Source organism: Nostoc sp. ChiQUE01b, from assembly GCF_034531255.1.
In the GTDB taxonomy this organism is placed as follows: domain Bacteria; phylum Cyanobacteriota; class Cyanobacteriia; order Cyanobacteriales; family Nostocaceae; genus Nostoc.
In genome coordinates this window covers 1-57,671 of sequence record NZ_JAVRBM010000006.1, presented here as the reverse complement: position 1 = coordinate 57,671, position 57,671 = coordinate 1, and the positions used below count along the sequence as shown (strand labels likewise).

The 57,671-nt window shown below is 40.7% G+C and carries 41 protein-coding genes, 3 pseudogenes and 1 CRISPR repeat array (1 of these 45 running past the window's edge); of the genes and pseudogenes, 11 read left to right on the top strand and 33 right to left on the bottom strand.

Features of this window, described 5'->3' with window-relative positions; all coding sequences use genetic code 11:
• Together RMY63_RS06095 and RMY63_RS06090 are read right to left on the bottom strand one after the other, a co-directional pair.
• Positions 1-1,643 carry the 5' portion of a non-ribosomal peptide synthase/polyketide synthase gene (locus tag RMY63_RS06095; protein ID WP_322727845.1) on the bottom strand. The gene continues 12,535 nt to the left of window position 1, outside the view, so only the first 1,643 of its 14,178 coding nucleotides appear in the window; the start codon lies at positions 1,641-1,643; the stop codon falls past the left edge of the window.
• The gene (locus RMY63_RS06090) at positions 1,640-12,955 is read right to left on the bottom strand and encodes a non-ribosomal peptide synthetase (RefSeq protein WP_322727844.1); all 11,316 of its coding nucleotides are present in this window, start codon (positions 12,953-12,955) and stop codon (positions 1,640-1,642) included. The genes RMY63_RS06095 and RMY63_RS06090 overlap by 4 nt, the downstream gene beginning before the upstream one ends.
• Positions 12,956-14,084: 1,129 nt before the next feature.
• On the opposite strand from RMY63_RS06090, the gene RMY63_RS06085 reads away from it, so the two are divergent.
• A complete protein-coding gene (locus RMY63_RS06085) occupies positions 14,085-14,252 on the top strand; it encodes a hypothetical protein (RefSeq protein ID WP_322727843.1) in 168 nt (55 codons plus the stop codon).
• 77 nt (positions 14,253-14,329) lie between these two features.
• Here the strand turns inward: RMY63_RS06085 and RMY63_RS06080 are convergent, their stop codons facing one another.
• Together RMY63_RS06080 and RMY63_RS06075 are read right to left on the bottom strand one after the other, a co-directional pair.
• Entirely contained in the window at positions 14,330-16,267 is a 1,938-nt protein-coding gene (locus tag RMY63_RS06080) for a TnsD family transposase (RefSeq protein ID WP_322727842.1), read from the bottom strand.
• 533 nt (positions 16,268-16,800) lie between these two features.
• On the bottom strand, positions 16,801-17,385 hold the full coding sequence (locus RMY63_RS06075) for a hypothetical protein (RefSeq protein WP_322727841.1): 585 nt from the start codon (positions 17,383-17,385) through the stop codon (positions 16,801-16,803).
• Between the two features lie 479 nt (positions 17,386-17,864).
• Here RMY63_RS06075 and RMY63_RS06070 point away from each other — a divergent pair, with 479 nt between their 5' ends.
• Together RMY63_RS06070 and RMY63_RS06065 are read left to right on the top strand one after the other, a co-directional pair.
• On the top strand, positions 17,865-18,095 hold the full coding sequence (locus RMY63_RS06070; protein WP_322727840.1) for a hypothetical protein: 231 nt from the start codon (positions 17,865-17,867) through the stop codon (positions 18,093-18,095).
• Between the two features lie 5 nt (positions 18,096-18,100).
• Positions 18,101-18,250 (top strand): hypothetical protein, encoded by a 150-nt coding sequence (locus RMY63_RS06065; protein WP_322727839.1) that lies wholly within the window; start codon positions 18,101-18,103, stop codon positions 18,248-18,250.
• A gap of 104 nt (positions 18,251-18,354) precedes the next feature.
• Positions 18,355-18,820: direct repeats of the CRISPR family, unit length 36 nt; unit sequence CTGCTCAACGTCTTACGACATCTAATGTTAAAGAAC.
• A gap of 272 nt (positions 18,821-19,092) precedes the next feature.
• Here RMY63_RS06065 and cas5 read toward each other — a convergent pair.
• The 9 genes from cas5 to psaC all read right to left on the bottom strand — a co-directional run bounded on the left by cas5 (position 19,093) and on the right by psaC (position 30,421).
• On the bottom strand, positions 19,093-19,719 hold the full coding sequence (cas5, locus tag RMY63_RS06060; protein WP_322727838.1) for a type I-MYXAN CRISPR-associated protein Cas5/Cmx5/DevS: 627 nt from the start codon (positions 19,717-19,719) through the stop codon (positions 19,093-19,095).
• Positions 19,720-20,694 (bottom strand): DevR family CRISPR-associated autoregulator, encoded by a 975-nt coding sequence (locus tag RMY63_RS06055; RefSeq protein WP_322727837.1) that lies wholly within the window; start codon positions 20,692-20,694, stop codon positions 19,720-19,722.
• Positions 20,695-20,782: 88 nt separating this feature from the next.
• Positions 20,783-22,285 (bottom strand): type I-MYXAN CRISPR-associated Cas8a1/Cmx1, encoded by a 1,503-nt coding sequence (gene cas8a1 / locus RMY63_RS06050; protein WP_322727836.1) that lies wholly within the window; start codon positions 22,283-22,285, stop codon positions 20,783-20,785.
• A gap of 58 nt (positions 22,286-22,343) precedes the next feature.
• Entirely contained in the window at positions 22,344-23,045 is a 702-nt protein-coding gene (gene cas6 / locus RMY63_RS06045; RefSeq protein WP_322727835.1) for a type I-MYXAN CRISPR-associated protein Cas6/Cmx6, read from the bottom strand.
• Between the two features lie 84 nt (positions 23,046-23,129).
• Entirely contained in the window at positions 23,130-24,698 is a 1,569-nt protein-coding gene (locus tag RMY63_RS06040; RefSeq protein WP_322727834.1) for an ATP-binding protein, read from the bottom strand.
• A complete protein-coding gene (locus tag RMY63_RS06035) occupies positions 24,685-26,922 on the bottom strand; it encodes a Mu transposase C-terminal domain-containing protein (RefSeq protein ID WP_322727833.1) in 2,238 nt (745 codons plus the stop codon). The genes RMY63_RS06040 and RMY63_RS06035 overlap by 14 nt, the downstream gene beginning before the upstream one ends.
• A gap of 20 nt (positions 26,923-26,942) precedes the next feature.
• Entirely contained in the window at positions 26,943-27,758 is an 816-nt protein-coding gene (locus tag RMY63_RS06030; RefSeq protein WP_322727832.1) for a TnsA endonuclease C-terminal domain-containing protein, read from the bottom strand.
• Between the two features lie 133 nt (positions 27,759-27,891).
• On the bottom strand, positions 27,892-29,763 hold the full coding sequence (gene glmS / locus RMY63_RS06025) for a glutamine--fructose-6-phosphate transaminase (isomerizing) (RefSeq protein ID WP_322727831.1): 1,872 nt from the start codon (positions 29,761-29,763) through the stop codon (positions 27,892-27,894).
• A gap of 412 nt (positions 29,764-30,175) precedes the next feature.
• Entirely contained in the window at positions 30,176-30,421 is a 246-nt protein-coding gene (gene psaC / locus RMY63_RS06020; RefSeq protein ID WP_012411495.1) for a photosystem I iron-sulfur center protein PsaC, read from the bottom strand.
• Positions 30,422-31,234: 813 nt separating this feature from the next.
• Here psaC and RMY63_RS06015 point away from each other — a divergent pair.
• A complete protein-coding gene (locus RMY63_RS06015; RefSeq protein WP_322727830.1) occupies positions 31,235-32,242 on the top strand; it encodes a methyltransferase domain-containing protein in 1,008 nt (335 codons plus the stop codon).
• A gap of 169 nt (positions 32,243-32,411) precedes the next feature.
• On the opposite strand, the gene RMY63_RS06010 is transcribed toward RMY63_RS06015, so the two are convergent.
• Positions 32,412-32,648, bottom strand: a complete 237-nt coding sequence (locus RMY63_RS06010) for a hypothetical protein (RefSeq protein WP_322727829.1) — start codon at positions 32,646-32,648, stop codon at positions 32,412-32,414.
• Positions 32,649-32,977: 329 nt separating this feature from the next.
• On the opposite strand from RMY63_RS06010, the gene RMY63_RS06005 reads away from it, so the two are divergent.
• A complete protein-coding gene (locus tag RMY63_RS06005) occupies positions 32,978-33,346 on the top strand; it encodes a Dethiobiotin synthetase (RefSeq protein WP_322727828.1) in 369 nt (122 codons plus the stop codon).
• 107 nt (positions 33,347-33,453) lie between these two features.
• On the opposite strand, the gene RMY63_RS06000 is transcribed toward RMY63_RS06005, so the two are convergent.
• A complete protein-coding gene (locus RMY63_RS06000; RefSeq protein ID WP_322727827.1) occupies positions 33,454-34,065 on the bottom strand; it encodes a hypothetical protein in 612 nt (203 codons plus the stop codon).
• A gap of 135 nt (positions 34,066-34,200) precedes the next feature.
• Here RMY63_RS06000 and RMY63_RS05995 point away from each other — a divergent pair.
• The 3 genes and pseudogenes from RMY63_RS05995 to RMY63_RS05985 form a co-directional block, all read left to right on the top strand.
• Positions 34,201-34,326: pseudogene (locus RMY63_RS05995) on the top strand (GNAT family N-acetyltransferase); the annotation flags it as partial.
• Positions 34,327-34,334: 8 nt separating this feature from the next.
• Positions 34,335-34,514, top strand: coding sequence for a molybdopterin-dependent oxidoreductase (locus tag RMY63_RS05990; protein ID WP_322727826.1), 180 nt, complete (start codon positions 34,335-34,337; stop codon positions 34,512-34,514).
• Positions 34,515-34,519: 5 nt separating this feature from the next.
• A complete protein-coding gene (locus RMY63_RS05985; protein WP_322727825.1) occupies positions 34,520-37,174 on the top strand; it encodes a calcium-binding protein in 2,655 nt (884 codons plus the stop codon).
• A gap of 25 nt (positions 37,175-37,199) precedes the next feature.
• On the opposite strand, the gene RMY63_RS05980 is transcribed toward RMY63_RS05985, so the two are convergent.
• The 7 genes from RMY63_RS05980 to RMY63_RS05950 all read right to left on the bottom strand — a co-directional run bounded on the left by RMY63_RS05980 (position 37,200) and on the right by RMY63_RS05950 (position 44,750).
• Positions 37,200-38,417 (bottom strand): ABC transporter permease, encoded by a 1,218-nt coding sequence (locus tag RMY63_RS05980; protein WP_322727824.1) that lies wholly within the window; start codon positions 38,415-38,417, stop codon positions 37,200-37,202.
• 158 nt (positions 38,418-38,575) lie between these two features.
• Complete coding sequence (locus tag RMY63_RS05975; protein WP_322727823.1) at positions 38,576-40,045, bottom strand: efflux RND transporter periplasmic adaptor subunit; 1,470 nt, start codon at positions 40,043-40,045, stop codon at positions 38,576-38,578.
• A 507-nt stretch (positions 40,046-40,552) separates the two neighbouring features.
• Entirely contained in the window at positions 40,553-41,194 is a 642-nt protein-coding gene (locus RMY63_RS05970) for a Uma2 family endonuclease (protein ID WP_322727822.1), read from the bottom strand.
• A gap of 456 nt (positions 41,195-41,650) precedes the next feature.
• Positions 41,651-42,253 carry a hypothetical protein gene (locus tag RMY63_RS05965; protein ID WP_322727821.1) on the bottom strand — a complete coding sequence of 201 codons (603 nt, stop codon included), beginning with the start codon at positions 42,251-42,253 and terminating at the stop codon, positions 41,651-41,653.
• A gap of 45 nt (positions 42,254-42,298) precedes the next feature.
• Complete coding sequence (locus tag RMY63_RS05960) at positions 42,299-43,324, bottom strand: glucokinase (RefSeq protein WP_322727820.1); 1,026 nt, start codon at positions 43,322-43,324, stop codon at positions 42,299-42,301.
• 85 nt (positions 43,325-43,409) lie between these two features.
• On the bottom strand, positions 43,410-44,057 hold the full coding sequence (locus RMY63_RS05955) for a histidine phosphatase family protein (RefSeq protein WP_322727819.1): 648 nt from the start codon (positions 44,055-44,057) through the stop codon (positions 43,410-43,412).
• A gap of 156 nt (positions 44,058-44,213) precedes the next feature.
• A complete protein-coding gene (locus RMY63_RS05950; protein ID WP_322727818.1) occupies positions 44,214-44,750 on the bottom strand; it encodes a hypothetical protein in 537 nt (178 codons plus the stop codon).
• A 37-nt stretch (positions 44,751-44,787) separates the two neighbouring features.
• On the opposite strand from RMY63_RS05950, the pseudogene RMY63_RS05945 reads away from it, so the two are divergent.
• Positions 44,788-45,024 (top strand): annotated as a pseudogene (locus tag RMY63_RS05945) (IS701 family transposase); the annotation flags it as partial.
• A gap of 142 nt (positions 45,025-45,166) precedes the next feature.
• On the opposite strand, the gene RMY63_RS05940 reads toward RMY63_RS05945, so the two are convergent.
• A complete protein-coding gene (locus RMY63_RS05940; RefSeq protein WP_322727817.1) occupies positions 45,167-45,406 on the bottom strand; it encodes a type II toxin-antitoxin system Phd/YefM family antitoxin in 240 nt (79 codons plus the stop codon).
• Positions 45,407-45,441: 35 nt separating this feature from the next.
• Entirely contained in the window at positions 45,442-46,173 is a 732-nt protein-coding gene (locus RMY63_RS05935) for an ABC transporter ATP-binding protein (protein ID WP_322727816.1), read from the bottom strand.
• Positions 46,174-46,334: 161 nt separating this feature from the next.
• Between RMY63_RS05935 and RMY63_RS05930 the strand changes: the two genes are divergently transcribed.
• Both RMY63_RS05930 and RMY63_RS05925 read left to right on the top strand, forming a co-directional pair.
• Positions 46,335-47,174: an Rpn family recombination-promoting nuclease/putative transposase gene (locus tag RMY63_RS05930; RefSeq protein ID WP_322727815.1), complete on the top strand. Its 840-nt coding sequence runs from the start codon at positions 46,335-46,337 to the stop codon at positions 47,172-47,174.
• Positions 47,175-47,222: 48 nt separating this feature from the next.
• On the top strand, positions 47,223-47,450 hold the full coding sequence (locus tag RMY63_RS05925) for a DUF4351 domain-containing protein (protein WP_322727814.1): 228 nt from the start codon (positions 47,223-47,225) through the stop codon (positions 47,448-47,450).
• A 133-nt stretch (positions 47,451-47,583) separates the two neighbouring features.
• Here RMY63_RS05925 and RMY63_RS05920 read toward each other — a convergent pair.
• The 9 genes and pseudogenes from RMY63_RS05920 to RMY63_RS05880 form a co-directional block, all read right to left on the bottom strand.
• Positions 47,584-47,838: pseudogene (locus RMY63_RS05920) on the bottom strand (TonB-dependent receptor domain-containing protein); the annotation flags it as partial.
• The gene (locus tag RMY63_RS05915; RefSeq protein ID WP_322727812.1) at positions 47,839-47,985 is read right to left on the bottom strand and encodes a hypothetical protein; all 147 of its coding nucleotides are present in this window, start codon (positions 47,983-47,985) and stop codon (positions 47,839-47,841) included. It lies immediately after the preceding pseudogene.
• Positions 47,986-47,995: 10 nt separating this feature from the next.
• Positions 47,996-50,605 (bottom strand): TonB-dependent siderophore receptor, encoded by a 2,610-nt coding sequence (locus RMY63_RS05910; protein WP_322727959.1) that lies wholly within the window; start codon positions 50,603-50,605, stop codon positions 47,996-47,998.
• 160 nt (positions 50,606-50,765) lie between these two features.
• Entirely contained in the window at positions 50,766-51,758 is a 993-nt protein-coding gene (locus RMY63_RS05905; RefSeq protein ID WP_322727811.1) for an AraC family transcriptional regulator, read from the bottom strand.
• 448 nt (positions 51,759-52,206) lie between these two features.
• On the bottom strand, positions 52,207-52,998 hold the full coding sequence (locus RMY63_RS05900) for an ABC transporter ATP-binding protein (RefSeq protein WP_322727810.1): 792 nt from the start codon (positions 52,996-52,998) through the stop codon (positions 52,207-52,209).
• Positions 52,999-53,050: 52 nt separating this feature from the next.
• On the bottom strand, positions 53,051-53,998 hold the full coding sequence (locus tag RMY63_RS05895) for a branched-chain amino acid ABC transporter permease (protein ID WP_322727809.1): 948 nt from the start codon (positions 53,996-53,998) through the stop codon (positions 53,051-53,053).
• 49 nt (positions 53,999-54,047) lie between these two features.
• Positions 54,048-54,650 (bottom strand): Uma2 family endonuclease, encoded by a 603-nt coding sequence (locus tag RMY63_RS05890; protein ID WP_322727808.1) that lies wholly within the window; start codon positions 54,648-54,650, stop codon positions 54,048-54,050.
• A 14-nt stretch (positions 54,651-54,664) separates the two neighbouring features.
• Positions 54,665-55,615, bottom strand: a complete 951-nt coding sequence (locus RMY63_RS05885) for a branched-chain amino acid ABC transporter permease (RefSeq protein WP_322727807.1) — start codon at positions 55,613-55,615, stop codon at positions 54,665-54,667.
• Positions 55,616-55,622: 7 nt separating this feature from the next.
• On the bottom strand, positions 55,623-56,864 hold the full coding sequence (locus RMY63_RS05880) for an ABC transporter substrate-binding protein (RefSeq protein WP_322727806.1): 1,242 nt from the start codon (positions 56,862-56,864) through the stop codon (positions 55,623-55,625).
• Positions 56,865-57,671: the final 807 nt, after the last annotated feature.

Here is a 57,671-nt window from a genome sequence, read left to right as displayed (position 1 = left end):
GCGCCACCTGCTTTGAGAATTCCTAGTATTCCTATTAACATTTCTAGGGAGCGTTCTATACATATCCCCACTAGCACATCTGGTTTTACACCCAAGGACTGCAAATAATGCGCCAATTGATTAGCACGACAATTTAACTCATGATATGTCAGTTGTTGATTCTCAAAGACCACCGCCACAGCATTGGGTGTAAGTTCTACCTGCACCTCAAATAACTTATGGATACATTTATCTTGGGGGTAATCTATCTGGGTATCATTCCAGTCAACTAATAGCTGTTGCTGCTCAGATTTTGTTAGTATTGGCAACTGGGAAATTTGTTGCTGAGGATTAGTAGCGATCGCCTCAAGCATTGTTCTAAAATGGCCAAGCATCCGGCTAATCGTTCCATCTTCAAATCGACTAGCATCATACATCACCCTCAGCGACAGTTGCTCACCAGGGGAAACTAAAACCGTCAGTGGATAATTTGTTTGTTCAATCCACCTAAAATTTGAGAGGGAAAAATCTTTATTGCCTTGTAGAACATCAGCATCAACAGGATAATTCTCAAAAACAACAATACTCTCAAACAAAGATGTACCCCTGGGAACATCACTCAACCCCTGAATCTCTACCAATGAGCTATAGGAAAATTGCTCAGACTCAATCTGTTGTGCCTGTAAATCCTTTAACAAACCCAGCAATTCAGTCTGCTCGGAGATTTGTACCCGCACTGGCAGAGTATTGATAAATAACCCCACTATCGACTCTACACCAACAAGTTCAGGCGGACGACCAGACACAGTTGCACCAAAAACCACATCTGTTTCTTGGCTGTAGCGAGACAGTAACAATCCCCAAGTCGCCTGCACCAAATTACTCATCGTCAATTGATGCTGTCTCACAAAAGACACCACTGCTGCTGTCGCTGGCACAGTTAATTCAATTTGTTGTTCGCCGTAGCCAGAATGCTGCTCTCGCATCGACAATGGTTTATCCACAGTCAAAGGAGTTGGTGTATTAAAACCTCGGAGTTTTTGTCGCCAAAAATCTGCTGCTAAATCTCGATTTTGTTGCTGTAACCAAGAAATATAGTTGCGGTAGCTGACAGTTCCGATGTTGGATAAACTTTCACCCTGAGAAATTGCTTGATAAAAATCTAACAGGTCTTTGAAAACCAAAGGTGACGACCAGCCATCAAGTAATAAATGATGATGACACCAAACAAACTGATAAGTATTCCCATCCAACTGGATTAGATGTAGGCGCATTAATGGCGCTTGCGATACTTGGAACCCCTGTTGTCGCTCAGAATCTAGAAAAGTCTCTAATTGCTGTTGCTGCTCTTGCGTAGATAAATCTCGCCAGTTGTATGTTTCGACCGTCACATTCACCTGTCGATACACCACTTGAACTGGCTGGCTCAAAGACTCCCAAAGGAACGCTGTGCGGAAGACGGGATGCCGAACTACCACTTGCTGCCAAGCTTGCTCAAAGATTTTTACATTTAGGTTTCCCGTCAAAATGCAAGTTATCTGCTCAAAATATACACCTGAGTCTGGAGCATACAAGCTTTCAAACAGCATCCCTTCTTGCATGGGAGATAAGGGATAAATATCTTCAATATTTTGCCGATTAGTTTTGCTAAGTTCTAGTTTCATAAATTTTGTAATATTTGATCAAGTTCTAGTTGATTAAGGTTGATTAATGGAAAATCTGTTGGTGTATAACCTGCATTTTCTAGTGATAAACAATGAGCAATTAGCTCTTGCAAAGTTTCGACAAATTCTTGGGCAATATTCTCAATCGTTTCGTGCTGATGGATATTGCTGCTATATGTCCAATCTATTTGCAGTTGTTCGTTGGTAATGATGGCATTAATGTCTAGCAAATAATGGCGCTGACCTTGTAAACTCTGGCTGTTTCCGCTAGGCTCATTAGCTATTTGCATCAGAGAGGATGTATTAACAACTTGAGCAAATTGCCCCAAATAATTGAAGCTAATTTCTGCTTGGGGAATTTTCTTTAGTTCGGCGCTAATTTCTGCATCAAGATTCAAATAACGCAATAAGCCATAGCCAATGCCTTTATTAGGAATTTCACGTAATTGTTCCTTGACAGATTTTAAAGCAGTACCAAGATCATCTATGATTCCCAGTTCCACAACCACTGGGAAAATCGTTGTAAACCAACCAACGGTGCGTGATAAGTCTAGACCATCAACGATTTCTTGCCGTCCATGACCTTCTAAGTTGAATAATACTGACTCAGAGTTAGTCCATCTGCTCAATACCAGCGCGAGGGCAGTTAACAAGACATCGTTAATTTGTGTTTTATAAGCTTTCGGTACATCTTGCAGGAGTGCTTGGGTTTCTGCTTCGTTTAATGACACTGATATTGTCTTAGCCGATGCAGTAGTATTTATTCCTTGTGAATAGTCTACTGGGAGGGAATCAACTGCATCGTAAGATGCACTCAACCAATAATCTAGTTCTGTTTTCAAAACTTCTGATTGAGCATACTCTGTCAGCTGTTGCGCCCAATCTTTGAAGGATGTGGTTTTAGCAGGTAGTTGAATGGTCTTGCCTTGACTGAGTTGCTGATAAGCTGTCTGCAAATCTTCTAACAATATCCGCCAGGAAACACCGTCTACTACTAAGTGGTGAATTATTATTAATAATCGCGCTTTTTTGTCAATACCTAGCCAGAAAAATGCTACTTGTACGAGATTTTCTGACAGATTTAAACTCGCTTGTAATTCGTTGGCTATGGTTTCAATGGTAGTTTCTATCTCAGTTTCTGGAACTGTCGACAGGTCAAAATGAGGGATAGTAATGCTATCTGTTGAGTCGGCATGAATTTGCTGCCATGTTGTATCTGTTTGGGTGAATCTTAGTCTTAGAGCATCGTGATGTTTTAGTAGTTGCTGCCATACTTGCTCTAATATTTCTAGGTTGAGATTGGATGGTACTGTGAGGAGAAATGATTGGTTGAAGTGGTGTTTCTCTGGTAATTTCTGCTCAAAAAACCAATTTTGAATTGGTGTTAGGGGTAATTTCCCTGTGACTAATCCTTGTTCAATTGAGAGTGCTTTTGTTGTGCCTGCGACTGTCGCTAATTGAGCGATCGTTTGATTGGCAAATAGTTGTTTGACTGTTAGTTCTATTCCAGCTAGTTTTGCTCTGGTGATGATTTGAATGCTGAGGATCGAATCTCCACCTAGTTCAAAAAAGTTATCGTGTATGCCTATTTGCTCTATTCTTAATACTTGCGCCCAAATTTGCGCTAATTTTTCTTCAATGGGGGTGCGCGGTTGCACTATATCGATTTCTATTCCTGTGCGTGCTTCTGGTTCTGGTAGGGCGCGACGGTCTATTTTGCCGTTGGGGGTTAGGGGTAGGGATTCTAGGGTGAAGAAGGCACTTGGTACCATGTATTCTGGCAGTTTTCCTTTGAGAAAGCTACGCAGTTCGCTAACTGTGGGTGTTATCTGTGGCTGGGGTACTATGTAGGTGACTAGGCGTTTATTTCCGGGAATATCTTCGCGAACGATGACACAACATACTTGCACATCTTCATATTTGCTCAGTGCTGCTTCTATTTCTCCTAACTCAATGCGGAATCCCCGGATTTTCACCTGATTGTCGATGCGTCCCAAGTATTCGATATTGCCATCTGGTAGATAACGTCCTAAATCCCCAGTTTTATATAATTTACTCCCTCCTGCCTTCTCAAAAGGGTTGGAGATAAATTTCTCTTGTGTTAACTCTGAGCGGTTGAGGTATCCTATTGCTAATCCTGCACCACCAATGTGCAGTTCTCCTGGTACACCCACAGGTACTGGTTGTAGGTTTTGGTCGAGTATGTAGATTTGCGTGTTGGAAATTGGACGACCAATGGGGACAAGTTGTGGATAAATTTCACGCTGGCAATTCCAGAAAGTTGCATCAATACAAGCTTCTGTTGGTCCGTAGAGATTGTGCAAATTTACATCTAGCTTACTTAATAAGCTTTCTTGCAGAGTAACAGGTAAGGCTTCACCGCCACAGAATACGTGTTTGAGGGAGTGACAAGTTTCGATTCCTCCTTGTTCTAAAAGCATTTGCAGCAAAGATGGAACAAGTTGAATAGTAGTTACTTGCTGCTGGACAATTAACTTTATGAGATAAGCACTGTCAGTATGACCTCCCGGTTCAGCTATTAACAACTGTCCACCTGCTAACAATGGAGCGTAGAATTCCCAAACTGAGGCATCAAAGCCAAAGGGAGTTTTTTGCAGTACTTTGTCTTTTTTAGTCAGGGGAAATGTTGCTTGCATCCAGAACATGTGGTTGCAAAGGTTACTGTGAGATAGTATTACCCCCTTGGGTTGACCAGTAGAGCCAGAAGTATAAATAACATAAGCTATGTTACTAGCTTGCACCTCAGCAATTAGATTCTCTTGGCTAAACTTAGCGATCGCAATCCAGTCTTTATCTAAGTGAACTACACGCGCCTGATGTTGAGGAAGAGACTCAACTAGATGCTGTTGGGTAAGTAGCACGGAAACTTGAGCGTCTGCGAGCATGAACGAGAGACGGTCTTGGGGATACTCAGGGTCAAGTGGCACGTAAGCGCCACCCGCCTTGAGAATACCAAGTAATCCCACCACCATTTCTAAGGAGCGTTCCACACATATCCCCACCAGCACATCCGCTCCTACACCCAAAGACTGCAAGTAATGGGCTAATTGGTTAGCACGACAATTCAACTCGTGGTACGTCAATTGTTGATTCTCAAACACCACTGCGACTGCATCAGGTGTACGCTCAACCTGCTCCTCAAACAACTGATGTACACATTTATCTTGGGGATAGTCTACTTGAGTATCATTCCACTCAACTAATAACTGCTGTTGCTCAAATACTGTGAGTATTGGTAATTGAGAAATGCGATCGCTGGGATTCGCCACAATTGCTTCAACTAAAGTCACAAAATGACCAGTCATCCGCTCAATGGTGCTGCTATCAAACAAGTCAGTATTGTATTCCCACACTCCCACTAGTCCAGTGGTAGTGTTTTCCATTAATAAAGTTAAATCAAACTTTGCTGTGGAACTTTCTATTGGCAATTCACTGACAGTTAACCCAGTCAACTCTATTTCAGATATGGAAGCATTCTGGAGAACAAACATCACCTGGAACAGTGGTGTATGACTCATGTCTCGTTCTGGCTGCAATGCCTCCACCAACATTTCAAAGGGCAAATCTTGATGAGCATAGGCAGACAGTGCCATTTCCCGAACATGAGTGAGTAGTTCGTTAAAGGTGCGATCGCCCAAAACTTCAGTCCGCATCACCAAAGTATTGACAAAAAAGCCAATTAACCCTTCTGTTTCGGTGCGATCGCGGTTAGCAATTGGTGTCCCCACCAAAATATCTGTTTGTCCCGTGTAGCGGTAAAGCAGGGTATTGTATGCCGCCAACAACGTCATAAACAAAGTTACCCCTTGCTGTTGACTCAGTTGTTCCAACTTTTGGGTCAACTCAATAGAGAGTGTAAACTCCAGATGTGCGCCATTGAAAGTCTGCACAGCAGGCCTGGATCTGTCTGTGGGTAATGGCAAGAATGTGGGTGCATTTGCCAACTGTTTTTCCCAGTAACTCAATTGCTTGTTCAGTACTTCCTCTTGCAACCATTGTCTTTGCCATAAGGCGAAATCTGCGTACTGAATTGGTAGTGATAACAGGGGCGTTCGCGTAGCGTCTCGTAGAGATGATTCACCCTGAGAATAGGCATTGTACAGTGCTTGTAACTCCTGGACAAACACACCTATTGACCAGCCATCAGAGACAACGTGGTGCATACACACTAATAACCACTGTTCTGTAGGAGACAGCATTACTAATGTTGCTCTGATTAATGCATCATGAGCTAAGTCAAAAGGTTGAATTGCTTGTTGTTGCACTAATTTCTGTGCAGCAATTTCTTGTTCTCTCCAGGGTAAATGCTGCAAGTCAACAACTGTAACCGTCCAATTTGTTGCTGTTTGAATTATTTGTGAAGGCTTTCCATCAACAGTAACAAAGTTGGTACGTAAGGCTTCATGGCGATCAATAATTTCTTGTAAGCTTTGTTCTAAGGCTACAACATTCACACTTCCGACTAGACGCAACCCGAAGGGAATGTTGTATGAAGCACTGTTCGGCTCAAACTGGTCTAAAAACCATAAACGCTGTTGAGCGAACGATAGTGGTAATTCGGTATTCCCTATCCTGGGTAATATGGGCGGTGCAACAAGTTCTAAATCTTGTTTCTGTAACTGCTGAATCAATGGTGCTAACTCGGCAATTGTGGGTGCAGCAAATAACGAACGTAATGGTAGTTCTACTTTCAAGCTGGTACGCACACGGGAGATGAGTTGCGTTGCCAGTAGTGAGTGTCCTCCTAGCTCAAAGAAGTTATCATGTCTACCTACAAGCTCTACTTTTAGGACTTGTTGCCAAATCAGTGCCAGTACTTCTTCAATCGGGGTGCGAGGCGCGACATATTTCTCTAATAATTCGCTACTCGGCTCTGGTGCTGGTAGCGCGCGACGGTCTATTTTGCCGTTGGGGGTAAGCGGTAGGGACTCCAAGATGACTATTGCGCTTGGTACCATGTAGTCTGGTAACTTTTTCTTGAGGTCGCTACGTAGTTCGCTAATTGTGAGTGTTACTTGTGGCTGGGCTACGATGTAGGCAACTAGGCGCTTGTCACTCCTGATATTTTCACGGGCTACGACACATGATGCTTGCACATTGGGATGTTGGCTTAGTACTGCTTCAATTTCTCCCAATTCGATGCGGAATCCCCGGATTTTCACCTGATTATCGATACGCCCCAGGTATTCTATTTTGCCATCTGGTAAATAACGCGCTAAATCCCCTGTTTTATATAAAAGTGCTGAGTGCTGAATTGTCCCCCTGCTCCCCTGCTCCCCTGCTCCCCTGCTCCCTGCCCCCTGCCCCCTGCCTCCACTGAAGGGGTTAGGAATGAATTTTTCTTGTGTTAACTCTGGTCGGTTCAAGTAGCCTTTTGCTAATCCTGCACCACCTATGTGCAGTTCTCCTAACACACCTACAGGTACTGGTTGTAAGTTTTGGTCTAGTATGTATATCTGAGTATTAGAAATTGGACGGCCAATAGAAATCAAGCTTTCATTGGATTCGAGTTGACATACTGATGACCAAATAGTTGCCTCTGTTGGGCCATAAAGATTCCACACAGAAGTATTCTTGGCAAGCAATTGATTAACTAGATCCCAAGGTAAAGCTTCACCACCGCAAAGTATTTTTAAATCGCTAAATTGGTAGTTGGAGTCTAAAAGCAATCTCCAAGTAGCTGGAGTTGCTTGCATAATTGTTGCTTTAGACTTAACTAGCAAGTCAAATAACTCTCTTCCATCAAGGGTCACTTCACGACTGGCTATTACTAGACATGCACCTACAGTTATGGGCAGAAAAATTTCTAAAGCAGCAATATCAAAGGAAATAGTAGTGATTGCAAGCAGTGTATCTTGTTTTGTTATTCCTGGGCGCTGCTGCATAGCAGATAGAAAATTGCTCACAGATTTATGTGAGATTTGCACACCTTTGGGTTGACCTGTAGAACCGGAAGTATAAATCACATAAGCTAAGTTACTAGCTTGGACATCAGTGATGGGATTTTCTTGAGTCAACTGAGAAATCAACTGCCAATTAGTATCCAAGCTTACAAGCTGCGCCTGACACTCAGGTAATTTTTCAACTAAATGGTGTTGACTCAGCAGGACTGAGACTTGAGCATCTTCCAAGATAAAGCGCAAACGCTCTTGGGGATATTCTGGGTCAAGTGGTACGTAAGTCCCACCTGCCTTGAGAATGCCCAATAGTCCGACGACCATCTCTAAAGAGCGCTCCACACAAATCCCAACCAGCGCATCTGCTCCCACACCCAAGGACTGTAAATAATGCGCCAATTGGTTAGCACGAGTGTTCAACTCTTGGTATGTCAGTTGTTGATTTTCAAACACCACTGCTATTGCATCAGGTGTTCGTTCTACCAGTTCTTCAAATAACTGATGAATACATTTATCTTGGGGATAATCTACTTGAGTATCATTCCACTCCACTAATAACTGTTGCTGCTCAGATGCTTTGAGCATTGGCAATTGGGAAATCCGCTCGCTGGGATTTGCCACAATTGCCTCAAGCAGTGTCAAAAAATGACCAGTCATCCGCTCAATGGTGCTGCTATCAAACAAGTCAGTGTTGTACTCCCACCACCCAAAGAGTCCATTGGGAGTGTTTTCCATTGTTAAAGTTAAATCAAACTTTGCCGTAGTAATTCCTATTGGCAATCCACTGACACTTAACCCAGTCAACTCTATTTCAGACATGGGAGCGTTCAGGAGAACGAACATCACTTGGAACAATGGTGTATGGCTGAGATCCCGTTCTGGCTGCAATGCTTCCACCAGCATTTCAAAGGGCAAATCTTGATGAGCATAAGCTGACAGTGCCATTTCTCTCAGGCGCGGGAGTAATTCGTTAAAACTGGGGTTTCCTGCTAAATCAGTCCGCATCACCAAAGTATTGACAAAAAAGCCAATTAGACCTTCTAGCTCGGTGCGATCGCGGTTGGCAATTGGTGTCCCTACCAAAATATCTTCTTGTCCTGTGTAGCGGTAAAGCAGGGTATTATAAGCCGCTAACAAAGTCATAAACAAAGTTACCCCTTGCTGTTGACTGAGCTGCAACAACTTTTGAGTTAACTCAACAGACAGAGTAAACACATGATATGAGCCATTGAAAGTCTGCACAGCAGGTCTGGGTCTATCTGTGGGTAGTGGCAAGAATGTGGGTGCATTTGCCAATTGTTGTTGCCAGTAACTCAAGTGGTTTTGTAGTACTTCCCCTTGCAACCATTGTCTTTGCCAAATAGAGAAATCTGCATACTGAATCGGCAGTGGCAACAGGGGTGACGGTTGACCCTGAGAATAAGCATTGTACAGCGCTTGTAACTCCTGGACAAACACACCGATTGACCAGCCATCACTGACAACATGGTGCATACACACTAATAACCACTGTTCTGTAGGAGACAGCATCACTAATGTCGCTGTGATTAATGAATTATTAGCTAAGTCAAAAGGCTCAATTGCTTTTTGTTCCAGTAATTTCTGTGCAACCGTTTTTTGTTCTGTTACTTCTGCTGAGGTAGAGGCTGCGCCAACGGCTTCGCTCAGTACAAGTGTGGGTAAATGCTGCAAGTCAACTACTGTTACTGTCCAATTCGTTTGAGTTTGAATGATTTGAGCAGCTTGTCCATCAACAGTAACAAAGTTGGTACGTAAGGCTTCATGGCGATCGATAATTTCTTTTAAACTTTGTTCTAAGGCTGCAACATTAAGAGTTCCTACTAGACGCAAACCAATGACGATACTATATAAAGCACTGTTCGACTCTAACTGATCTAAAAACCACAAACGCTGTTGAGCATAAGACAGTGGTATTTCTGCATTCTCTACCCGCCTTAAGATGGGTGGTGCTGACAGTTCTATATCTTGCTGCTGTAACTGCTGAATCGATGGTGCTAACTCGGCAATTGTTGGTGCAGCAAATAAGCTTCGCAATGGTATTTCTATTTTCAATCTGCTACGTACACGAGAGATGAATTGCGTTGCCAGTAGGGAGTGTCCCCCTAGTTCAAAGAAGTCGTCATGTCTGCCTACAAGCTCTACTTTCAGGACTTGTTGCCAAATTGACGCCAGGATTTCTTCAATGGGGGTGCGCGGAGCTACATATTTCTCTAATAATTCACTACTTGGCTCTGGTGCTGGTAGGGCACGACGATCTATTTTGCCGTTGGGGGTTAGGGGTAAAGATTCTAAGATAACGAAGGCACTTGGTACCATGTATTCTGGTAGCTTTTCTTTGAGGAAGCTACGCAGAACGCTGATTCTAGGTGTCACCTGTGGCTGCGGTACGATATAGGCTACTAGGCGCTTATCACCCCTGATATCTTCACGGGCTATGACACATGATGCTTGCACATGGGGATGTTGGCTCAGTGCTGCTTCGATTTCTCCCAACTCAATGCGGAATCCCCGGATTTTTACTTGGTTATCGATACGCCCCAGGTATTCGATATTACCATCTGGTAGATAACGAGCCAAGTCCCCTGTTTTGTACAACCGTTCTCTCCCCCTGCTCCTTGCTCCCTGCCCCTGGTCACTGAGCGTAGCCGTTGGCGCAGCCTCTCGTAGAGAAGTGCTGCCTCCACTAAAGGGGTTAGGAATGAATTTTTCTTGTGTTAATTCTGGGCGATTGAGATAACCTCGTGCTAATCCCACACCACTAATGTGCAGTTCTCCTGGTACACCAACGGGAACTAGTTGTAAGTCTGAGTCTAAGATGTAGATTTGTTTGTTGGCAATAGGACGACCAATGGTAACTTTCTCGTCCCCTGGAGTACATTTTGCCACTGTGGCACAAACACTCGCTTCTGTCGGCCCATAGGCGTTGAAGAAGTTTCTTCCTGTAGACCATTGTCGCATCAGTTCAATAGGACAGGCTTCTCCGGCAACAATGATTGTTTGCAATGTTGGCAGTTCTTCTTGTGGCAGGACTACCAGTGCTGATGGTGGTAGGGTGACATGGGTAATGCGATCGTTCTTTAATCGGTCAATTAAAGGCATACCCGGCAGGAGAGAGTCTTTTGTTCCTAAGTAAAGTGTTGCCCCCGATCCAAAAGCCATCAAAATTTCTGATATGCAAGCATCAAAACTGAAGGAGGCAAACTGGAGAACTCGACTATCACCAGACAAGCTGAAAACCTGAATTTGAGCTTTAGCTAAATTGCATAATCCACTATGCTCAACCATTACCCCTTTAGGTTTGCCTGTGGAGCCAGATGTGTAAATTACATTCGCTAGATGAGTAGGCGTTACTACCTTAATAAGGTTATTCTGTTTGTTTTGCAGAATTTCTGACCAGACTTCATCTAAACAAATTAGTTTTGCCTGATACTCAGGTAATTTATCGAGGAGTCGCTTTTGACTCAGTAATACTGAAACTTGAGCGTCTTCAAGCATGAACAAGAGACGGTCTTTGGGATACTCAGAGTCAAGTGGTACGTAAGCCCCACCCGCCTTGAGAATACCCAACAGTCCCACGACCATCTCTAAAGAACGCTCTAGACAAATACCCACCAGCACATCGACTCCCACTCCCAAAGACCGCAAATAATGCGCCAAAGAGTTAGCCTGACAATTCAATTCATGGTACGTCAATTGTTGATTCTCAAATACCACTGCTACTGCATTTGGTGTACGCTCTACCTGCTCTTCAAATAACTGATGGATACATTTATCCTGGGGATAGTCTACTTGGGTATCATTCCACTCAACTAATAACTGCTGTTGCTCAGATTGTGTCAACAAAGGTAATTGGTCAATTCGTTGCTGAGGATTTGCTACAACTGCTTCAAGCATTGTTACAAAATGCCCCATCATCCGCTCAATGGTGCTGTCATTAAACAAGTCGGTGTTGTAATTCCATGTACCTTTGAGTGAGCCTGGGGCTTCAAGAATGGTTAAGGTTAAATCAAATGCAGCCTCTTTAATCTCTGAAATCATTGATTCCACAATCAAACCATCACTATCCATGAGTGACACTTCTGTGTCATTCTGGTCATAGCTATCCCAAACAAAGGCTACCTGATAAAGTGGCGAAAAACTGGGGTTGCGGACAGGTTGCAGTCGCTCCACCAGCAGGGGAAAGGAATAATCCTGATGCTCTAGGGCATCTAACACACAAGAGCGCGATCGCCTCAGCAACTCTTGAAAAGTCGGTTTTCCTGAAAGGTCTCCTCGCAAGACAACAGGATTAGTAAAGTAACCCACAATATTTTCAAACTCTGAACGGCTCCGATTCACCATTGGAGAGCCAATTAAAATATCTTCTCGATCGGTATAACGTAGTAATAGTATTTGTAATGCTGTTAATAAAAGTATATAAAGAGAAGCACCTTCTCTGTTTGCCAATTCTGCGAGCTTTTGCCGCAGTTCTTCTTCAACGGTAAAAAAGCGGGAAGCACCATTAAAGGTTTGGCTTTGAGGTCTTGGTCGGTCTGTTGGCAAATTTAGCAGTGGCAACTCACCAGATAGTTGTTGCCGCCAGTAAGTCCACAAACTTTCTCCCTGCGAACTAACGAGCATTTGCTCTGACCACTTGATGTAATCTTGATACTGATAGTTTTGTGCTGATAGTTGGGCTGCTTCACCTTTTGCGTAGGCGTAGCCCGTCGTAGACATCGCTTTATAAAAGGCTCTCAGTTCATCGGTCATGATTTCTAAAGACCGGAAATCCCCTACTATCTGATGTAGCGTGACTAAAAGAATATGTTCTTTGGTTGCTAATTTATCAGTTTTAATATGGTTAATTAATAAGTCAAAGCGCAATATCGGGCCCTGTTCTAAGTTAAAGGGGCGATCGCTTCTTTCTGAAAGCCATTTATTTACATCATCTTGGCCAAGATCGAAAGTTTTTTGGATGCTAAAGTCAACTTGCTGGTTTTCATGAACTGTTTGCACAGATTCCCCATCAATAGTCCCAAAGGTAGTCCTCAAACCTGGATGCCTTTCAAATAGGGCTTGTGCTGCTTGCTTCAGGGCTGGAATATCCAAATTTGTGACTAATTTTGCTGCATAAGTGGCGTTATAAGCGGTATTGCTAGGTGCTAATTGATATAAAGACCAGAGTGCCTGTTGACCGTGGGAGAGGGGATAAGTTGCAGCCTGATTACTACTCTGGGATAAAATTCGGATAATTTCTGGTTTATATTGTTCAATTTCCCCCAATAACTCAGAGGTTAGTGAGTTTTTAGGCGATCGGTAGCGCAGTTTTCCTCCATCAATCCAGAGTTCAACATTATTTGCTGAAATGTTTTCTAAAAGCTCTGTTAAATTCATAGGTTCCTATCCTTTAATGAATGCTTTTTTACAGAAAAAAGTAATAACTTTTTTCTATCTATGTTATTTTTAATAGCCTCAATAAACGTGGTTGTCTACAAATTATATAATAATTGTTTTCGAGCAAATATTTGTGTTAGTACAACATAAGTGACTCAATTCATCTTTGAACTTTTTATCTGTATCTCTATTACTAGGCAATCGTCTATGATTAAACTTTAATTAATGGTATTTAATTAATCGCATCCTTCTGTTTCATTGGGTTAACTCTTTTTGCTGATTTGAATTCTTTAAATACTTAGTATGTTATTTAACTGTATTAGCCCACCCTACTTTAAGTAGATTTTTTAATAATTACAATTATTTAGTTATGTTTTTCGGAAAGTACAGCTATATATCAAAGATTCTTACTCATCTATTTCAACTATTTTTTGGGTTTCTAGTTTTTGAACATCAGTAATTAGTTTCTATGCTAAATAGACTTTTTAGCTCCTCTGTAATGGATAAATCTTGAATTACTGAAAAACTATTACGGATTCCTTTTTGCTCCGTTCTGCATAAATATCCTTGAAAATCGCTTCGTAAGCTTATTTAAAGGTAAGCTTTTACTTTAATCTAGAAATCATCTCAGATTTGCCAATAAAATGCAATACCACTTAAGAAAGTTAAGCAGGTAGTTAAGCAGACAGTTAAGACAGTTAAGACAGTTAAGACAGTTAAGACAGTTAAGACAGTTAAACAAATAATAAAGATATTTAAAATAGTTAGTGAATATTGAACAAAAATTCAGAAGTCAGAATCACTCACGAAGAGTGATTCTGACCCGCCGCTGATTGAAGATCACCAAATATACGATTTCGTGGGGGTCTAAACCCGTTTATTCATCCGCCACTCGTACAGAATTCATACCTGTTTTCTGGCTTCTAGATTCTGTTTTGATAATTATTCTTTGGAAGTCTCCTGAAGCCAAACTTTCGCCCGACAAACACGTTTCCTTTGTGAGAGAGAGCTAGACTAGCACTTTCAAGGTGCGACCGAACATCGCCGCGATGCCTGCGGCGGGCTACTGTGGAATGAAAACTTTGCTTATGCCACAGGTTGGGATGAATCCAAAGGACGTTATCTTGGTTTGAAAGCAGCTGAACACATTACCGTAACCCTTAGCAGTCAAAATCTGATAGTTAAGCCAGAAGTAGCGCAACGCCAGTTTGAGACAGATGCTGCTTTTGCTTGTTGCTGTCAACGGCTTACTGGTTGCAGATGTAGCTTAGAACTCAATATTCTTACCATCACCTAGAGACGTGAATTTAACACGTCTCTTTTTTCTTTGGAACTTTTGCTCAACATAACTATGATCAAGAAAGCGTTATTAACTTAATCGGGTTGTTTATAAAGCTCGCTTTCTAAAGCTGCTTTTACTCTCTGTGAGCAATTTTCTCGTAGTGCAGCAAGTCTAATCACCTTCCAAGGCTGAATTTCTTCTCCGCAATCATCAAGCCGCTGAATTGCCCACTTAATACGCCTAATCTGAAAATCCTCTACAGTTTCTGTCACTGATTCTAAATAAACCTTAGTCACTGGCATTTCTGACAAATGTTTTTCGAGTAGTGCCAGTAAGCCAATAGCTTTGCCTATCTTGCCAATAGTTATTCTCGCGGGTTTTTCTGCACTCAGAAGCGATCGCACAGCATTTTTTACCTTTTCGAGAACTTGCTTGTCTCTTTCTATCCAGTCAACTTTACTGATGCAAGGGAGAGGCATTTTTAAAGAAGGCGAATTTTTGTTGAGCCACTCTTTATCGTTTCTGTATAGCCAAATATATGTTGCCTTAGCTAATGCCCTAAGAGTAGTTTTCGATGCCTCTGGGTACTGCTGTAGTAAAGCTTTCCAAGCTTCCCTGTATTTTACTTTGCGATCGCTGGCTAAATTTAGATTTGAGTCTAAAACTTCCTGTAAGTCTACTAGCCGATTTTCCTGTGAAGATTTCCAAAAAGTTTTTAGCTTAAGTATGGCAGTATAGCGGTTTACTGTTCTGGGATCGACATTGAGCCGTCTTGCTGTCTCTCGTAGACCTAATTTTTGGATTTCTATGAGTTGTTTTAGCTTCTGCTCCCAAAATTGACCGTAAGTCAAAACTTTGCCAATTCGTAGCTTGTCTTCATCAGTTTTATCAGGGCCAGTTCTACAATAAACCATCCCACAGGAACAAGAAAAAGTACCTAACGGTTTTTTATTATTCAAACAGTGAGTGACAACAAGATTAGTTATTACTGGCTTGAGGTAATGATCTACCGCAGCATTTAGACACAGCCAAGATCCTTCACCAAAAGGTTTATACTCATAATCCGTGTTGAAAAATTCCTCGATAGAATTCGTCAGAAATCTAATTAGGAGTAGGTGTCTGATGGGATGGAATGACTTTCTATGCTTCCTGACAATGCTGAATAGCCAGTTTTGCTCATTTTCGTAATTCACCATCGAGTTAACAGCCTCAAGCATTTCAGCACCATAAAAGAACAAGAAACTATCTACTAATCTCTTCTGGTTTACTCGCCTGTTTGCAGTTGCAAAATCCTTTTCAATCAATAAAGCTATATATTTTCTTTGAAACCACTCTAGTTCTCTAGAGAAAAGATTATTATTTATCAACCATGAAATATCTTGAGCTAGCAGTCGCAATTTCTTTAAAGTTTCTTGACTGTAAATCTGTTGTATCGGTACAACAGGACAATTTTCTTGGCTTGCAGCATAGTATTCATGCCTGTTAAAACCTTGCATGGGAATTGTGCTATCTTGCAAAGTCACACCATGAACTGGGCAAACCAGAACCCCTGGTGTTTGGTGTAGCTTATGCCAGTAAGACTTCAACGAACTCGCCATAATCCCGGTTCTGGTATGAATGTCTCCTCCGAAATCTGCCTTCATTGACTCCATCACCTGGGTGGCTCTTTTCGGTGGCAGAAAAACACTGTAGAAAGGATAGAGGGTATATTTATATATCAAATCTTCTACTTGATAATTCGAGATAAATTGGAGATTTTCAATCAACGAATTCAGGTTAGAAGGTAAGTCAACAGTAGCTATTACGCCTTGAGAATTAAATAGCTCCCTTAGAGTTATTTTTGGACTGGTGTTACCACTCCTAATGTGGTAACGAGCCAAGATACTGTATAAAATTTCATCTGGATAAGGGGCTGGAAAAAAGCCAAGCATAAATTCTTTCTCATTTTGAAACCGGAAAAGATATTTTTGTAAATTCCAGAGTGTTTCAAGTTTGTGGCGATCGCTATCCGCACCAATTTTCCACAGCAAACAAAATTATGAGGATTTTGTCCCCTATAACCAATACTTTAGGTATTACACAATGCCTATCGTATCGTAAATTTAGGTATTACACGATAACTAAATACCTTTGAACAATTTTAGGACTAGCCCTTTCAAGGTCACTCGTAAAATCTCTTATTTTTTCTCAGCGCTCTCTGTGACTATGCGGTTTTGAAGTATGTTTTTTAACCGCATGGTACACAGAGTAAAGAGCTTAAAGAGGAATTTATTACCTTGAAAGGCTAGCCCTATACCTGAGATTGTTTAACTTAAAACAAACAACCCTGTTAAATTTAACAGGGTTGTTTAAACTGACTTAAATTTTAAGTTAGTGCGTTAAAGTTGGCACTCAGATTTTAGTGCATCTGACGTTTTCAGTTTTGTCTAGACTTTATCGATCACTTTAAACTACCCCTTAAGCAGGAATATGAAGAGGCTTTTCTTGGGAATAAGTCCTTGTTTTAAGCCATTTTTGCCGTTCTTGGTGGCTCATTTCAGTTTTATAGCCTACTCTAACCTGATTAGGAGTAAATTCTTTGTGAGTGTCCGTATGTGTTTGTTTGTCTTTCACAGAAGTCTCTTGCTCCTGTAACAGTAAATTGGAAGGCATAACCGTCTTCTCCTGGGGCAATTGTAACCCAGCCTTTAGGTTCCATCTTAATGATATCCTTATAGTATGGGATAGCTTCCTCCAAAGAGTCAAGATAAACCAAAACTTCATCATTTTCATTTAAAGTGCAAAAACTTAATGCTACCTGAGATACATACCAAAGAAGCCATTGTCCTATGGGAGCAACTTGTCTTGTGCTTTTTGGTACAGATTCTAACTGTAATACTTCTAGTGCATAAGGTATATTTTCCTCAGACACGTAAACGGCATATTTAATGAAACCTAATATATTATCTTTATAAGAAAGCTTAATAATATTTTGGTATTCAAAATCTGTTTTTTCCCATAATTCTTTCCAATTAAAACTCCATTTATCAGAAATAATCATATCCTCTTTTTTAGCAGGTTTTAGGCTGACTTGGATAGAAGTGTTCGCTTGTGTTGTAACAGGAACTTGATAAGCCCCTATTGAGTACATTATTTCTGCACCTAACATTTAGCTTAATTATAAAATTTAAACCTTTCTATTTAAGCACGTAAATTTGCAAATTTAAATCTAGTGGTTTATTGGATTAGATTTAATTGGTAATTTTATTTCTACAATTTTAATATGATTAACTGATTTTATGAATTCAATCAATTCTTCTGGATTCATATCCTTTTATAAAACCGAACCATCCATATAAGTTATAATTACCCTTTGAGTACCCATACTATTTTATTTTTTTAAATTTTTCTCTTATCATAAGATGCTTCAGGCTTTCTTCTAATAGTAAAATCACTGAAGTTCCTTAATTTTAGATTTCTTACAGATAATAATCATCTACTATGAAGATCAGCGCTCGTACCCAGCATTAATGCACCAGATATGCAATAGTCAGTTTTTTGTCAATGCTTAAGTCCTAAATTTATAGAATCTACCCGTAGTTCTTGCTATTGACTATGATTTAGGAGGTGTGTAATAGCTGGGTAGTAATGGGAAAGAAAGGGCAAAAAGGACAAAAAGACGTACCAGAGATGTACGACGAGGTTAAGAAAAGGGTCAACCTAGCCCTTACTCCCACTGGTATTGAAGGATTAGATGCGATCGCCTCCAATTTTGATCTAAGCAGGTCGGAGCTTGTGGAGAGAATTGGCAGACGACTGATTTGCTTAGATACAAATTCCTTCACTGAGGAGGAGATGGAAGCTGTAAAAAAGCACTGACCGAATTGATTGCTATTTACCGCGATCAGTTGAATGGTCAGGGTTTGTTTACTGGTCTTGGTGCAGTTGAGAGCGATCGCAAATTGCAATTACATAAGCAGATTGAGCAATGGGAACAAATCCGTGCAAAAATTTCCAGTGAAGAGAGTAGTTGAAGTATAACCTATGATAAAGAGCAGTATAATTCTGCTCAACGTCTTATGACATCTAAATGTTAAAGAACTTGCATTTCGCGGTAGTCAATTGCCGGCACCCCCACCTGCTCAACGTCTTACGACATCTAATGTTAAAGAACTTAGCAAGGTAGCGGCGATCGCTTTTAAGGATTTTCTGCTCAACGTCTTACGACATCTAATGTTAAAGAACTTAACTCGCACTGGTTGATTAAGTTCGGATATTGAGCCTGCTCAACGTCTTACGACATCTAATGTTAAAGAACTTAACTCGCACTGGTTGATTAAGTTCGGATATTGAGCCTGCTCAACGTCTTACGACATCTAATGTTAAAGAACACCTAAATTTAAGCCACGAAGAAATCTTTGATAGCTGCTCAACGTCTTACGACATCTAATGTTAAAGAACTTCTGCGTTTGATGTGATGGCATAGCGGCAATTTCACTGCTCAACGTCTTACGACATCTAATGTTAAAGAACCGGGTAAGTTCGTTGACGCGCAGCCCATGACGATACTGCTCAACGTCTTACGACATCTAATGTTAAAGAACAGCGATGGCTAAACATGTTAATCCATCAGGTCTTGTAGATGATCTTACAAGCACCTGTCATTAGGAGGCACTAAATTTGCAAAATTTAATGGGCTAGGCTAACTTAACAACGCTCAGAAGGCTTATTATTGGAACTTTCTGAGGAATTGCAAGTATCCTAAATCATGGTGAAAGCGCTAGATTGCTGATTCAGTAAAGAATACCGATTTTTTATCTCTTTGTGTCGGCGCAACAAGCAGATATCCTTGCCAAAATCTAAATATCCTCTTTTTTTAACTAGTTTGAATTGTAGTCCACGATAAATCCGGTGGTTGCCATACTTGGGACTCTTGAAGCTCATAACACTGCCAGCACGTTCTCTTAGACCCAACATGGTCAACCCAGTAGGGTAGAGTTAGCGAACCATCTTCATCTATAACTAACCACCACAGCGACTCACCATCATAGTTCTCAGGTAAAAGAGTAACAGTATTGACTAGATCGCGGCTTTCACCTAAACACAGTCCACCAAATCGATTAATAGAAGCTGGGTTCGCAAATGCCTGCTGCAAAAGTTCTGGTAAAGTAGGCTTTGCTTTGTCTGTTTTCACCCAAACTACAAACTCAACGTTCGTTAGTAACTCTTGATAATCAGGTTTAGCATTCTTAGGGTTGTGGATATCTTTCGTTTTAAACCTGCGAAAAGTCCGAATTACAATAGATTTCTCTGGTTTAGACAAGAGTGCGATCGCTAATTGAGTTCCACAATGCTTATAACGATCTGTCTCACCAATTATAGAAAGTAACATCCCGTACACTGTAGAAGGTGGAGGGACTGGATACGTTTCAGCGTATTCTCTAGCACGGGAGTGACGAAAACAAGCAATAGGTACTTCAACTTTCAAAGCAATTGTCGTCACTTAGTCCCTCCCTGATGACAACTGTAAATCTTCAGCAATGACCTGTTTTAGCGCATTAACTGCGGATTTCACTCCAGGAAACACATTTGCTCCTAAGTCTTCTAAACCCTGAGAAATTAAACCTCCAATCCATAATTCTTTGGGATCAATATCTCCTACTTCTACCTGTCGCACTAAGTTTGATACTGACATATTTCCCAGTTCGTCTTGCTCAAAGCAATATAGAAAACGAGGTGAAAAATCATGTGTCCACCGCAGTACAATACTTTCAGGAGAGAAATCATACAAAAAACGAGCATGATTTCCCGCCACTTCACCAATCGAAACTAAACCATCTAGAACAGCATGGATGCGAGATTTATCTTTGAGACTATCGGGTGTCAATGCAAAACCATATTGATAACGAGTAGCATGAATCTCTGTGGCATAAAGAGAATTTCGTCCTTTGACTCCACTAACAGCATTAAAGGTAATGTCTCCCGTAAAGGCTATCATTGAGACTGCACGAGTAACTTCTAATACACCTCGTCTAGCAGTTATTTTCCCTTTAGGTTTTTGCTTGCCTTTACGTGGAGAAGTTTGCTTGTCCTTAGCTTTAGAACTTTTTTTATGATCATCTTGGGATGTTTGCTCTACTTCACCTTCAGCCTCATCTGACGCTTCCACTTTTGCTGCTTCTGCCTGCATAAATCCCAAAATATCATCATCAATGAAGCGAATCTCATCAAAGTTGGGGTCTTGCCAAACATGATTCGCTACTGGTTGAGCATTCTCATCCCAATGTCGATTCACGGGATAGCCAACATTTTGCCAGTAGTACCGTAATGCCCAGCGAATTGCTTCAGATGAAATAGTAGTATGAACTTCACCTTTCCAAATTAATTTTTGTAAGGTAGTTATGTTCCCTTCATTTTCCCCACGATTATTAGCTGCGGTTCCATAGCTGGTCAAGATATTACCGAATAAATGGAACATTTAAAATTGCCTATTAAATTTATGTTTTGTGTTTTATTAAGTAAAAAAAGTGGAATTATTCACTATTAGAATCAGAGATTTTCAATAGTTATTTTTCAACCATATTGCTTTTTGGATAACTAGCAAGAGCAATAAAAGTTAAATCTCTGGCAACTTTCCAATCCATGATACCAGAAGTTAATGGCAGTAATTCTTCCCAGTGTTTTTCTAAAATGGAAAGTTGACCTGCTCTTCCCCAAAACTCCGCAATAAATTTCCGAAAATTTTCAGCATTTGTACAACGTCCTAGTTGCGATAAAATACGTGTGTTTTCTCGTTCAATTTGAGCATATTGACCCTCATTTGTTCGTCCATAAATTTTAGCGTATATTTTCTTCAATGCCTCATGACAAGCTTTAATAAAGAGTTTTTGACTTTCTAGATTCCATTCAGAGTTTTGAATCATCTTATAAACTCCATCATTAGAAATGAGTTTCAATAAACTTTCATGTTTAAAGATTTTATATAAATTAGCCCACCAAGGAAAGCCCTTTACTAAGTTATTGGCAATTGTTCCCCTAAAGGTATTGCTAATGATAAAATTTTTATTTTTATACTGAATAATTTGGTACTCTGGAAAATAAATTCGACTAAGCTTATAGATAAAGTCTATTATTTCAGTCGCTTCTATCACTGCTATTTCTATGCGAGTTTTTTGCTGCTTTGACCAAACTACCGTTCCAAATAATATTACTTGGCATCGTTTTACTTGATCGAGTATAGCCAATTCTATAATTGTTTCGTAAGTGAGGTATCTTAATGCAGCATCTCCTAAGCTAGATACATTGAAACCCTTGTAATCTAAGTTTCCCAAATTCCAGTATTTATGGGCATAAATTTCTAAGTCAACCACTTCAGGTATAACTAGGGCATACTGTGTATGTTCCAGTTTGGTATGCGATCGCAAAACAAAGTAGTGGCAAGCAACAGGAGCATATAAAAGAGCAAAAGCCAATTGTGGTTTCTCTTCAAACTTAGTTTCTTTTGTAAAAGCGACATGACGAACTACAGATCCCGGATATAGCCACCCTGCTACACCAATTGATCGTCCAAATAATTGACCTTGTTTATCACAGAGTTGTTTAGCAAAATGTTGATGAGTATAGGAAACTGCTTTCTTATACTCGACATCGATTTTTCTACCATCAACTATTAATGACCAGGATTTACCACCGTCAAATTTAAAAACCTGGTTATGTTGGAGAAACGTTCCTGTTATTCCCAAGTGAATATTAATTTGTGTTTCAATATTGATTGAATGCGTATTTAAGCCTGTCAGCGAAATTAGACCTTCTTCATTAATCTGAAAAGATTGCTTTAGAAGCCAGTCTAAAACTACAAAATCCTGCCCTTGCCATTCAAGGCTGATGCTGCGAGGAGTCAGCAACCAACTTAAATTACCAGGTCGTTCCGCAGGTATTGGGTATAGTTTTTCTAGTTGCTTGAGGGTCATCCACAGCCCTGCTATGCCAGCACGATGTATCCAAGTTATGCTTGGATCGCCCAAATTTAACTGAATTTTGGGGTTGACAACACTAGCTACTACGGACATCTTATTTATTTCTGGGAAATACTCTCAAACTTATATTGGGTAGTAGTTAAAACCAGCTTTAACTTGCGTTTCCCTTTCTCTTCACAGGCACAAAAACGCCACAGCCCATCTTACGTTTTCCCCCAATGCCATATCTCAGCAATGTTAGCGAATCTTCATCGTTGAGATTAATGATTTCTAACCCAAAACCCACAACAGTAAAGCGCTTGATTTTGATACTTCTACGTTTTGGGCTACCATCAGTATTTTTGGTAATAAAGGCTTTCCCCTGGATACCCAGTTGTTCTAACTGACGCTGTGCTGCTGCTAAAAACGATTCTGGTTCTTGATAACCCTGGATAATCACTATACGCGATCGCAGTTTCTCAGCAGGCTCAAGCAAAGAAATTTCAGGAATTCCCAAACGAATTGTATGCTTGCCAATTCTCAGGGGCTTACCTGCTAACGGATAAACCAAACGCACTTGATCCATCGGTAGCCGAATCCGAAGCCTAGAATTTTTAGTTAGCTGAATTACGCCTTCTTTGGGAATACCTGCAATGGTGTGAATTCCAACTGTATCTAATTTATGAAGTTCGGGTTCAAAATGAGCGATCGCAGAAAATAGCTCATAGCCGTGGTCGAGAGGTACTGTCTCACCAATCAGGTTAAAAATTAATTCTATGTATGGTAACTGAGACGTTAAAAGCTTTCTTTGCTTTGTTAGATTTAAAGGTGACTCTGGAGGAATCTGCGTAGGTAAGCTGCAATCAATAATCATCTTTCCCACCTTATCTTTAAGCAGATACATGATATTTGAGGCAGCTAAATTATTACTTAGACTACCTTAGTGATTAATATGAGATTACTTTAAAACGACAAGCAACTTTAATTTAGCTTTCTTTGGATTTGTCTTAACAAGACTCTTATTGACTTGTTCTCCCTGCAAAGCAAGAGTATATGCTTTCTTGACTAACGATGTAATGTCTTCATCTTCATCACTAGAAATAATTATTTTTTCTGCACATTCTTTTGCTTTAACAGGTTCTACTTCCAAATTCAAAAGCTCAATAATTACATAATTTAGCTTTGGCGATATTTTATACTGAGTCTGCTGCTTTCTGGCTAATCTCCGAATTTCTTTCAAATCTTTAGAATCAATCTCAGATAGACATCTATTTTCATATTCTGTAGTTTCTAAAGGAGCAATATCTTTATACTTAATCATCCACTCTTTATCACCTGATCTAATCGCATCCAACATTGGTTTAACTAAATACAACCCATCTTTAGCAGCTTGCCGAATCAGGTCTACAGTAATAGTTTCTTTACCACCTATTGAAATAGCTCTCCATTGAACCATCTTGTAAAGCTTGACAGCAATATCAATAATTCCTTGACTTTCGTTATAGAAAACTTCGTTAATTTCATTTGAGAAAGGAATTGGCATTTTTGTCCACTGGTAGTCCCACATCCCTTCCATAAAAAAATACCATTCATCATCATTTGCCATCCTGTCCCAAATTACACTTCCCTCTCCCGTTCCTCTCCTAGCATTTCTAAAATTTCCTTGAAGGATGGGAAAAGCCTCATTCGTACCAACGCGAATTACTGGAATTCCTACAGTGTTGTCCATTTTTACTAAAAAGTTCAACATATCGGAGCTGCTTCTTCTTGCTGTAACAAGATTTTGCATCTCATCTATAACCAAAACCCCTAAATGATGAGTATGGGCAATCTGAGCAACTTGAGCAAGCATATAATCTTCAGAGTTGCGCGATGAACCAAATTTTTTGAAGTAGTTAGTGCCCAACAACCGGTCAACAGCAAGAAAAATATCAGTACACAGACCCTTCAAAGAACGCGCATGAGGACAATCAACCTTCAACCAAACTATCTGGTAGGCACTATGTTCAGGGTGAAGAATGACCGAAGGATACAGATTAAGAATATTTTGGAAATTTGTAGACTTCCCCATTCCTGATGGGCCAATCAAGGTTAAACCGGAAGCAGATGTAGGAAGATTAACGTAGTTTTCTAAGTTTTTACCTCCTCCGTCTTTTATTGCATTATAAATTTGCCTAGAGCGACTTGCATATTCAGGCTTTAGAACATTCCGAGCCAGATAGCCAGTCATTATAAGCGCACAAATTCTCTTCTGTAATTCAACAGTTTTATTTTGGGGATCGAAGTATCTAGAAAGCCTCTCGATGCAATGAAATCTATAACGAGCTTCTAGGTTTCTCTCTTCATCATCAAAATCTGGCGTTCTTGTTACTTTATCTATAAATTCCTCTGCTGAAAGGATAGGAGGTAGCGCCTGAATCAATGGGTTAGCGTTATACTCTGGAAGTTTTTGATCTATGTATTTAGCAATAACCGCTAATTCTCCATCAGGAATCCTAACAACTTCACCCTCATTATTCCTGTCCACGTTTTCGCTCCTGTCTCTTGCGTCTTAGTAAATTCATATGATCAGGCTGCAATGATTTTGATGCCTCTAAATCTTCATCTTCAGCCAAAGGCTGATTATTTGCAGCCTCAACAATGTTTTGTTTTTCTTGCTTTGCTAGCTCAAATCTCTCACTTTTACGCCTTTTGACTTTCTCAAAGGCTCTATTCTCTCGGATACCAGCAACTTTTTTTCTGTTACTGATTTTGTCATCTAAAACTTCTTCAGTCTCTTCTTTAGCTTTACTAACTATACTTTTTATATTTGCCATTAAATCTACTTTTCCTTGTAGCTGTTTACCATAATTTTTTTGTTTTTGCAGTTCTTCAGATGCCTGTAAATATTCGATATCATATAAATTCTTATCGGAGTATCGTTTTTGGGAATCCAGAAGAAAACACTTTTCAAAATCTCTGCCATCGGGAGAGCGCACATAAATATAGTTTAGTTGGCGAATATCATATGAAACATTCAATGATTTTTCTGATTTAGAAAGCAAACCACTTCTAGATTTTTCAAACCAAAATTCTTTTCTTGCTTTATCACAGGTATAGTATATTCCTTTAAATTTAATACCACGAGCAGTAATTGTTGCTTGCCCTGTTGGCATTAGGTTTAACTTGATAATATCTTCTGGAAAAGTTCTGAGTCTACCAGAACGATTTGCTATTCCCCACTCCCACAGTTCTCTGGGTATCGGATTTATATCATCAGCAATCATCATCTCATCTCTACTGTAATTACTTAAATAGTCATGATTGTTCCGTTGGAGAATTAAAAAAATAATTATTTTAGTAAATTCTTCTATATCAAGTCTGCCATCAAGGCGGTAGTCATGCCCTCCTCTCTGCCTAAAATCTGTGTCTATATAACCGGGAACAAATGGTTTTACATACCCATGAATAATACGAAATTGTCTTTCAACTAAACCTTTCCAATCTGCTCGATAAGGAGCAGCATTTTCAATGCGAACGTTTAAATTAGGGATTAATGTTTCTACCTTCATGCCTGCTAATTCACCTCGATCGCCCAAAATAGCATCAGGAACATGCTTGCATGGCCAATCACTTTCAGAAATTTCAATACCATATTCTTGGCAAAACTCTACCTTGTCTGTAGCGGCATTGGCTAAAGCCATCATGGCTCCTGCCCAAGATGGCCCTTCCAAGCCAACATAAACACCCGTTATCATGCGGCTAAAAACATCAATAACCACATAGATAATAGGTCTACCAATAATCCAGTTGCGATTGTATTCTGATACTAAGTATACATCTGCAATTGTGGCATCAATTTGATATCTCGACCCAGGCCCCATCGTTTCCATTTGTGAGGTTCCTGTAATAGCCCGATACTCAAGAGCATACTTTCTAGAACCTTTACGGGATATAATAGTCTTCCTAATATCAGTTTGTTCTACTTCATACCAATATTTAAACTGAGTAAATGTAGGTTGTTTTTCTGGAGGGATTAAAATGCTTTTTTTCACTCCATTCTCATCATAATAAAAATCCTCATGGTAAAAATTTTGGATCATCAAATTATAAGCAGTAGTTAAAAAATTTTCTTTAGGATTGTTGTAGAACTTAGTAACTGCAAATCTAAAGATTTTTTTATCCTCCTCTGTGACATTTACCCCAGTACTAATTTCTTGGTCATGTGCATATTTTCTTGGTCTTCCTCTCTTCTTGTCTCCTGATGTTTTAGGTTTTCCTCTACCACCAGAATTTGCATAATCAGGCAGAAGAGCATTTTTATTTTTACCCCTCTGCCAAAATCTTCTTAAATATTTATAAACACTTATTTCTACTAATTTACCTTTACTTCTACCTGCATTATATTTTTCAATAGTCTGCTGAACTAAAGTACCTCTATAATCTCGATAGTAAACCGAGGGTTCTTGAGTAATGATAAATGAAATTATTTGCCAAGCTCTATCTCTCAGTTCTTTTTCCTTCTCTGACAAATCTTCATCTCTGACTATTCTTGCCCACGGATCTGATTTAAGCTTCAATGCACGACTATCAGAAATAGCTTCTATAATCTCTGAAATTTTTTTAGGTTCTGGAAATCCTGTTTTAGTATTTATATCAAAAACAAAGGCTATAGTATATCCTTCATCAATCCAAAGAACTCGTTCTACGAAGTTATTACCTGATTCATCAATCCATTCAATCAAGTCATTGACAAATAATTCATTAATCATGTAAAGCACCTCGTATTATTTTAAATAATCTTTTTAATTTCTTTTGAAGAAGGGGAACTAGATATTTTGGTTAGTAACATATCCATAATGATTTCTTTCCGAGCGATAAGATGTCTAAAAAGATAGAGGCATGTACCAGGCTCTATATTCATGTCTTTATCTAAACCCGTTGTTATTCGATTGATGCTTGAATCAGCTTCCTGAAGCTTGGACTTTAAAATGTTGGCAATGTTACGTAGTTCTTCGAGATTTATATCTGCATTTTCCTCTAATTTATAAGCAGTATGAACCCACTCAATATTTTCCGCTAATAGTTTAGGAACTTCTTTTTCTGTAATTATTCCCCAATCAATACCTTTGGCAGCATAGTAACGCTTTTCTAACTCAAATTTTTCAGCTACAGACTTACTTCCCAAATCCTTGGTTAGCTTAAATGTTCGTGCTTTCTGGACTATCTTTTCGCCTTGCCTGACAGAAAGCATAAAATCCGTGGTTAAAGGATAGGGAGTATTACTTTGAGGGTCTTTGGGATGGTTAATAGCCATTTTTTCTGCGATACTCATTGATAAGTCAAGGTCAAGTAGAGGAAACTGCTCTCTTATATCTACAATCGCATCAGACCACTCAAACACATAAAATAGCCGCTTCTCGTTATCAGAAAACAGATGATGTTCTCGGTTTGTTTTCCAACCTGGGGGTCTGGAAACACGACCCTTTGAAGGAAAATCCTGAATCTTTATCCAAGGCTGATAGTCTTTACCAGTACCCTGACCACGCCCTTCCTTGAAGTAACGCTCAAACTTGGCTTGCGTCCAATCTTGATTGCTTCTAGCCATAAAAACTCCTGTAGATGCTCACATACACACCTACAGGATAAATTGTACAACTTTTTTATGTATTGTATAACTTTTTTATTTGTTATACGACTTTATTATTCCTCCACAACTGAACCTTAAGTATAAAATACTACTATTCCACAGTAACACTTTTGGCAAGGTTACGAGGTTGATCAACATCCAAACCGCGACGGGCAGCAATATGATAAGCCAATAATTGCAAAGGAACTACTGTCAAAATCGGAGAAAGCAATTCTTCCACATGAGAGATGGCAAGAATATCGTTAAAGATTTCCGCCGCTTCGCCATCGTTGACGGGAGTAACGCCAATTAACCGAGAATCTCTGGCTTTGGCTTCTTGGGCATTAGAAATAACTTTTTCGTAAACACTACCAGGGATTGCGATCGCAACTACTGGTACTTTCGCATCTAATAGAGCGATCGGGCCATGTTTCATCTCTCCAGCCGGATACCCTTCGGCGTGAATATAGCTGATTTCTTTTAATTTCAACGCCCCTTCCAAAGCAATGGGAAAGTTAATTCCTCTGCCCACAAAAATGAAATCTTTGGTTTCAGCGAATTCGTGGGCTAGCTGTTCGGTTAAACGTTCCTGACTTTCTAAAGTTGCTTCAATTTCTTTGGGAATCTGTCGCAACCCATTAATAATTTGATCTAATGTATCTTTTGAAACTGTCTGACGACGAGCGGCTAAATCCAATGCCAATGCATAAAACGCCATCAGTTGGGCGGTAAAAGTTTTCGTCGCTGCTACCCCAATTTCAATTCCCGCTAGGGTACTGATAACATGCGGTACTAGATGACCAAGGCTGCTCTCGGGGCGATTGGTAATGCCCAGTAGTCGCGCTTGATATTTGGGTTCTTTCCCCTGGCGACGTTCTTTTTCCATCGCCAAAGCTGCTAGGGTATCGGCGGTTTCGCCTGATTGGGTAACACCAACAATCAACGTGTTAGCCGTCATGGGTGATGGTGCATAGCGATACTCAGAAGCGTAATGCACCTGAGTTGAAATTCCTGCTAGTTGTTCGAGTAAATATTTTCCGATTAATGCTGCATGCCAACTTGTACCACAGGCGAGGATTTGAATTTGTTCTAAATCGTTGTATAAATCTTCAGGTAAACCAAGATTGATTGGCGATTCGGTAGATTCGGTTGGATTAAAGTATGCGTCTAAACTAGCTCTTACTACCCCTGGTTGCTCATGAATTTCTTTGAGCATGAAGTGTTTGAATCCCTGCTTTTCTACCATTGCAGGATTGAAGTTGAGCAGCCGGGGTTGTTTTTTCAACCTGTCGCCAGCAAAATTGTAAATCTCAACGCCCAAAGGTGTGAGGCGGGCAATTTCGCCATTTTCCAGAGGTAGCACCGCACGGGTGTAGGAAACGATCGCAGGCGTATCAGACGCACAAAATAACTCCCCTTGGCCAAAACCAATTACCAAAGGTGCTTGTTGGCGGACAACAATTAATTCATCGGGGTAGTCAGCAGAAATAACTGCAAGTGCAAACGCCCCGCGCAAGTGGTTAACGGCTTGGCGAACTGCCTCTAGGAAGGGAGATGAGGGGGGAAGATTCTTTAAAAATTCGGCTATCAGATGGGGAATGACTTCGGTATCAGTTTCAGAACGAAATTCGTGTCCTTTTGCTTTGAGTTCTTCACGTAACTCGCGGTAGTTTTCGATAATGCCATTTTGCACTACCGCTACTCGCTTTGCCGTATCTAAATGGGGATGGGCGTTGTATTCTTCTGGTTTACCATGAGTTGCCCAGCGTGTATGACCAATACCAATTGGAGCAGGGGTTTCTATTTGTTCCAGTTTAGAACGCAGGTTATGGAGTTTACCCTTTGCCCGCACACAATTTACCTCACCTTCCCAAACAGTGGCAATTCCAGCCGAATCGTAGCCCCTGTACTCTAGTTTCTCCAGTCCAGCCAGTAAAATGTCTGTCGCCGCTTGAGTGCCTATATATCCAACAATTCCGCACATTCTTCACACCACTTTTTTTCAGGATGATTAAATCCAGTATAGTCGGTAGCATAAAGTGGACATTTTGCAAAGAAAAAAGGGAGTATTTTACTCCCTCTACCACTAGGTCTTGTTATGGATTTTAGGTTTTTTTACAGCGGGTTCCCCGTCAGCTTTTGACTTGACGGTACAAATACAGCTTCTAGGATTTAGATACCCAGAGATTATATCCCTAATCTAAAATTGCGATTTCGTAAGGCGGGCAGTGTCCACTCTATGATCGTAAAGGTGATTGCTATTGAGACACTTAAAAGTCTTGAGTGCCGAGTTGCGAGTTCCGAGTGAAGAATCAAAAAATTGTATTTTTAATTTACTTCTTTTTATCTCAGCACTCAGTACTCAGCACTCAGCACTCCGATCAGCACTCAGCTTTTTAGTAAGCTAGACCCATACTGCGAGTTGTTTCAGCGCCCAGGTAAACCCGGATGCTCAAAAAGTCGGTGGGACAAGCGGTTTCGCAACGCTTACAGCCCACGCAGTCTTCTGTACGGGGTGAAGAGGCAATTTGAGCAGCTTTACAGCCATCCCAAGGAACCATCTCAAGTACATCAGTAGGGCAAGCGCGGACGCATTGGGTGCAGCCAATGCAGGTATCGTAGATTTTTACGGTATGAGACATTGAAAAAACGGCTCCTTTCGAGTGTTCTTCTCTGCGAAAGAATCATAATCAACGCATAGTTTACCGCAGTGGTTGATAGGCCGTAATCAAAAGGCTACATAACTTCAAACAATGTAATAAGCACCCAAGATATTTGTTTTTGCGAGATTGCCCCTATTGACTGATTAAACCAATTCGCAATTCGCAATGACGCTCTCTACGAGACGCTGCGCGTAGCTTGCTTCTCTGTAAGAGTACGCGGACTCGCTAACGCTGCGAAGAGAGCAATTCGCAATTACGTTTTGTAACGAGGATTTAACCCCGACACAAAACCTGCTGTCTATAGAGACAGGGGACTTAAACCCCCAAACTTTGTTAATCAGCAACATCACAAGAGCGTTTTTACACTATTGCCTTACCAGAATATGATGAAAACGTAAAGATGTATGAAACAAAAGTCAATCTCTAAAGATTACATCGGAGTTATCTATGGTACTTATTGCTTAACAACTATATACAGTCAAACAAGTCCAACTTGTAACAAAATATTAATTATTATTTAAAATTTCAAATGAACTGTATGCAGAATAATTTTATTTTGCGATCGCTTACCTGACAAAACTAGGCGATCGCAGTTATTGTTTATGTGATAATTGCCATAAATATACTAATATTCTTAGTAAAGTTAAGAAATATAGGACTTCTATTTAACTTTAAAAATACACCTAGTATGTGGTTTACCCACTAGATCCAGGTTTTGATGAATAAAGGCTATCCTATATTAATTAAAATTTTTCACGGATCATTTATGATTGCTATATATAGGTGCTTACTATGACTAAACTTCAAAATAAAATAATAGTTAAATATAGTGTTTTTTTTTCTAAGGTTTTTAGGTATGTCAGATATTATCCTAAAGATATAATTCGGATATTTTGGTTTGCTGTTTTTCTAGGATTGTTCTACCTTTCTAATTGGCGTTCACCAAATAATGAAGAATTTGTTAATTTAGTATATGCATATTTTTTATTTTCTCCACTCTCAAAGGAAGAACTTTTATTCTACAAAAATAATCTTGATAAAGGTAATTTTTCAAGAATTCAGGTTATTCTCTCTTATTTAATGCTACCAATTGGGATTGAACAAAAACTCTTTTCTCGAACAGGCATAGACGCACATCATCTCGCAAGAGTCAAACTCGTACAAGAAATATTGCCACAGGCTGAGTATATTCTCGATTTAGGAGGTTCTTGCCCTGGTTCGCCAGAAGGTGCTCTTATGGTCATGGGTTATCCATACAATCCGCAACAGTTGGATATTGTTGATCTACCACGGGAGGAAAGAATTTATAATTCGCAATCTGAGGAACATCCTCAGCAATTCATAACTCCAGATAATCTTACAAAAATTAATTATATCTATCGCTCAATGGCAGATTTATCTAATTTTCCAGAACATACTGTTGACCTTGTGTGGTCAGGACAAAGCATTGAGCATGTAACAGAAGAAGAAGCAGAGAAAGTAATTCAAGAAGTGTTTAGAGTCATCAAACCAGGTGGAGCATTTTGTTTAGATACGCCAAATCGTCAGCTTACAAAGCTTTTGGTACGTAGAGGATTTGTACATCCTGAACATAAGATTGAATATACACCTGATGAATTGATTGCAAAGATTCAAAAAGCTGGTTTTATTATTAAAAATAAATTAGCTGTTTCTCCAATGCCCTATAGTTTAAAAACCAAAAGATTTAGCAAACTGGAATTGATGAACAGTATTGGTTTTTCGGAAAATATAAACCAAGGTTTTTCTTTTTTCATCTATTGTAGTAAGCCAGATAATTGAGTAAGATGTTACAAATTTTACTTGTATAATTAGCGCGGACAAAACTTCGGTCTGAGTTGTTTGGTAGTGAGCGGCGATCGCAGTCAGCAATTTTTTTGCGATCGCTGACTGAGAACTTGGATATTTAATTTTTTATGTCTGGCAATTTCATAATGTTTATTCCTACATATCAGAGGATTTCAGAAATTGCAAACTCATCATTTATAGCAGTAATTTGTGTTTGCATCTTTGGCTCAAAAGCGGTTACTTGCAATTGTTCATCTAGATTTTTAGCATCAGCCAATTTATCTTTGACATACTCACTTTCTCGGATTTGTCGAACAATACTTTCTAACAACCAAAGTTGCTCCTCTACAGACAAGGCAAGGATAGAGCGCTCAAGTTCTAGTAAATTCGGTGAGAACATTTTACTTCTGACTCCTAGTAATGTGAATTTTTCAAAGATATTATATTCAGTCTATCTGGTTAACCTAGAGCATCGTCAATTTCCGATCATTTTCCCCACGCCTATCATTTCACAAATCATCAGAGATTGCTATAGCAATCCGATTTGATTCGGAAAATTACTCGTAGAGACTAGGGACTCTTTACTGAGGACTGGGAAGAAGGGATAAAGGTGTACTGACTTTTTTCCACGCAATCAAATATGAGTCCTATATAAATAACTAGAAAGCCGTTTTATGACTTTTTAATTAAGTATTACTGCTGAAGCAAAATGTGCGCTAAACTGACTACATGAATTACGAAACAGCTAGGAAACTCCTCATAGATCAGACAATCACAACCGAGGAAAACCCAGATGCGCTGTTAACGCGTATGAAACAGGGCAAACCGCCGGTACCCGGTCAGATCACTTCGATTTTGTTAGCATTGAAAGTGGTGTTTGAAGCCCTCAAAGATGCAAAGAGCCTAGACCGAGAACTGGCTTTGGCCCTTTATCAGTTAAGCATTAAGGCGCAACAGCTATTTGGCGCAGGGCGTAAAGCCGGGATTGATTGGCCACCACTATTCAAAGAAGATTTATTACGAATTTCCTTAGCAGCTGAAAGTATCTTTTCGGGTATATGGCAAACCTTAGCTCAGATGGAGTTGGGGAAGAGATGAAAGATACAAGGGGACAAGGGAGCAGGGGGAGCAGGGGAAGCAGGGGGAGCAGAAAAGAATAACTCTTGACTAATGACTAATGACTAATGACTAATGACTAATAGCCATTAACGAATTTGCAGTTCATTTTCTAACTTGTCTAGGTCAGTTTTGAGCAAAACGGTCATTTGACCGGTAAAAGCTTTGCCATTCTGGGGTTGGGCAACTTCTATCCAATATACATAGCGATCGCCTACTCGTAATTCTCCTTTTAAGGCTTCCCGAATCGGAGTTTTGGCCAGACGTGCGGAATTAACTACCTTCTGGTTGGGATATTCATACACGACTTGGGCGCGATCGTAGTCTTGATAAATCTCCAAGCCATAAATCACCCGCAAGGATTCTTGGAGGCGATCGAATGTCATACCGTTAATGGCATCATACATAGCAATGCGCTCACTGCGAATTGTGCCACGGTCTTTGGAAAACTCCACTCTACCAGGAGGCAATACCGACGCTTGAAAAGTGAATCGTTGGGCAGCTGTATCAGTCTTTTGCACAAATAATCGTTCCCCTCTCCTGGGGCGGAGTGTCGGATGTGCTTTAATCCAAGTGCCTACTTCCTCTGTACTTTGTCCTGGTAAAGCCTTGGCTTGGGAATCGAAAAGCGTTCCCACGCACAGCCCGATTGCTAGAGAAACAGGTAAAATTAAACAGTTAAGCAAAGATTTTTTGAGCATTTTGCTATTCAGGATTTTTATAGAAATTTCCCCATTTGGGATTAACCATAGTTTTCCCGTTTTTCAGCAAAATTACTTCAATGGATTGCAGCGATCGCGCATCTAAGCCTTTATGGATCGCCGTAGGGGCTAAGATTGTACGGACAAGAAGATAAATTTTGGGACTGGGAGTTGAAACTTCAGTTCGTTATTCGCAGACAACCAAACCGCGAAGGCTATGCAATTGAGTACGAAGGCGAAACTCAAGGGTTAATGCTGATCGTTTTCGTTTGAAACACCCAATGAAGCAGGTTGCTGGAAACAAAGGTGAACCTGATTCTAAATTTGAGGCAATTTCTTGGGATGAAGCACTTTCAAACATAGCTAGCAAATTGTCGGCACTTAGGGATGCAGGTGAAGCCAGAGCGATCGCAGCATTCAAAAAGGAAAATATGTATTCAGGTAGGTAAAAATTATGGCAAATATCATTGGAACCAATGATAACGATACTCTAGTAGGCACTTACGAAGCGGACACGATTAAGGGTCTTGCAGGCAACGATACCATCACAATTTCCTTTGGCAAGGACACTTTGACTGGTGGAAGCGGCAAGGATAAATTTGTTTTCAGCGGCGAGAGTAGCGACACTAATATCATCACCGATTTTGGTGGGGTAGGTAAAGGTGTAAATCCTTCGGTAGAAGTCATTGCTGAAGTAGACATCCTACAATTCCAGGGCTTCGGCTTTACTGCCCAAAATTTGCTGCTGACCCAGAATGGCAGCAATCTGGAAATCACCTTTGAAGGGGTAAGCGATCGCCAAATCATTCTGCAAAACTTTGCTCTAGAAAACTTGGAAAACTTGAGTAAATCTACAGGAGCCACTGTAGACTTGGGCAATATCCTGTTTTATGGGCAAACTAGCATCGCGGACAGCTTTGATGTCTTCAATGCCAACTCCACTCAAAGCGCTATCTTCAACTTGAACACAGTTACCTTCCTTAACGACCTCGACAATAATGTTAACGGTTTTGACAACTCAGATGATGTGATTAATAGTCAGGGGGGTAATGACAAAATCGACGGCAAAAGTGGGAACGACTTGCTGCGGGGTGGTGCGGGCAATGATACTCTCATTGGTGGTGTGGGCAATGATACTCTCATTGGTAGTATAGGAAATGACTCCCTCGTTGGTGGTACTGGTAACGATACGTTTAATATTAACCTTTCAAAAGACGATAACCTTCTCGATGCTGGCGATGGCAATGATTCTCTTAATGCCGCTACCACCTCAGGCAATAACACCCTCAACGGTGGTACTGGTGACGATACATTAAATATTGACTATTCATCAGGCAATAATCTCCTTTTTGGTGGAGATGGCAATGATTCTCTCTCCCTCTCTGGCTTCGATTACTTCAGTTACTTTGGCGCCTCAGGCAATAATACCCTTAACGGTGGCGTTGGTGATGATTACTTGACTGCTAATTATTCAACAGGCAATAACTTACTGGATGGAGGCGTTGGTAACGATATCTTGGATATTCAAGCTTCAAAAGGTGATAACTTACTTTCTGGGGGCGATGGCAATGATTCTCTATTCGCCTCTGGCAATACTACCAGATACGGCATTGTTCCCTCTTTAGGCGATAACACCCTCAACGGTGGTGCTGGTAACGATACGTTTAATATTAACTTTTCAAAAGGCGATAACCTACTTAATGGTGGCGATGATAATGATTCTCTCATAGCCTCTGGCTCCTTCGTCTACTACGAAGGATTCTTCGCCGCTTCTGGCAAGAATACCCTCAACGGTGGTGCTGGTGATGATACATTAAATATTGACTATTCACCAGGCAATAACCTCCTCTCTGGTGGGGATGGTAATGATTCTCTCTCCGGTTCTGGCTACTACCACGACGATAACGACTCCTACGAAAGTTATTATCATGTCACATTAGGCAATAACACCCTCAACGGTGGTACTGGCGACGATACATTAAATATTGACTATTCATCAGGCAATAATCTGCTGGATGGAGGTGATGGCAATGATTATCTCTCCGGCTCTGGCTTCCTGTACAACGACTATGAGGGGGGCAATACTGTAACGTCAGGCAAGAACACCCTCAACGGTGGCGCTGGGGACGATACATTGAATATTGACTATTCAACAGGCAATAACCTCCTCTCTGGGGGTGATGGCAATGATTCTCTCTCTGCCTTTGGCGCGTTAGGTAACAACACCCTCAACGGTGGTGCAGGGAATAATACTCTCATTGGTGGTACAGGCAATGACTATCTCAACGGTGCTAGTGGTGACGACTTGCTGCGGGGTAATGCAGGAAATGATACTCTCATCGATAGTGTAGGTGTTAACACACTTAATGGTGGCGCTGGTGACGATTATTTGAGTATTAACTTTAGTATTAACTCTTTTGATGGCTATAATCAGCTCTCTGGGGGCGATGGTAATGATTCTCTATTTGCCTCTTACTTCAATGATGAAGATAGCTCAGGCAATAACACTCTCAAAGGTGGTGCTGGTGACGATTACTTAAGTATTAATGGTCTTACTGGCAATAACTTCCTTAACGGGGATGATGGCAATGATACTCTCTCCACCTCTAATGGCTCTGATTATGGTAACACCCTCAACGGTGGTACTGGTGATGATTCCTTGCGTGTTGACTATTCCGAAAGCAGTAATCAGCTCTCTGGCGGCGATGGCAATGATACTCTCTGTGCATATAGCGCATTAGGCAATAACACTTTTTATGGTGGGAATGGTAATGATATTCTCACTGGTGGTTTTGGTAATGATACCTTTGTTTTCTATAATTACAATGAAGGCGTTGATACTATTTATGACTTCAACGCCACTAATCAACTGATTCAGATATCGGCTGTTGGTTTTGATAAAGGTTTATCATATGGTTCACTAAAGACAAGCCAGTTTACAATCGGAACATCTGCAACCACAAGCAATCAACGATTTATCTACAACAGCGCTACAGGTGGATTGTTCTTTGACCTTGATGGCAGTGCGTCTGGGTTCACTCAGATAAAATTTGCACAACTATCTACTGGATTGTCACTAAGCGAAAACAATTTTGTGGTTGTTTATTAGCCGTAATTAGTATTCTTCTATCACTCTAGGCACTTCTCAAAGCCACAATCGGGTCGAGTTTAGCAGCGCGACGTGCAGGAATAACGCCAAAGAATAAACCAATTCCTCCAGAGACACCAACTGCCATAGTAATCGCTACAGGAGAAAGACTCGCTTCTAAAGGAGTCAAGGCTGCCACTAATAGAATGCCACTGATACCAACCGCAGTCCCAACTAAGCCGCCAGCTGCAGAAACAATCACTGCCTCAATGATGAACTGTAGCAAAATATCTTGCTCAGTTGCCCCGATCGCTTTCCTTAATCCGATTTCTTGGGTGCGTTCGGTGACGGAGACAAGCATAATATTCATAATCCCAATGCCGCCGACAAACAGGGATATCCCGGCGATCGCAGCTAGCATAATTGTCAATGCACCTGTAATTTGGCCGACAGTTTGCAAAGCATCTTTCTGGGTGCGAAGAGTAAAGTCATCTTCACCATTAATTTTGTGCCGTAGACGTAGCAAATTAGTAATTTGGAACTCTGCTGCATCCACACTCTCGGAATCACGAGCGGCAGCAACAAGGTAATCTAAGGCAATACCATAAGGAGAATTCTTGCCCACAAGTCGGTTTGCTGATGTGGTGATTGGGATTAAGGCAGCATCATCATAATCTGCTCCCACACTGGAACCTTTGGCTGTTAACGTTCCAATCACTTGAAAGCTGGTATTTCCGACTCGCAATTGCTGGCCTACAGGATTACTATTACCGAATAGTTTTTCTGCCAAGTCTCCACCTAGCACAACGACTTGGTTACTGCGCTTAATGTCTATCTCTGAGAAAAACCTGCCTTTAGCAGTTTCAAAATCCCGCACTGATAGGAACGAGGGAGTTGTGCCAATGATATTGACATCGGTGTTTCTGTTGCGGTATGTAACTACCTGTCTTCTGTTTAACTCTGGTGCAACTCCTACTACTGTTGGTACTTGAGAAGCGATCGCATCTGCATCTTGCAACACCAGAGTTTTTGGCACTTCAAAGGAGATCCGCTGAGTTTCTTGATTTCCTGGCAGTACAAATAGCACATTTGGCCCTAGAGACTCCAGCTGTTTATTCACGTATTTTTGTCCACCTTCGCCAATGCCAATCATCGCAATCACCGAAGCGTTGCCAATAACTATACCCAACATCGTGAGGGCGCTACGCAACTTATTTGACAGCAGGGTTTTCCCCGCCATATTCATGCTTTCGAGGAAATTCATATCTTAATAAGTAGGTGCAAATAAAGATAACTAGTGAGGGTTGTCATTTGTCATTTGTCCTTAGTCATTTGTAAGGGTTTTAGGTGTATTTACATTACGTAACCTAGTTAGGTTTTTTCTCGCCGACTTACTTATAATTACGAATTACGAATTACGAATTACGAATTATTTTTTTCTTTGACCTTCTCGATTTTGTAGTCTTTGGGTGGGTTAACAAAAATGCGATCGCCTTCTTTAACTCCCCCTAAAATCTGAGTTTGATCTTGAATTTGTGCCCCAACTGTAACTTCGCGGAACTGGGGTTTATTGTTTGCATCTGGTACGAGTACGCCAGTTTTACCCTTTTCGGTGACGATTGACACCGTTGGTAATACCAAGGCATTATTAACGCGATCGCCTAAAAAAGTCAGATCCACATTTAAGCCAGAACGTAGTTTATCTATGCCAGTATCGATAGCAACCCGCACCTGGAATGATGTCACACCTTGTTCCACTACTGCTTCTGGAGCAATTAGGCGCACATGACCTTTAAAAACTTGGTCGGGATAGGCATCGGCGACAATTTCCACCTGCTGTCCCGGTTTCATTCTGCCAAGATCGGCTTCGGGAACTTGAGCTAATATTTCTAAACCGCGTGCTACGGCGACAATTGAACTAGAAGTTGCCGATGCACTAGTAGAAGCAGAAGTTGTGGGTGTGACAAACGCGCCTGGTTCGGCATACTTTTGGGTAACAATTCCTGACAGAGGAGCGCGAATAATAGTATCTTCCAACTGCACTTGTACACCCTTTAACTGAGCCTCAGCAGATGCAACAGCGGCTTGACGCTGGGCAATTTCTTCAGAACGAGTGCCATCTTCTAACAGTACCAATGCTGCCCGTGCTTCGTTAACAGCAGCTTGGCGTTGGTCGATTTCCTCATTCCGAGTACCACTTTGGACTAAGGAAAATCGTTTTTTAGCTTCTTCTAAATTGGCTCTAGCACTTTTGTCGTCGCTGATGGCTTGATCGAGTAATTGTTTTTTCTCTGCTCCCTCTTTATATAGATATTGGTAACGCTTTACCTGTTCGCTGGTGTAATTCACCCTTGCTTGAGCTGCATCTACTTGGGATTGAGATTGAGCAATCTCTTGAGGACGATTACCAGCCTTAGCCGCAGCTAGTTGGGCTTGAGCTTGTGCTAATCGCGCCCTAGCTTGAGCGATTTCTTGAGGACGACTACCAGCAAGGGCTTCGGCTAGCTGTGCTTGACTTTGGGCTAAGTTAGCGCGGTATTGGCTCCTTTGAGCCTCAATACCAGCACTATCCATGCGGGCGAGAATTTGCCCTTGTTGAATGCGATCGCCTTGTTCCACGTATAATTGCGACAGCACACCAGGGTTCTTCGGACTAATATTTACGCTCTGAACTGGCACGACTTTGCCACTAGCTGTAATCCGCAAAGTAACGTTTTGTGCTGCAACTGGCACAGTTAATTGAGCAATATCTTCTTTGTTTGTCCCTTGATTTACCAAGGTATAAGTTGTTACAGTACCCACAACCAAAGCACTCCCCGCCATCAGCCCAATCAGCCAGCGCAATGGATACTTAACTTTGCCAATAACTGGAATTTCTATGTGCGTAGCCATATTATAGAAGCCTGTAAATCTTGCTGTATAAGAATATTTTTTAGTTAGAGGACAAATGGGTAATATGGGATTGTTAAAGCTTTGGGATTAAATTTTTATGAGTCAAATAGCAACCAGACGCATAATTCGCTTCATAGTTGCTTAATCTTCCTTCATACTAGGCATTCGTATTTCTGTATGTCTTCACCTGAAAGGGTGACTTTAGCCACAGCATATTAGTGCAATCCTGAACTATTGGTGAGAAACAAGATCCCCGACTTTTTTGAGAAGCTGGGAATCTACGGCTGGCAATTCTCACAAATCAGTTTTTCAGGAGGCAAGAGATAGGAGGCAGGAGGAACCCACGTTTTAAAACGTGGGACTTAGGCTGTGGACGCTTTGTATCTGGCGCACTTTCCGCTCTTTTCAATTCCTCTTTTAAACTGGGCAATGACCCAGAACTAAAGTTTTTATTCATACTTCTTTTCTCCAGCAAGAACTGCCCTCTGCCTCCTGCCTTCTTTGTAATTATTGCTGAAATTCGGTTAATAACCAAGCACCAACTTGACTTTGATTTATTTGACGAGTTCGCTGTAATGCATCGTTTAATAAAGAAATTGCTAATCCTGGTAATACCTGAGATTCTGTAATCCGCCTACTACCTTGGTTTTCAATAGCAAAAGCCATAACTTGGACATTCTGGACATTTAAAATCCAGTATTCTTTTACTCCTAAATCTTCGTACAAAAGTCGTTTTTCACCTTGATCGTCAGCAAGTGAGGTATTAGCTACTTCAATAACTAAATCTGGTGGCGGATATATATCTAAGTTGATGATAGAAGTGCCGTAGGGAATGACATCAGCATTTTCACCAATATAGTAAGACACATCAGGTTGAGCTTCCTTAAAGTTTGTTTTCCGATATGTACAATTAGTTAAGCCTTTGGCAGGGATGCCTTTAATTGTGCAAAAAAGGTTAACAGCAAAGGCAATAATTGTGTTGTCGCAGGCGTGGTCATGGCCTAGTGGTGGCATTTCAATCCTCATCTGTCCATTGTGGTAGTAGCCTTTGGCTTTTTCGTAGGCAGGATTTTCAATTATTTGGATATATTCATCCCAAGTTGCTGTTATCCAGTTATCGGTTGCTAGTTGGGTCTGTAATTCGCTCATAATATTGCGAAAGAGGAACTTTGACAACGATCATACAAGTTTCATTTTCCAGCATTAAGCTGACACTAAAGCTTTTATTGCATCCTTGCTAACAATTTTCGTAGGGTATGTTATGCCGGCAGCTAACGCACCGATGGTCTACTTTAACAAAACGTGAGTTCGACAAGCCCTTTTTTGACCTCTCCCCCAACCCCTCTCCGACACGGAGAGGGGAGCCAAAACTCTAATTTCTCGTTGCTCCTCCCTTTCCCCGTGGGAGAGGGAGGTTGGGAGGGAGAGGTTCATCGAACTCACGTTAACAAAATACTACTTCAATTAATGATTGCAACACATCCTTGGGTCAAGACGCGATGAATCGCGTCTCTACAAATGGTGTATTTGTCGCATTCTTTTTTACAATTGGTATTAGCCTTGTAATTGATTACAAGGCTAATATATTAGAGGTTGTTAGTTATTTCACTTTTTTAAAACTACATGGAAAGAATTTAAATACCCAGTGATGGTTTTAGCTAGTGTCTTCTGCTGTTTTTTTGTAGTTATTGCCATTACTTGATATAATCTTCCTTCGGCAACATACATTCTACTAATAGTGATTTTACCTCCAGAATTTATGTACTCAATTTCTTTGCCGGGATGATTATTAGAACTACGAATGTTTCGTTGACTAATTAAATTGCTTTTCGTAGTCTTTAAAGCCATATCCCGTGCATTATTAAGTACAGCTTGGGGGTCAGCCATTTGACCGTAACTATAAGGAAAATCATTGTAAGCAACTATGTATGCTACTTGCTGTTTTGGTGGTTGAGCAACAAATATTTCTAGGTTAATTTCTCCCATATAAGTTTTTTGGTATTCGGTGTTTCTGCTGGGGCTTCCCGGCATCAAAATCGTAAAACGTCCATCTGGAGCGGTGTATAACTTCCATTGTGGCTGTACGGGTTGAGAAACGGTTGGTTTGACAACAGCTACCGGAGGTTTGGGTTGACGCGCTTCTACAAAAACAGAGCCACCACAGACTATCGTGGCGGCTATTAGTGGCAACAGACTTTTAACTGTCATATTTTTTGCCCTTTGAGATGCCGATCTCACTGATGATGCCAGCTGTTATAACCTAGCAGCACATAAAGCAGCACCAATTAGGCCGACTTGCGAGTTGAGGATAATATACACTGGGATCTCTTCGAGGAGGCGGCGCATCCTACCTTTTTGGGTGAAATTTAATAAGAAACCACTATTTTGGATTAAGGGCAGGATTTTGGGTGCAATTCCACCAGCAATGTATAAGCCACCGTAAGGTAGAAGTTTCAGGGCGAGATTGCCGGCTTCTGCACCGTAAGCCTCTATAAATAATTGCAAAGTTTGTTCGCAGAGGCGATCGCGTTTTTCTAGTGCAGCCGTACCAATAACAGCACCAGCATCGACACTTTTCTCTTCCTGTCCCGCTTCTTGTTCCCAAGTTCTAACGATTTGGGCGATATCTGGTGATTCGGTAGCAAATTTGCGATCGCGCAAAAATTGGTAAATCGCTACAATTCCCATTCCAGAAACCACACGTTCTACAGAAAGGCGCTGGATATCATGCTTACCTAGCAGGTATTTTAACAGTTGAAACTCGATCTCGTTCCGAGGGGCAAAGTCAGCGTGTCCACCTTCTGAAGAAAAAACTTGATAGTTATTTCCCTGTTTAATTAAAAATCCTTGCCCTAAGCCAGTACCAGCACCAATAATTGCAATCGGGGCTTCGGGTTGAGAATTGCCAACTTGCAACGTGTGCAAGTCTTGTTTTTGTAAACCCAAAATGCCGTAACCAATGGCGGCGAAGTCGTTAATCAAAGAAATATGCGGGATACCCAATTCTTCTTGTAGACGTTCGGTATCTAGGAACCAGACTAAATTGGTCAGTTTGGCAGTATTTTTGACAATAGGGCCGGCGATCGCAAAACAAGCTTTTTCTGGTATGGGTGTATTAGCTTTGACCAAAAACTGCTGCACTATGGGTACTAAATCGGGAAAATCAGCACTGTGGTAACTTTCCTGATAAATAGTATGTAAAGCTGGTGAATCTGATGTTTCAACCAATCGCAGAATAGTTTTCGTCCCGCCGATGTCTCCTGCTAGTAACAAAGTCATAAAATTTATTCGTGAATTAATTACTTTTTTGTGTAGGATATACCCAACGTATCAGAAGCCATGAATGCAGCTCTCTATCAAAGGTTTAAGCAAATCGAATAACTTCTTCTATATGGGTTAAATGGGAAGTATCTCCCGTTAGTTCTAATAACCATTCTGGGTCTTGGCGTACCACTTTTACCAGAGAACATAAAGAAGCTTTAACTTCTGTTTTAGCAATTTCTCCCACCAGCCCCATTGCTCCGCCCAACACAGATGCACCATGCGCCACTAGCAGTATATCCTCTGGGAAGAACTCAGTAGCTAAACATCTAGCAGTTTGTCCAGAACGTTCTCGCACTTTTTCGTGAGTTTCAGGATATTTGGCGGCGATACGCGAAGTATAGCTACTGTCAATTCTGGGGAATAACTTTGCTAATATTGGAGTTGAAAGTCTTTCGGGTTCTTCTGTCATCCAAACTGGATTTAGCCATTCACTCAAACCTGTTTCGAGTTTGATCGATAAGTTGAGCATTTCTGCAACTGCATTTGCCGTTTGTACGGTTCGCAGGAAAGGAGAAGCGAAAATATGACCAATCTTTTCTTTTTTCAAACGTTTAGCTAACTGCTGTGCCTGCACCATACCATCATCTGACAAGGGTGGATCGTAGCGTCGTTCGGCGGTAAGAAACCAATCGGGGTTTACGAAGTCGAGGCGGTTAGCGTGTCTTGCTATCCAGATTATTTGACTCATGGGTTTAATTATTCCGGTGAATAGAATTCGCCGCTAAACAAATATATAGATATCTGCAAGGAGGGCTGCAAATATTAATATATGACAAAAATCGTAATAATATTTAATAATACTAATGATTAGGAAAACTTATCAGTGCTGTCAATGTAGTTTTACTCAAAGCCTTTTTCGCCATTTTTCTAAAGCTACATCAACAAATCCATTTAGAGGTTCATAGTCACCAAAATCAAATACAACATATCTTTTCATTCCAACAGCATATCTTTCAATATCAATTTCCAGTAACTTATATTCTTCATAAACTATAGGCTCATTATTATTAAGCTTTCTCTTCACTCTATTACTGTCTTTACAATATTGCCAAATATATTTAAGATCGGTGGTATACAGCATTTTTTGCTCTCTATTGATAATAGTATGCAGTTTTTCTATTCTGTTGGAAATTAACTTTTTATATGAAGTTATTTTTTCACCAATTCCACTTGGTACATATCCCTCTAACAAAGCATTACCTTGCCAATCTGTCCAAATTCTTGCTCTACTTATGCGGTCACTCTTATTATTTTTTAAACCTAACCATAAAAATATGATTGGTATTCCTTTACTATCAAAGTAAAATTCAGCACAAAACTTACTTGTTTTACTATTACCATTCCCATATTTAAAACTAACACCAGAAGATATTTCTTCCATCCGTTTATCAAAGCTAAGAACCTTTTGACGAATTTGAGATAAAAGAAGTCTAATTAGGCATTTTATCTTAGTTTTTTGTGCCTACACTTTTATTCTTTGGCATCAGATGACTGGAGGTTTAAGACGAAGGTGGGCCTCGAAACCTTTGAACACTTTTGCTGAAGCTTTAGAAGCCTTCCGAACAGCTATGTCTTTTTGCTTTTTTGATTGGCTAACTCTTAATCGTGACGTATTTGCTGCTTATAAAGCTAGTTTGGGCTACATTTGGGCCTAATTTTTGTCTAAGTCCCGTTAACCAACCTAAACGACTACCATGCTTTAAACATCAGTATTGCGAATAATCTCTATAAATGTATTTGACAAACGGCAATCGCTACTAATAAACCACAGGGAAATATGGGTATCTAGCAGAAGTTTCATTTACCCTCAAACTCACTTAGGATATTCTCTGGTAGTGGTTCATCAAAATCATCTGGTACAATAAACTCTCCTGCACATAGTCCGAATGGTCTAGAGGCATCAGGTGCTTTTACCGTCGGCTTAATTTCAGCAACTGGCTTTCCACCACGTAGAATTACAATAGTTTCTCCAGCTTCAACACGCTGAATATAGCCTAAAAAGCCACCTTTTATTTCATCTACGCTAATCCAGTTCATAAGAAACTTATTAGATTATTACTCCACTATAATTATTACCCTAAATAAGCTTTTTTGACTCGCTCATCACTAATTAATTCTGATGCTGCACCTGTTAAGGTAATAGAACCAGCTTCCAAAACATAACCGCGATCGGCAATTTGTAGTGCCAGATTAGCGTTTTGTTCAACTAACAGAATAGTCACGCCTGTAGCACGGAGATTTTCAATAATGGAGAAGATTTCCCGGACGATCGCAGGTGCTAAACCTAAGCTAGGCTCATCTAAAAGTAAGAGTTGTGGTTTACTCATTACAGCACGAGCGATCGCTAACATTTGTTGTTCGCCACCACTGAGGGTTCCTGCTAGTTGATTGCGTCTTTGTGACAAACGCGGAAATAGCTCGAATTGGCGCTGAATATCTGCCTTTATCTCTGCTTGATTAGAGCGAATATAAGCACCCAAAAGTAAATTATCAAATACTGTTTGCCGCGCTAATACTTTGCGTCCTTCAGGACAATGGGCGATGCCAAGTTGTACAACTTCGTGAGTTTGGCGGCGGTTAATATTATGTCCATTATAGATAATTACGCCACTTTTAGGATTAACTACTTTAGATATGGCGCGGAGTGTGGTCGTTTTTCCAGCACCATTAGCACCAATTAAAGTAACTACCTCGCCTTTTTGAATAATTAAATTAATCTTTTTTAGAGCTTGGATGCCGCCATAATTAACATCAAGTTCTTGAACTTCTAAAATTGTATAGTTTGGCTTACTATCGGATTTCATCGGCGGTTTACATCCAGAAATGTTGATTCAAAACCTAAGATACATCAATCATACATTTCTTAAAACAGTGTGTAGACATTGCTTCAACTTAAAAATTAACGCCAGAATACTGCAATCTTTATGATGTACTATTAATTACTGATAAAGATATCAAGCGTCCTGTGGCAAAAGTAGCAGATATTGGTAGCAAGCGACTAATTAATTTAGCTCCCGATGCGTGGGTAAAGTGGGTGACACAGCGTCCTGAAGTTGTGGCGAAAGAAATTCTCGGCTCTGAGTTTCACTGGATTAGCCGGGAAACAGATGTGTTGGTGAAAGCATACAGCGCCACTCACGGAGATTTTCTCGTACTCAATGAACTACAGTTGCGTTACACAACACAGATGCCTCTACGGATGAGAGCCTATGCTGCCTTGGCACAAGAACGCTACCGATTGCCAACTTACCCAGTACTAATCAACATTTTACCGCCCCCATCCACCTTAACTATTGTCAATAGTTACGAGCAGGAATTTTTGGGATTACGTGCCATTCAAGATTATCGCGTGATTAATTTGTGGGAAATCGATGCTGAGATAGTATTTCAGCAACCATTACCATCGTTGTTACCCTTTGTGCCAATCCTGCAAGGAGGGGGAGAGGTATCGGTTGTGCAACGCGCATTACAGGCGCTACGAGCAGATGCACAGTTGAACGAGTTAGAATCATTGCTGGCATTTTTTGCTAGCTTTGTGTTAGACACTCCTTTAGTACAACAAATCATGAGGTGGGATATGGCAGTATTGCGAGAATCGCCTTGGTATAACGAAATTGAGCAAAGAGGTATTCAACAGGGTGCGCGACGGCAGTTAATCCGGGTATTAGAACAACGCTTTGGCGAAATTCCCCATGAAGTGGAAGTCAGGTTTGAGGGCGAGAGTGTGGAAAAATTAGAAAATTTAATGGATAGTGCGATCGCAGTGAATTCTTTAGACGAATTTGTGAGTATTTTGTTTATATAAATTTCACAGGTGCGATCGCCTTTAGTGCAACAAATCATCAGGTAGGATATGGCAGTATTGCGAGAATCGCCTTGGTATAACGAAATTGAGCAAAGAGGTATTCAACAGGGTGCGCGACGGCAGTTAATCCGGGTATTAGAACAACGCTTTGGCGAAATTCCCCATGAAGTGGAAGTCAGGTTTGAGGGCGAGAGTGTGGAAAAATTAGAAAATTTAATGGATAGTGCGATCGCAGTGAATTCTTTAGACGAATTTGTGAGTATTTTGTCTATTTGAGCAGGTGCGATCGCCTTTAGATTTCTCACAATTATATCTGCCTAAATTATTCAAATCTTCAAGGGAATTGGGCGATCGCTCCGGTAAGCTGCGCTAACGCTCAATTTAAAGACTGATTGCCCTCTAGCGGGATTTAAAATTGCACTGAAACTATACTATCGGCACTTTCAAAGTAATAAACATCAAATAAGTTCTTGATATTCAGCCCAACTCGCCAGTTGTCGCGGCGGTAATAAATGGCTGCATCGGTTCGCACATAGCTAGGCAACGTGAATGTATTCTCCAAGTTTCCCTGGCGATCGCCCACAAAAAATAATCCACCGCCAAATCCCAACCCTTTGTAATTTCCTGTTTGAATTTCATAGGTTGTCCATAAACTGGTACTGTTTCAGGCAACATTACTCGGTTCATTATCCTTGTACTCTGGTCTGGTATCTTCAGTGATTTCCGGATCAATCAACGAAAATTCTGTGCGATCGCGCCACATGCCAAAAACTATTGGCGTATTTTGAATAGCTTCACGATCAATATCCACAATATTCTCATTAAAGCTGCCACGAAATCGTGCCCTGCACCGTGAACGGCTCACCAGGAAGAACCGTCAAATCACTAAAGGCACTTTCAAAATAATCGACATTGAACAGATTTCTAAAATTAAGGGCGGCGCGCAGCCGATCGCGCTTGTAAAAAATCGCGGCGTCCGTCCGTAGATAGCTGGGAATTTGAAAGCTATTCTCTAAATCGGCTTGCCGCTCTCCGACAAAGAACAAGCCCACGCCCACACCAAAGCCTTGCAAGGAACCGCGCTGAATTTCATAGCTTGTCCACAGGTTGAAGGCATTTTTAGGGACATTAGCCAAAAGATTGCCCACATTCGGGGTGTTGTCTTCGGTGATTTGGGCATCCGTGTAAGCATAGCCTGCAATGATGTTCCACCCTGGCAGAATTTCGCCGCCAATGCTGAATTCAACACCTCGGCTGCGCTGCTCACCCGTTAGGATAGAGAAGCCTAAATGGGCTGGATCTGGATCTGGATCATCGGTCGCAATATTAGAGCGGGTCAGGTCGTAGAAGGCAAGGGTTGCCGAAATTCGCTCATTCAAATCTGCCTTGACCCCAACCTCATACTGGGTACCCCGCTCTGGTTGAAAAACGCTACCATCAAAGGCGGTGCCGCTATTTGGAGTAAATGAGCGACTGTAGCTGGCATAGAGGGAAATGGGTTTAATGGGCTGATAAACAATACCGACACGCGGACTGAAGGCATCGTTGGATTGATTGGTGGTATCTGTCAGAAAACGACTGGTTTGCTCAGACAGATCAAACCGCCCGCCCAGCAACAACTTGAGATTCTCTGCCAGCGTCACCTGATCTTGAATATAAATCCCTAGAGTATCTGTTCTGCCTGCACCATCAAAAAGGAAGGTGAAAGGTCCAGCAACAGGTCGGCGATACACAGGGTTGAACAGGTCTATTGGTGAAGGTGCAGCAAACCTGGAGTATCCTAAGAACGATCTGCTCAAATCGACACCAAGGGCTAGCTGATGACTAATTGAACCCGTTGAGAATCTGCCAGTCAGATTGACGTTTAGATCGTAGTCGTCGTAATCGGCAGAATTGATAAGAGCATTACGATTTAAGGTTCGATTATTGGGGTCAAGACCACTAACAAGAGGGTATGACTCATTTCCATTTTCACCTCTTTGAACTCTCACCCGAAATGCATTTTGTAATGACCAGTTGTCGCTGAACTGATGCTCCAACCGATAGCCCACTCTAGTCAAAGTGCTATCAATAACACCATCAGGCTCTCCAGCGAAACGATTGCGCGGAATGCGACCATTGGGGTTGGGAAGTATTGTACCAGCTGCTGGCAAGCCTTGGTATAAAGGACTGCTTGCCTCTGTATACTCGCCTTCCAAGATTAAGCGAGTTCGCTTCCCAATCGCCCAACTTACGACTGGTGCAATCGCGAATTCCTTCCGCTCAAAAAAATCAACAAAACTCTTTCTATCTAGGTAGGATGTGTTAAGGCGATACAGCACCGTCTTGGAGTCGTTCAATGGCCCTGATAAATCAATACCACCCTTATAGAAGTCATAATTGCCAATCGTAGCATCAATGGCATAAAAGGGATCGCGTAGTGGTTGTTTCGTTACCTGGTTGATGGTTCCACCCGGATTAGCTGCTCCGTAAAGCACGGAAGCCGGACCCTTGAGGACTTCGATTCTTTCAATATTGGGGATTTCCGAGAGTATATCTCCACCGTCTCTTAGTCCATCTCTGAGAAAACTACTACCGCTGCGGGCTGTGGTATCAAAGCCTCGAATAGTAAACCCAACGTTTTGGGTGGCATCTGAAGAAGTATTTGAAATTACCCCAGGAACGTTTCTCAGAGCTTCGTTGAGGGAATTGACGTTTTGATCGCGCAGCACTTCTTGGGGAATGACTTGAATCGATTGGGGAATGTCACGCAAGGGGGTATCGGTTCGCGTTCCCACACTGGCATTCGGTACGCGATAGCCATCTTGCTCACCCGTCACTACCAGCTCAATTGGCTCCTCACCCTGCGCTGATGGTTGCTCTGGTGGGGTTTGGTTCGCTGGCTGCTCTACTTGAGGTGTTTGTTGAGTTGGTGGCTGCTGTGCAGTAGATGCAGCAGTTGTCAACCCAAAAATCAAACCTTCATCACTGTCAAATAACTCGACTGTTGGTGAGCTTGCCTCACCGATCACCGTTACCCGGATCGTGTTATCATCAAAATTTGTTACAGAAATTTCAGTAATTCCCGCAAGTGGTTTTTCAGAACGGAATGTAAATCCATCACCATTGGGTAAACGCAGTTGAGCATTAGGAATATCAGCAATAAAACTATTACCAGCACTGCGATTAGTAACTTGCAACTGTTCCCCTTTGGTGGTTTGTAGAATCACCTCCACACCTTTAGCGGTGGGATTTGCCTTCACTTGCGTCACTTGCACAACTTCACGAATCGGTGTTGCTTGTGGGGTTGACGATTGAGAAAACAACCCGTTAACATTGGTGGCTGGGCGTTCAATCTCGCTCAGTCGCTTAATTGTTGTAATTACTGTTAGCGAATTTTGTTTCACTTGTGCCTGTACAGATTGTGCCATGAACAACGGCAGAAAACTCATCCCCAACCACAGCCAAATATTAAATGACAACCCTTGAATCCTCACAATAATTCCCCACACTCCAGTAACCAAAACCCTCTTGTTGAGAAGATTTATAAATAAACTCGAAATGTAGATTAGAGGAATTGCAGCAGTCGCGTCTACCCCAATACAGAACTAATCATCGCCAAACAGACTTTTTCCCTAATAAACACTGACTTGGAGAGATACCAAACTGACGTTTAAAAGCAGCACTAAAGTGTGTGGGATTGGAGTAACCAGTCATAATTGCCACTTCTAGGACTGTGCGATCGCCTTCTTGGAGCCAGCGTTTTGCTCGTTCCATACGTCTATCTGTCAAGTAACCAAATACGGTAGCACCAAAGAGTCGCTGAAAACCACGTTGAAGGGTGCGATCGCTTACTCCCACCTGTTGTGCTAATTCTAATAATGATGGTGGATTTCCTAGACGCGAGAGTAAAATTTCTCTTGCTTGATATATCCGCTCGACTGTTCCGGCTCTAAATCGCGGTTGCGATCGCAGTCCACCTTGATCGGTAATTATCGGAGCTAACTGCGACGCGATCATCTCCAGTGCTTTCACCTGCAAATACATCCGCTTCATAACCCCTGTGTAAGAACAGTTGATAATTTGCTCTACTACCCCTTTTACTGTAGGTGTAATTTGAGGATAAAGTAATGTCTGCCAGTCATTACCTTTTGCCAGCAAGTACAACTCTGGCATCATTTCGCCATCCTTTGTAGGAAAAAATTTTCCCAACAACTCTGGCTGCATACCGATACCAACACCCACAAACCTCTGGGACTTTTGCGCCTCAAATATCATTCCCCGTTGAACACCACTACCAGAAATCAGCGTATGTTTTTTATCAAGCTGTCCTCCATAATTCTCTGTTTCGATGCCTGAAAGAAAAACGCAAAATTCTAAGGGATGATCGCAATCGAGAGTTTTAATCTGGACATTATCGTGGTATTTATAGTCTAAAATCGAAAGCCAAAGATGTGGATACACTTCAATACTTCGCACATAACCTGTACCTAGTTGCTTAGGTATTTGAAAAAGAAATTCATTTGATTCTGGATTTTGCTGGCTGTTCAGTTTAGCTTCTGCCCACAGTTCCAGATCCTCTTTGTGTGTCAGGGTAATTGTCATGGTTAATGATAATGATAAAAATTATCAACAATTATAGGTTAATATGACGTTAGCAAACGCTTGCCGGAGGTATGGCTTATAGCAGTTCTCAGTGACCACACAAGCCACGCGTAGGCGTAGCCAGCCGTAGCATCACCCAAATTTTTTCATAACTCATTCTTAATAACTTGCGATCGCACAACCCCATTACTAGCCGTTACCAACATTGCGGACGAATAAATTGATGCTACAAATTACGGAAATTAGATATATAGAGTTTTTGAAGGCAATTTTAGGGAATGTTGTAACTGCAAATAATATTGACGAACTATAGCAATCCTATCTGATTTGTGAAAATTCTCGGTGTCCAGATCCCCGACTTCGTAAAAGTTGTCGGGGCTCTAACTTTTCATGAATGATTTAGGATTGCTATACAACAGATTTTGTAATTTAAGCAGATAGTTAGATATCATTCATTTCCCAAATAAGCTTCAATTACAGCCGGATTATTTCTAACTATAGATGGTTCACCCAATGCGATCAATTGCCCAAAATCTAACACGGCAATGCGATCGCACAAACCCATAACCAATGGTACATGGTGTTCTATAAGGATGATCGTCAAATTGAAGTCATTGCGAAGGCTGCGAATAAATGCACTCAATTGCTGCTTTTCGTTGGGGTTCATCCCCGCCGCAGGTTCATCGAGAAGTAAAATTTGCGGTTCTAATGCTAAAGCACGGGCAATTTCTAAGCGACGTTGATCGCCATAGGCAAAATTTTTGGCTTTTTCGTCAGCGCGATCGCTTAATCCCACCAAATCCAATAAATCTAAAGCTTTTTGTTTAGTCTTCAATTCTTCACTAGGCGCTGGTGGTAATCCCAAAACTCCTGCAATCATATTACTTTTAGTGTGTAAATGTCGGGCGACGATCACATTTTCTAACGCTGATAATTCCCCAAATAAACGAATATTTTGGAAGGTACGAGCTATACCTAAAGCAGCAATTTGATGGGGGCGCAGTTGGGAAATTCCAGCACCTTGATAAATTAATTGACCGCTAGAAGGTGGAATGAAGGCAGTAATCAAATTAAACAGTGTTGTTTTGCCAGCACCATTAGGGCCAATCAGTCCAAAAATCTCATGTTTATTTACACTAAAAGATACATTATTTACCGCTAATAAACCACCAAAGCGACGAGTTAATGCTCTTGCTTCTAAAACAATACTACTATTATTTTCTGGAATACTATGTGCCATTTTTGCATATTATTATGAATAATAAGACTTACGCAATAACTCTCTGAAACTCTTACTCCTTTGCGTCCTTGGCGTACTTGACGGTTCGTTTTTTCCTTTGAAAAATATCTGGAGTAATTAGCCCTTGGGGGAAAAAGATTGTACCTATTACTATTAAAAAGCCAAAAATAATTAATCTACCATCTCGCAAAAACTGTGCTAACCAGTTAGGTAAACCACCAGTATCAGCTAGGCTTCGCAGAATCTCTGGTAAGGCTGTAAATACCATCCCTCCAATTACCGGGCCTAAAAAAGTTCTCGAACCACCAATTAAAACAAAAGTTAAATATATAATACTCGCATCAAAAGTACCTTGACGAGCATTCCAGGTATTGAGGAAGTGAGCGCTAATTGCACCTACAACCCCTGCAAGCATAGCCCCTAACGTAAACGCCAAAACTTTGTAATAAGTGGGAGCAATTCCCATTGCACTCGCAGCTAATTCATCTTCGCGGAGCGCGATAAAAGCCCTTCCGACGCGGATACGTTCTAAACGATAAAGTAGTACCATACTAATTAATAGTAATGGCAAAGCAATCCATAAATATTCAAGTTGTGTTTGGAAAGGTTGAGGAATACCAAAAATTCCGACAGCACCACCTGTAATATCTAAATTCAGGGAGATGACACGTAGAACTTCCACAAAAGCGATAGTTGCGATCGCTAAATAAATTCCTCGTAATCTCAACGCTGGAATTCCAACTATTATACCCAATAAACCAGAAATTACACCTGCAATTAACATCTCCAATAACAACAATGGAATGGGGAATAAACTACTGCTAGATATAAAAACTTTTGTGGATAAAATTGCTGCAATATATCCACCTAAAGCATAAAATCCTGGACTAGCTAAAGACAATTGTCCTGTCATTAGGGGTAAATAGAGTGATAACCCTAATAATGCCCCCAATACCATAGAGACAATTAAAGAAGCGTAAGTAGCGAAAAAATCAGCCATTTTAATACATTTTGATTAAGCTTAATCAAACTATTGCTTTTATCAACTTTTAAGCTGTTAATATTTGCTCTGCTGTCAGCGTCAGTTCAGGAAAAGTTCGTGACACAATACTTTCTGAACCTCTAAAATGTGTGCATTGGTATTTACCCTCATCATTTAATAGAAAAACAAACACAGCCGGAACTTTTGGATTTCCCAAATACTCTCTTAGTCCAATTGCTAAATAATCTACAATCCAATATTCTGTAATACCTAAGCGTTGATATTCATCCAATTTATCAATGTAGTCATCTTCCCAATTAGTTGATGTCACTTCTACAGCTAATTGGATGGGTTCTTCAAGTGCAGCATAAGCAGAACGATTTGATCGCCATTTATCTTTATCTATGACACTTACATCAGGCTTGCGCCCTTGCTCTATGCCATTAGCAGTTATAGTTTTAAACACTGCTGTGTTATTAACTACATAATTTAGATTTACTCGTCTAATTTCATCATTGAAACCAAACAATAGAAAATTAGCGACATCATCATGATTTCTGGTTGCACGCACTTCTACAATTTCTCCATCTACAAGTTCATATAAACCTTCTTCTGGACACTGTTCTAAAAATTGGTCAAAAGTTAATTTTTGTTTGGTGTATGTTTTCATAATGCTACGTCTATTTAAACTTTTTGAATAAACCGCCGTCCTAGCAAACCTTGTGGTCTAACTAATAGCATGATAAACAAAATTGCAAAGGCTACTGCGTCTTTATATCCAGAGTATTCGGCGGGTACAAACGCCTCCACTAATCCAATTACTAAACCTCCCACCACTGCGCCGGGAATACTACCTAAACCACCTAAAACAATTACTGCTAAACCCCGCAAACCAAAAGCAATGCCGAAATATGGCCCTGCAATACTAACACTAGAGGCGACTAAAGTCCCTGCTAATCCTGCTAAAAAACTGCTGATGAAGAATGTTAGGATGATAAAGCGATCGCTATTAATTCCTAACAAACTAGCTGTAGTTGGATCTTCTGCGATCGCTTGCATTGCCTTACCATATTTAGTTCGATTGATAAAATAGGTAAGAATTGCCACAATCACCACTGATACAGTAAAAATTACCACCTGAACACTGCGAATCGGAATTGGGTTTTCTGAACTACCAAAGTTAATTGCAGGTGGTAAATTCCCGTAAGTATTTGCAGGGTACGTGTAACTTTCCGCGCCTATTAAATACTGGATTAAATTCACAATTACCACTGCTACCCCCAAGCTGGAAACAACAGTTAGCAAAGGATCAGATCCTTGACGGCGCAAAGGTTGAAAAGCAACACGTTCCATCACTACCCCTACTAATCCCGCCAAGGTGCTTGCTAAAATCAAGGATATAGCAAATGGTAATTTTATCGGTAAGACTGCATTAGCCAGCAAGCCATTAAATCCAAAATTCCCACCCATCAGTGCATAAGTGAAATATGCACCCAAGGTAAAAATCGCACCATGAGCTAAATTAATGATGCCCAAAATAGAATAAACTAAGGTGTATCCCAAAGCAAAAATTGCATAGATACTACCTATAGATAATCCGTTCAAAAATTGTTGCAGAAATATAGTTATATTCATATTGCAACTATTTTATAAATACGAACTTTCCAGTGTTCCCATCTTTATCCATCTTAATTTGGGCGACGTAAAATTCTTTTTGAACTACATCACCTGCTGGTGTAAAAGCAATCTCGCCTAAAGGAGTATTATACTTTCCAGCGAGTAGTTGCTTGTTCAATTCTGTACGCAGTTTATCAAGAGGTAATGTGCTGATTTTGGTTTTTTTATCCAACTCTTTAAGAGCTTCAACATACACCTGCACCGCAGCAAAAGATTGACCAGTAAATTGGGCTGGTTCTTTCTTGTATTGCTCAATATAAGCTTGGCGAAATATTTTATTAATCTCACCAGGATATTCAGGACTGTAAGCTTGAGCAATCAGCACACCATCGCAAAGTGCTTTACACACTGATAAAACATTTGGTGTATTCAGACCATTACCACCAATAATTATGCCTTTATAACCCAGTTCTCGCAGTTGTCGCACTAAGTTACCACCATCAGCAGCTAGTCCCGAAATAATTACTAAATCTGGTTTTAAGTTAATTGCACTGGTAGCTTGAGCTTGAAAGTCTGTATCAGTAGTTTGGAACTTTTGAACTGTTACTAATTCTAGCCCTTGGTCTTTAACTGTTTGTTGAAAAATCTCTGTTTCTGATTTGTTAAATGCATCATTCTGAGCGTAAAAAACTGCCACTCTTTTAATTTTAGGATTTTGCTTCAGTGCAGCTTTCACCGAATTAGGGGCAACAATAGAGACGGGGGCAGATACACGAGCTACATAATCACCAATTTCTGGAATTCCTTTTGCGGTATTTGATGCTCCAATAACTGGCACTTTAGCACGTTCGGCGATGGGGTCAGCACTAAAAGCTTGTTGTGACAAAGTAGGACCAACAATACCGACAACTTTATCTTTGTTAATTAAAGTTTGAAAAGCATTAATTGCTCCAGCTTCATCACCGCTAGTATCTTGGTTTACCAATTTAATCGGAGTACCATTAATACCACCTTTACTATTAAAATACTTCTCGGCAATTCTGGCTCCAACAAATCCCTCTTGACCAAGTAATGCTACGTTGCTGGTTTGTGCTAAGGCAATACCGATGGGAATAGCACCTGATGTAGCCGTTGTCTGGGTGGTGTTAGTTGTAGTAGTATTTGGAGAATTTGTGACAGTCACAGGGCCACCGCCACCACCACAGCCTGTTAGTAGCAAAGCGCAAGTTGATAATAATGCTGTTGTCTGAGCGATCGCGTTGTTCATCGTTGGATAATCATCTAGTTATGAGATATTCGGCAAAAGTTAATAGTAAATTTCATAATCTGCAAATAAAATGACGCAGATTTCCACTTTTGCACGAATTCTATTAAATCATTCTTATTTGAACATGCAAACACAAATATGCAAAGTGTTTGTAAATACAAATTATAATTAGCCATAATTTTACCATTCCCAGGTACAACTTGGGAATCGTTAAGCGTGAGCGCCCTCAAGTGTCAGATGTTCGAGTCAAACTTAGGTGTCTGAAATCATGCAGCCGATCAGGGGCAGAATATCAAACTAAGTTGATAGATGATTTGTTCAGACTTAAACTCTGGTATAAACAAACTTTTACCTAAAGTTTACTTTGGTAGAGTTTCATTCGACCAGTGTTGATGCAACGGCTGAATAATAGCAGTTTTATCGCACGAAGGTTCTGAGTTAGAACTAGATAATGTAAAGGTTTGTAACTGATTTCTATAGTTTTTATAACTGAAATTCAATCGAAAATAGGTACGTGTTTTTATCGTACAATACCAGTCAAACTGAAAAAAAATTCAGAAATTAAAACTTGACATCTGTCTAAATCTTTCCAACAAAACACACAGCAGTATTAAGGAGGAAGACATTAGATTCTATGAACAGGAAATTTACAATTTTCGCAGGCACAACATCGGTAATTTTATCTCTGGTAAGCCAACCAGTTCTTGCCGTTTGGAGTGGGCCTCAGAGTCTGGGAGGTATAGCCACCTCAGATCCTAGTTGTGCTTCCTTAGGCACAAGCCAGGTTATTTGTGGCGTATTAGGAAC

What these genes read in the sequence shown, in the direction of transcription:
- RMY63_RS05925 (WP_322727814.1), top strand. Translation starts at nt 47,223, where the DNA reads ATGGCAGTATTGCGAGAATCGCCTTGGTATAACGAAATTGAGCAAAGA.
- cas6 (WP_322727835.1), bottom strand. Translation starts at nt 23,045, where the DNA reads ATGATTATTGATTGCAGCTTACCTACGCAGATTCCTCCAGAGTCACCT.
- RMY63_RS05960 (WP_322727820.1), bottom strand. Translation starts at nt 43,324, where the DNA reads ATGACTTTGTTACTAGCAGGAGACATCGGCGGGACGAAAACTATTCTG.
- RMY63_RS05900 (WP_322727810.1), bottom strand. Translation starts at nt 52,998, where the DNA reads ATGGCACATAGTATTCCAGAAAATAATAGTAGTATTGTTTTAGAAGCA.
- RMY63_RS05885 (WP_322727807.1), bottom strand. Translation starts at nt 55,615, where the DNA reads ATGAATATAACTATATTTCTGCAACAATTTTTGAACGGATTATCTATA.
- RMY63_RS05895 (WP_322727809.1), bottom strand. Translation starts at nt 53,998, where the DNA reads ATGGCTGATTTTTTCGCTACTTACGCTTCTTTAATTGTCTCTATGGTA.
- RMY63_RS05890 (WP_322727808.1), bottom strand. Translation starts at nt 54,650, where the DNA reads ATGAAAACATACACCAAACAAAAATTAACTTTTGACCAATTTTTAGAA.
- RMY63_RS05940 (WP_322727817.1), bottom strand. Translation starts at nt 45,406, where the DNA reads ATGAACTGGATTAGCGTAGATGAAATAAAAGGTGGCTTTTTAGGCTAT.
- RMY63_RS06055 (WP_322727837.1), bottom strand. Translation starts at nt 20,694, where the DNA reads ATGTTCCATTTATTCGGTAATATCTTGACCAGCTATGGAACCGCAGCT.
- cas8a1 (WP_322727836.1), bottom strand. Translation starts at nt 22,285, where the DNA reads ATGTCCGTAGTAGCTAGTGTTGTCAACCCCAAAATTCAGTTAAATTTG.
- RMY63_RS05955 (WP_322727819.1), bottom strand. Translation starts at nt 44,057, where the DNA reads ATGAGTCAAATAATCTGGATAGCAAGACACGCTAACCGCCTCGACTTC.
- RMY63_RS06070 (WP_322727840.1), top strand. Translation starts at nt 17,865, where the DNA reads ATGGGAAAGAAAGGGCAAAAAGGACAAAAAGACGTACCAGAGATGTAC.
- RMY63_RS05985 (WP_322727825.1), top strand. Translation starts at nt 34,520, where the DNA reads ATGGCAAATATCATTGGAACCAATGATAACGATACTCTAGTAGGCACT.
- RMY63_RS06090 (WP_322727844.1), bottom strand. Translation starts at nt 12,955, where the DNA reads ATGAATTTAACAGAGCTTTTAGAAAACATTTCAGCAAATAATGTTGAA.
- RMY63_RS06075 (WP_322727841.1), bottom strand. Translation starts at nt 17,385, where the DNA reads ATGTTAGGTGCAGAAATAATGTACTCAATAGGGGCTTATCAAGTTCCT.
- RMY63_RS06010 (WP_322727829.1), bottom strand. Translation starts at nt 32,648, where the DNA reads ATGTTCTCACCGAATTTACTAGAACTTGAGCGCTCTATCCTTGCCTTG.
- RMY63_RS05905 (WP_322727811.1), bottom strand. Translation starts at nt 51,758, where the DNA reads ATGACAATTACCCTGACACACAAAGAGGATCTGGAACTGTGGGCAGAA.
- RMY63_RS06015 (WP_322727830.1), top strand. Translation starts at nt 31,235, where the DNA reads ATGACTAAACTTCAAAATAAAATAATAGTTAAATATAGTGTTTTTTTT.
- RMY63_RS05975 (WP_322727823.1), bottom strand. Translation starts at nt 40,045, where the DNA reads ATGGCTACGCACATAGAAATTCCAGTTATTGGCAAAGTTAAGTATCCA.
- glmS (WP_322727831.1), bottom strand. Translation starts at nt 29,763, where the DNA reads ATGTGCGGAATTGTTGGATATATAGGCACTCAAGCGGCGACAGACATT.
- RMY63_RS05980 (WP_322727824.1), bottom strand. Translation starts at nt 38,417, where the DNA reads ATGAATTTCCTCGAAAGCATGAATATGGCGGGGAAAACCCTGCTGTCA.
- psaC (WP_012411495.1), bottom strand. Translation starts at nt 30,421, where the DNA reads ATGTCTCATACCGTAAAAATCTACGATACCTGCATTGGCTGCACCCAA.
- RMY63_RS05910 (WP_322727959.1), bottom strand. Translation starts at nt 50,605, where the DNA reads ATGAGTTTTCTGCCGTTGTTCATGGCACAATCTGTACAGGCACAAGTG.
- RMY63_RS05935 (WP_322727816.1), bottom strand. Translation starts at nt 46,173, where the DNA reads ATGAAATCCGATAGTAAGCCAAACTATACAATTTTAGAAGTTCAAGAA.
- RMY63_RS06030 (WP_322727832.1), bottom strand. Translation starts at nt 27,758, where the DNA reads ATGGCTAGAAGCAATCAAGATTGGACGCAAGCCAAGTTTGAGCGTTAC.
- RMY63_RS05965 (WP_322727821.1), bottom strand. Translation starts at nt 42,253, where the DNA reads ATGACAGTTAAAAGTCTGTTGCCACTAATAGCCGCCACGATAGTCTGT.
- RMY63_RS06000 (WP_322727827.1), bottom strand. Translation starts at nt 34,065, where the DNA reads ATGCTCAAAAAATCTTTGCTTAACTGTTTAATTTTACCTGTTTCTCTA.
- RMY63_RS05970 (WP_322727822.1), bottom strand. Translation starts at nt 41,194, where the DNA reads ATGAGCGAATTACAGACCCAACTAGCAACCGATAACTGGATAACAGCA.
- RMY63_RS05880 (WP_322727806.1), bottom strand. Translation starts at nt 56,864, where the DNA reads ATGAACAACGCGATCGCTCAGACAACAGCATTATTATCAACTTGCGCT.
- RMY63_RS05950 (WP_322727818.1), bottom strand. Translation starts at nt 44,750, where the DNA reads ATGGAAGAAATATCTTCTGGTGTTAGTTTTAAATATGGGAATGGTAAT.
- RMY63_RS06035 (WP_322727833.1), bottom strand. Translation starts at nt 26,922, where the DNA reads ATGATTAATGAATTATTTGTCAATGACTTGATTGAATGGATTGATGAA.
- RMY63_RS06005 (WP_322727828.1), top strand. Translation starts at nt 32,978, where the DNA reads ATGAATTACGAAACAGCTAGGAAACTCCTCATAGATCAGACAATCACA.